48 protein-coding genes and 1 pseudogene (2 of these 49 cut by a window edge) are annotated in these 57,671 nt (G+C 43.8%); 3 read left to right on the plus strand and 46 right to left on the minus strand.

Translation table 11 applies throughout. The annotated features are described in order from the left end of the window. Positions 1–179 carry the 3' end of a choice-of-anchor A family protein gene (locus QNH28_RS27335; RefSeq protein ID WP_283909296.1) on the plus strand. 4,264 nt of this gene lie to the left of the window's left edge, so the window shows 179 of its 4,443 coding nt (coding positions 4,265–4,443); the start codon falls outside the window, past its left edge; its stop codon occupies positions 177–179. 68 nt (positions 180–247) lie between these two features. Here the strand turns inward: QNH28_RS27335 and QNH28_RS27340 are convergent, their stop codons facing one another. Genes QNH28_RS27340 through QNH28_RS27350 form a run of 3 tightly spaced genes read right to left on the minus strand, consistent with a single transcriptional unit; the run spans position 248 to position 3,177 of the window. Further along, on the minus strand, positions 248–2,044 hold the full coding sequence (locus tag QNH28_RS27340; RefSeq protein WP_283909297.1) for a hypothetical protein: 1,797 nt from the start codon (positions 2,042–2,044) through the stop codon (positions 248–250). 13 nt (positions 2,045–2,057) lie between these two features. Next, positions 2,058–2,603: a prepilin-type N-terminal cleavage/methylation domain-containing protein gene (locus tag QNH28_RS27345; protein WP_283909298.1), complete on the minus strand. Its 546-nt coding sequence runs from the start codon at positions 2,601–2,603 to the stop codon at positions 2,058–2,060. Then, on the minus strand, positions 2,587–3,177 hold the full coding sequence (locus QNH28_RS27350) for a type IV pilus modification PilV family protein (protein WP_283909299.1): 591 nt from the start codon (positions 3,175–3,177) through the stop codon (positions 2,587–2,589). Before QNH28_RS27350 ends, QNH28_RS27345 begins: the two co-directional genes overlap by 17 nt. 188 nt (positions 3,178–3,365) lie before the next feature. On the opposite strand from QNH28_RS27350, the gene QNH28_RS27355 reads away from it, so the two are divergent. After that, positions 3,366–4,154 (plus strand): alpha/beta hydrolase, encoded by a 789-nt coding sequence (locus QNH28_RS27355; RefSeq protein ID WP_283909300.1) that lies wholly within the window; start codon positions 3,366–3,368, stop codon positions 4,152–4,154. 182 nt (positions 4,155–4,336) lie between these two features. Here the strand turns inward: QNH28_RS27355 and QNH28_RS27360 are convergent, their stop codons facing one another. The 4 genes and pseudogenes from QNH28_RS27360 to QNH28_RS27375 all read right to left on the minus strand — a co-directional run. After that, entirely contained in the window at positions 4,337–5,173 is an 837-nt protein-coding gene (locus QNH28_RS27360; RefSeq protein ID WP_042192344.1) for a phosphoenolpyruvate hydrolase family protein, read from the minus strand. Between the two features lie 41 nt (positions 5,174–5,214). Further along, the gene (locus QNH28_RS27365; RefSeq protein WP_042131317.1) at positions 5,215–6,423 is read right to left on the minus strand and encodes a Tm-1-like ATP-binding domain-containing protein; all 1,209 of its coding nucleotides are present in this window, start codon (positions 6,421–6,423) and stop codon (positions 5,215–5,217) included. Positions 6,424–6,522: 99 nt separating this feature from the next. Then, the gene (locus QNH28_RS27370) at positions 6,523–7,722 is read right to left on the minus strand and encodes a phosphoenolpyruvate hydrolase family protein (protein ID WP_283909301.1); all 1,200 of its coding nucleotides are present in this window, start codon (positions 7,720–7,722) and stop codon (positions 6,523–6,525) included. A 145-nt stretch (positions 7,723–7,867) separates the two neighbouring features. Further along, a pseudogene (locus tag QNH28_RS27375) lies at positions 7,868–8,176 on the minus strand (argininosuccinate lyase); the annotation flags it as partial. A 121-nt stretch (positions 8,177–8,297) separates the two neighbouring features. On the opposite strand from QNH28_RS27375, the gene fliB reads away from it, so the two are divergent. Further along, positions 8,298–9,539, plus strand: coding sequence for a flagellin lysine-N-methylase (fliB, locus tag QNH28_RS27380; RefSeq protein WP_283909302.1), 1,242 nt, complete (start codon positions 8,298–8,300; stop codon positions 9,537–9,539). Positions 9,540–9,617: 78 nt separating this feature from the next. On the opposite strand, the gene argH is transcribed toward fliB, so the two are convergent. The 39 genes from argH to QNH28_RS27575 all read right to left on the minus strand — a co-directional run. Further along, positions 9,618–11,033, minus strand: a complete 1,416-nt coding sequence (gene argH, locus QNH28_RS27385) for an argininosuccinate lyase (protein WP_283909303.1) — start codon at positions 11,031–11,033, stop codon at positions 9,618–9,620. 94 nt (positions 11,034–11,127) lie between these two features. Further along, complete coding sequence (locus tag QNH28_RS27390; protein ID WP_283909304.1) at positions 11,128–12,363, minus strand: argininosuccinate synthase; 1,236 nt, start codon at positions 12,361–12,363, stop codon at positions 11,128–11,130. A 310-nt stretch (positions 12,364–12,673) separates the two neighbouring features. Continuing rightward, entirely contained in the window at positions 12,674–13,642 is a 969-nt protein-coding gene (gene argF / locus QNH28_RS27395) for an ornithine carbamoyltransferase (protein ID WP_036678521.1), read from the minus strand. Beyond that, a complete protein-coding gene (locus QNH28_RS27400; RefSeq protein WP_283909305.1) occupies positions 13,639–14,925 on the minus strand; it encodes an acetylornithine transaminase in 1,287 nt (428 codons plus the stop codon). The genes argF and QNH28_RS27400 overlap by 4 nt, the downstream gene beginning before the upstream one ends. Positions 14,926–14,994: 69 nt before the next feature. Beyond that, a complete protein-coding gene (gene argB, locus QNH28_RS27405; RefSeq protein ID WP_042192361.1) occupies positions 14,995–15,825 on the minus strand; it encodes an acetylglutamate kinase in 831 nt (276 codons plus the stop codon). A gap of 41 nt (positions 15,826–15,866) precedes the next feature. Beyond that, complete coding sequence (argJ, locus tag QNH28_RS27410) at positions 15,867–17,099, minus strand: bifunctional ornithine acetyltransferase/N-acetylglutamate synthase (protein ID WP_283909306.1); 1,233 nt, start codon at positions 17,097–17,099, stop codon at positions 15,867–15,869. A 20-nt stretch (positions 17,100–17,119) separates the two neighbouring features. Further along, entirely contained in the window at positions 17,120–18,175 is a 1,056-nt protein-coding gene (argC, locus tag QNH28_RS27415; RefSeq protein ID WP_481858416.1) for an N-acetyl-gamma-glutamyl-phosphate reductase, read from the minus strand. 175 nt (positions 18,176–18,350) lie between these two features. Further along, the gene (locus QNH28_RS27420; RefSeq protein ID WP_283909307.1) at positions 18,351–19,235 is read right to left on the minus strand and encodes a YitT family protein; all 885 of its coding nucleotides are present in this window, start codon (positions 19,233–19,235) and stop codon (positions 18,351–18,353) included. Between the two features lie 150 nt (positions 19,236–19,385). After that, a protein-coding gene (gene prfB, locus QNH28_RS27425) for a peptide chain release factor 2 (protein ID WP_283909308.1) occupies positions 19,386–20,499 on the minus strand; the annotation gives its coding sequence in 2 pieces (ribosomal slippage) (positions 19,386–20,426 and positions 20,428–20,499; 1,113 coding nt in all). A gap of 365 nt (positions 20,500–20,864) precedes the next feature. Then, the gene (gene secA, locus QNH28_RS27430) at positions 20,865–23,372 is read right to left on the minus strand and encodes a preprotein translocase subunit SecA (protein ID WP_283909309.1); all 2,508 of its coding nucleotides are present in this window, start codon (positions 23,370–23,372) and stop codon (positions 20,865–20,867) included. A 279-nt stretch (positions 23,373–23,651) separates the two neighbouring features. After that, the gene (gene hpf, locus QNH28_RS27435; protein ID WP_042131328.1) at positions 23,652–24,200 is read right to left on the minus strand and encodes a ribosome hibernation-promoting factor, HPF/YfiA family; all 549 of its coding nucleotides are present in this window, start codon (positions 24,198–24,200) and stop codon (positions 23,652–23,654) included. Between the two features lie 229 nt (positions 24,201–24,429). Continuing rightward, positions 24,430–25,869 carry an S-layer homology domain-containing protein gene (locus QNH28_RS27440; protein WP_283909310.1) on the minus strand — a complete coding sequence of 480 codons (1,440 nt, stop codon included), beginning with the start codon at positions 25,867–25,869 and terminating at the stop codon, positions 24,430–24,432. Between the two features lie 386 nt (positions 25,870–26,255). Beyond that, positions 26,256–26,453 carry a cold shock domain-containing protein gene (locus tag QNH28_RS27445; protein ID WP_019915069.1) on the minus strand — a complete coding sequence of 66 codons (198 nt, stop codon included), beginning with the start codon at positions 26,451–26,453 and terminating at the stop codon, positions 26,256–26,258. Between the two features lie 234 nt (positions 26,454–26,687). Further along, the gene (fliT, locus tag QNH28_RS27450) at positions 26,688–27,023 is read right to left on the minus strand and encodes a flagellar protein FliT (protein WP_283909311.1); all 336 of its coding nucleotides are present in this window, start codon (positions 27,021–27,023) and stop codon (positions 26,688–26,690) included. Beyond that, positions 27,016–27,414, minus strand: coding sequence for a flagellar export chaperone FliS (fliS, locus tag QNH28_RS27455; RefSeq protein ID WP_283909312.1), 399 nt, complete (start codon positions 27,412–27,414; stop codon positions 27,016–27,018). The genes fliT and fliS overlap by 8 nt, the downstream gene beginning before the upstream one ends. A 29-nt stretch (positions 27,415–27,443) precedes the next feature. Then, complete coding sequence (gene fliD, locus QNH28_RS27460; RefSeq protein WP_283909313.1) at positions 27,444–28,985, minus strand: flagellar filament capping protein FliD; 1,542 nt, start codon at positions 28,983–28,985, stop codon at positions 27,444–27,446. A gap of 18 nt (positions 28,986–29,003) precedes the next feature. Further along, complete coding sequence (locus tag QNH28_RS27465; protein WP_283909314.1) at positions 29,004–29,393, minus strand: flagellar protein FlaG; 390 nt, start codon at positions 29,391–29,393, stop codon at positions 29,004–29,006. Positions 29,394–29,779: 386 nt separating this feature from the next. Continuing rightward, on the minus strand, positions 29,780–30,910 hold the full coding sequence (locus tag QNH28_RS27470; protein WP_283909315.1) for a flagellin N-terminal helical domain-containing protein: 1,131 nt from the start codon (positions 30,908–30,910) through the stop codon (positions 29,780–29,782). A gap of 242 nt (positions 30,911–31,152) precedes the next feature. Further along, complete coding sequence (gene csrA / locus QNH28_RS27475; protein ID WP_283912280.1) at positions 31,153–31,395, minus strand: carbon storage regulator CsrA; 243 nt, start codon at positions 31,393–31,395, stop codon at positions 31,153–31,155. A 1-nt stretch (position 31,396) separates the two neighbouring features. Then, positions 31,397–31,843, minus strand: coding sequence for a flagellar assembly protein FliW (gene fliW, locus QNH28_RS27480; RefSeq protein WP_283909316.1), 447 nt, complete (start codon positions 31,841–31,843; stop codon positions 31,397–31,399). A 117-nt stretch (positions 31,844–31,960) separates the two neighbouring features. After that, positions 31,961–32,527: a DUF6470 family protein gene (locus QNH28_RS27485; RefSeq protein ID WP_283909317.1), complete on the minus strand. Its 567-nt coding sequence runs from the start codon at positions 32,525–32,527 to the stop codon at positions 31,961–31,963. Between the two features lie 15 nt (positions 32,528–32,542). Further along, entirely contained in the window at positions 32,543–33,460 is a 918-nt protein-coding gene (gene flgL / locus QNH28_RS27490; RefSeq protein WP_283909318.1) for a flagellar hook-associated protein FlgL, read from the minus strand. A 15-nt stretch (positions 33,461–33,475) separates the two neighbouring features. After that, positions 33,476–35,059, minus strand: a complete 1,584-nt coding sequence (gene flgK / locus QNH28_RS27495; protein WP_283909319.1) for a flagellar hook-associated protein FlgK — start codon at positions 35,057–35,059, stop codon at positions 33,476–33,478. A 54-nt stretch (positions 35,060–35,113) separates the two neighbouring features. Further along, a complete protein-coding gene (locus QNH28_RS27500; protein ID WP_283909320.1) occupies positions 35,114–35,614 on the minus strand; it encodes a flagellar protein FlgN in 501 nt (166 codons plus the stop codon). Positions 35,615–35,626: 12 nt separating this feature from the next. Beyond that, positions 35,627–35,911: a flagellar biosynthesis anti-sigma factor FlgM gene (flgM, locus tag QNH28_RS27505; RefSeq protein ID WP_042131340.1), complete on the minus strand. Its 285-nt coding sequence runs from the start codon at positions 35,909–35,911 to the stop codon at positions 35,627–35,629. A gap of 102 nt (positions 35,912–36,013) precedes the next feature. Next, positions 36,014–36,424, minus strand: coding sequence for a TIGR03826 family flagellar region protein (locus QNH28_RS27510; RefSeq protein ID WP_283909321.1), 411 nt, complete (start codon positions 36,422–36,424; stop codon positions 36,014–36,016). A 168-nt stretch (positions 36,425–36,592) separates the two neighbouring features. Continuing rightward, on the minus strand, positions 36,593–37,411 hold the full coding sequence (locus QNH28_RS27515) for a ComFC family protein (protein ID WP_283909322.1): 819 nt from the start codon (positions 37,409–37,411) through the stop codon (positions 36,593–36,595). Continuing rightward, complete coding sequence (locus QNH28_RS29695) at positions 37,408–38,493, minus strand: helicase-related protein (protein ID WP_349655022.1); 1,086 nt, start codon at positions 38,491–38,493, stop codon at positions 37,408–37,410. Before QNH28_RS29695 ends, QNH28_RS27515 begins: the two co-directional genes overlap by 4 nt. Before the next feature lie 1,052 nt (positions 38,494–39,545). Beyond that, positions 39,546–39,992, minus strand: coding sequence for a glycosyltransferase family A protein (locus tag QNH28_RS27525; RefSeq protein ID WP_283909323.1), 447 nt, complete (start codon positions 39,990–39,992; stop codon positions 39,546–39,548). 237 nt (positions 39,993–40,229) lie between these two features. After that, complete coding sequence (locus tag QNH28_RS27530; protein WP_042131342.1) at positions 40,230–40,952, minus strand: response regulator; 723 nt, start codon at positions 40,950–40,952, stop codon at positions 40,230–40,232. A gap of 4 nt (positions 40,953–40,956) precedes the next feature. After that, positions 40,957–42,117 carry a sensor histidine kinase gene (locus QNH28_RS27535; protein WP_283909324.1) on the minus strand — a complete coding sequence of 387 codons (1,161 nt, stop codon included), beginning with the start codon at positions 42,115–42,117 and terminating at the stop codon, positions 40,957–40,959. Positions 42,118–42,174: 57 nt separating this feature from the next. Further along, complete coding sequence (locus QNH28_RS27540; protein ID WP_283909325.1) at positions 42,175–44,907, minus strand: stalk domain-containing protein; 2,733 nt, start codon at positions 44,905–44,907, stop codon at positions 42,175–42,177. A gap of 229 nt (positions 44,908–45,136) precedes the next feature. After that, positions 45,137–49,177 (minus strand): Ig-like domain-containing protein, encoded by a 4,041-nt coding sequence (locus tag QNH28_RS27545; RefSeq protein ID WP_283909326.1) that lies wholly within the window; start codon positions 49,175–49,177, stop codon positions 45,137–45,139. Positions 49,178–49,378: 201 nt separating this feature from the next. Continuing rightward, on the minus strand, positions 49,379–50,581 hold the full coding sequence (gene metK / locus QNH28_RS27550) for a methionine adenosyltransferase (protein ID WP_042192431.1): 1,203 nt from the start codon (positions 50,579–50,581) through the stop codon (positions 49,379–49,381). Positions 50,582–50,923: 342 nt separating this feature from the next. Further along, complete coding sequence (locus QNH28_RS27555; RefSeq protein WP_283909327.1) at positions 50,924–51,190, minus strand: alpha/beta-type small acid-soluble spore protein; 267 nt, start codon at positions 51,188–51,190, stop codon at positions 50,924–50,926. Positions 51,191–51,343: 153 nt separating this feature from the next. Further along, positions 51,344–51,880 (minus strand): hypothetical protein, encoded by a 537-nt coding sequence (locus QNH28_RS27560; RefSeq protein WP_283909328.1) that lies wholly within the window; start codon positions 51,878–51,880, stop codon positions 51,344–51,346. Between the two features lie 85 nt (positions 51,881–51,965). Beyond that, positions 51,966–54,653 carry an Ig-like domain-containing domain gene (locus QNH28_RS27565; protein WP_283909329.1) on the minus strand — a complete coding sequence of 896 codons (2,688 nt, stop codon included), beginning with the start codon at positions 54,651–54,653 and terminating at the stop codon, positions 51,966–51,968. Between the two features lie 821 nt (positions 54,654–55,474). After that, positions 55,475–55,816 carry a hypothetical protein gene (locus tag QNH28_RS27570; RefSeq protein ID WP_042131350.1) on the minus strand — a complete coding sequence of 114 codons (342 nt, stop codon included), beginning with the start codon at positions 55,814–55,816 and terminating at the stop codon, positions 55,475–55,477. Positions 55,817–55,972: 156 nt separating this feature from the next. Further along, on the minus strand, positions 55,973–57,671 hold the final stretch of the coding sequence (locus QNH28_RS27575) for an S-layer homology domain-containing protein (protein ID WP_283909330.1). The gene runs 2,258 nt beyond the window's last position; the window shows 1,699 of its 3,957 coding nt (coding positions 2,259–3,957); its start codon lies beyond the right edge, outside the window; its stop codon occupies positions 55,973–55,975.

Genomic DNA, 57,671 nt, shown 5'->3' on the forward strand with positions numbered 1-57,671 from the left:
ATGACTTTAAAGATAAACTCCTCTGGACAAGCAGCAACACAGCCATCCTGACGGTTTCAGGTGATGGTAAAATAACCGGTCTAAAGAAGGGGAAAGCCACTATTACTGTTTCGTATATTGAAGACCCTAAAATCCAAGCCTCTGTAGAAGTAATTGTAGAGAACGAAGATCGTTACTAAAGGCAGAACCCCCGAGTCGCAAAGATACTGCGACTCGGGGGTTTTATATTCCACATTTATATCATAGCCTACTCCAACTGCATGTCCTCTACGCTAATATTCACTGACTTCACACGGGGAAGCCCAGCCTTCTGATCTTCAAAGATCTTATCGTTATAAGCTGCCTTGAACCGGATTAACTTGCTGTTGTTGTCTATTACAATTTCATTGTCTTTCCCTACAGCTGTTCCCCGCACAGCATTTATAGTAAGATTGCCCTTTGCAAAGAATCCTCCGCTAAGCGAGAACATAGATCCTACACCATATAAATCGGCTTCAGAATCTGTATAGAAAAAGGCATCTAACTGAGTAGGAGTGTTACTGAAGGCGGCCAAGCGATTAATTAGTATTGGCCCACGGGAGATCAATACTAGTTCCTTATCACCCAAGCCTTGAAGGGTTGCATCTTCCACCAATGTAGTATGTTCGAGGATCCCATTAATAGTCGAGGGTTCTTTAAGTACAAACATGGTGGAATCAATTTGAACGTTCCCTCTAATTTCTACCTTTCCAGTTACCAAAATATTAGCACGTATCTGCACTGGTTGGTTATTACCATAATTATCAATGATTAGATTTCCGTCTACAATGAACCACTTACGAGATGGTGTTGTGTTTTTGTCATCTACTGAATATAAAATACCCGGAAAGTCTCCACTTCCGTCCAGATCCAGATCTCCTTTATAAATTACAGATTTGGTTGGTTGCTTTATAATGTTTACTGTTTCATTGTATTCCACCATCTTCTCAACAAATTCCTTCTGAGCGTCAGGCGAATCATCCCTAAGAACTGGTTTGATCAAGTCAACCTGATCAATAGCGTCAAAATTATAAAGATTCATACCTGCTAAATAGGATGCTAGTTTGCCTTCAGCAAGCTTATTCCTAATCGTAGTTCTGTCAGCCCCCGTCCCTATTGCTTCCGCCACTTTATCCAAAAAGGAGCTCTCTACATTGACTTCTACAAATGTACGACGGTTTCTAATTCCCACCTTATCTTGAGGAATCTTGCCATTCATAGAAGTTTCTTCTGTAATATCAGAAGCCTTTATATCACTTTTTCCAGCTTCCCTATAAATTAGTTTATCAAGGGATTGGACATGCGCCTCCCCATCCAGCTCAAAGGGACGTGATACTATTGAACCACCGTTCTTTCTATAGATGTATTCAGCCTTGTCGCTGATAATTAGTGTATCTCCTGCGTAAATATTCCCAATAATTAATGGAGCTCCATTAATTGTAAGATTCTTTTCTGACCCTATAGTGTATTTAAGAAAATCTGGAAAAGTGTCTATAAACACCCTTTGCTTAAGGTTACGCTTGACCCCGTTAACTTCAGCCTCCGATTTGATAGTCACTATGTATCTGACCAACTGTCCATTTCCAATCGTTGCCTCTACCCCATATGTAATTCCACTTATTTTCCCACTGGCGTTTGCTAAATCTGTACTTGTCTTAAGGCCTGCCGAAAGTGTATCTGGAAGTGTGATTGGAAGTGTAGCCAAAAAATTCTTTATAGCCTGATCCAAGTCTTCTTGGCTCATATCTATATTACTCTCTATCTTTTTATTTAAGCTCGATGTAATATACGCAACAGCCTCATCAAGCGTTTTTTCAGCTAAATGTAGACTTTGCACATCATTTTTACGCGTCTCCGTCCGTTGTGCACCGCCCACTGTAGCACTAAGTACACTCAATCCAAGAATAGTAAGAAGTAGTAGAATGAACATTACCAATACAAGTGCCGATCCTCTCTCTTCCTTTAAACGGTTTAACTTGATATATGCTTTCTTGACATAGGCAGACCTGGTAGGTTGTCCCATCATTATGTGATTCCTCCTAAAAACCAAATTTGCTCACCATCTCCATATCATATGTCCTTCCATCGTAATGCTGAGTTAGAAGTAGTTTTATATCGACCAGTCCGCTTCTACAAGATACATTAGCCTTGCAACCCGTACCATTAGAATTGGTTGAAACAATCGTAGAACCAGATAGATCGGAATGAATTGAGGTACGAGGATCGTTTATGACACTATTAATGGTAAGTGTGGTAATGCCACCTACCGCGCCCTCAGAAGTAACAAATTGAATAGTTCGCGTAGATATCACACCATCTGAATCCTTTATCAAATTCAATCCATCTGTCGTATTCTCCACTCTAGTAGGCCCGAATACATATAATTCATTAATGATAGATGACATAATCAAATCTGCTTCCTCACGAAGTGAGTTCTCAATCGTTATTTTATGATAGCTGCGAAAACCGAACATCATCACCATAGAAATCATTCCTGCAACCATAGCGAAGAGGGTAATTGCGGCGATCATCTCAATCAGTGTGAAGCCCTGCTGGTATTTTAGGCGGTCAGCGAATCTTCTCATCCGTAATATATCCCTCCACCACCGTAGTATAAGCTGTTCCACCAGGCCCACCATTACCACTAACTTCTACCTCGACAGGGATAAGATAAGGTGCCATCTCGCTCTTGCGGGTATCGACCCCTCCACCACTATCCTTTCCCTCTTGCATCTCCTGATGAAGTTGGGACTGGTAGCGAATATTAATCTCATATTTGATGTTGTTAATGACTGGATTTAATACATCTGGTAGTGCTCCTGAATTCACAAAAATATTGCTATAAACACACGTTATATTCGTCGTGCACTCAGAAGCCTTAATCATGGGCAGTTTCCCACCTGCATCTACAATATTCTTATGCTCTAATGGACCTGTTACAAAAAAATTACTCATTTCCTTAAAATCCTGCTTCTCCACATAAAAAAGCGCGTTCCGCGCCAGATTGACCATAATCGTCTTGTTCTGGTTCGATTTAGAGTAACTCATGGCGTTTGTAAAGTAAGACGTAAGTACCAGTGAAACTATCGATAAGATCACAATAGCAGCTAGCACTTCGATCAATGTAAATCCTTTTTCCTGCTTTAAGCCTGATTTCATCCTACTTTTTACCTCCCGCCTACGAGAATGCTTTCATATTTGCACGTTTTTTCCTTAATTTTCTACTTCCATTATATTCTCTCATATCCAGCTACAGCAATCCTCAAAACCCTTATAATTCAGATATTTCTACAATATCTCTCACTTTTTCTCTGTGCTATCATTTGGAAAGAGAGGGGATGGATGAAATGGCTTTAATAGAGTGCAAATTTTATTCGGAAGTACTAGGTTTGAATACCTCAATGACTGTAATTTTGCCGCAAAAAACAACCACACAAATCGGGATGAGCAACGTAACTAGAGGCGAACTTCACCCTACGCTGTATTTGCTGCACGGTTTGTCAGACGATGATTCGATCTGGCTTCGCCGGACTTCTATAGAACGATATGTAGCAGAGATGGGAATAGCTGTAGTTATGCCGAATGTGCATCGCAGTTTCTACACGGATATGGCGGTTGGCGGCCGTTATTGGACCTTTATTAGTGAAGAGTTGCCAATGCTTGCGCGCTCGTTTTTCCCACTGTCAGATAAACGTGAGGAGAACTTTGTAGCTGGACTATCGATGGGTGGTTACGGGGCGATCAAGCTGGGATTGCGTAAACCGGAGTCTTTTGTAGCGGCAGCGAGTCTGTCAGGAGCACTCGATATGGCGCATAATTTTATGAACGCGGAAGATCCTACCGTCAAAAGCAAAGAATACGAGATGATCTTCGGAACAGAAGATATCGCCGGAACGCCCGAAGATCTTCTATGGCTGCTTGAGGAAGTGAACCGCTCCACGGGACCGAAACCAGCGCTGTATCAATGCTGTGGCACAGAAGATTTCCTGTACACAGATAACTTGAAATTCCGCGATGCGTGCCGAGCAACCTCCCTTGATTTCACCTACGATGAAGGTCCTGGCAACCATGAATGGGGCTATTGGGATGCCAAAATCCGCGATATATTGGCTTGGCTGCCGTTAAGTAATAACTAGCTTCTTCTAATAGACAACAAAAAGGTGCAGCCATAAGCTACACCTTTAATATCTGTTCTAATAAGATTACCCTCTTCCGAGGGTTCTTTTAAAATATAAGGATAGAGTATAAGTTTCACACTACTTTATCCTTATATTTCTCGCTTAATTGCTTACCGTCCTTATAAGGACGCCGAAGGCATTTATGCTTGTTTGGTGATTTTTTTAAATAATCCAGTCTGTTCTGTGATCCCTTTTTCAGCAGCAAATCTCTCAATACTGGATGCACCGAAGAATCCGTCTATACCTTCTGTCCGTTCAATTACATACGCCGCATCTTCTGGCTCAGCAATCGGTCCACCGTGGCAAATAACCATAATATCTGGATTTACTGCTTTCCCTGCTTTAATAATCGCTTCAATTCTTTCTACACAATCATCTAAAGTAAGAGCGGTCTTAGCTCCAATCGTACCTTTGGTAGTTAAGCCCATATGTGCCACCAAAATATCTGCACCTGCTTCTGCCATGGCCTTAGCTTGCTCAGGATCAAATACATAAGGAGTGGTGAGCATATCCAATTCGTGTGCTGCTCTAATCATATCTACTTCTAAACCATATCCCATTCCTGTCTCTTCCAGGTTCTGTCTGAATACGCCATCGATCAAACCAACGGTTGGGAAGTTTTGCACGCCGCTGAAACCTTGTTCCTTAAGTTGTTTTAAATAAACCTCCATCACTCTAAAAGGATCCGTTCCACATACGCCTGCTAATACGGGAGTATTTTTCACAACAGGTAAAACCTCAGAGCCCATTTCGACTACAATTTGGTTGGCATCTCCATAAGATAATAACCCCGCGAGTGATCCACGACCTGCCATTCTGTATCTTCCTGAATTATAAACAATCAGCATATCCGCTCCGCCAGCTTCACTGCTTTTTGCAGTAATCCCTGTGCCAGCCCCAACACCTAAAAGAATTTTTCCATTTGCTACTTCTTCTCTAAACTTCGCCATGATTTCAGTTCTTGTATTTTTGTTCATGTGTAACGCCTCCATCATTATTAAAATGTTCTGTGTTAGTGTTATTTGCTCATGAGATCTATTAGCTTCTGCGCTGCTGCTTCTGCAAACTCCACATCATTAATGGCACAATCCATTTCGATAACCTCGACAACATTTCTGTTCACACCATTTCTTAAGGTATCAAATAACATTTGATCTTCCTCTACGCCATAAAAAGCTTCCCCTGCAACATCAATGCCGGATATCCCTTTAAGAGGCAACATTAATACCGTTTTTTCTTTGGCCATATTTAATTTCTCGACAAGCTTCTTGCCGATGGCTTCATTCTCTTCTACCGTTGTTCTCATCAAAGTAACTGTAGGGTTATGCTTATAGAACTTATGTCCAGCAAATTTCTCGGGTACCGTATCATAAGGGCCAAAGTTACACATATCAAGTGCACCTACCGACACAACCTGTGGAATATGATGTTTTCCAGCAGCTTCTAACCGATGAGGTCCAGCATTTAGCACACCACCAATAATTTCGTCCGCCCATTCTGTTGTGGTCAGATCCAATACGCCTTCAATAAAACCAGCCTCGATTAGCGCTTCCATGGACTGGCCACCTACACCTGTTGCATGGAATACAAGCACTTCATATCCTCTAGCCTCAAGATAGTTACGGGCCGCCGTCACACAGGGGGTTGTTACCCCAAACATTGTTGTAGCTACTAATGGTTTTTTCTCTATCACTTGTTTATTCTCAAATTTAAGCATACCGGCGATGGCGAAGGCTGCATTGGTAAAAATCTTTGTTGAAATGGAGTTCAGTCCAGCAACATCTACAACCGATGGCATCATGACAATATCACTAGTGCCTACATATGGAGCAGTATTCCCTGAAGCTACGGTCGAAACCATCACTTTAGGTACACCAATAGGTAATGCCCGCATACCAGGGGTTACAAGTGAAGTTCCTCCAGTGCCCCCAAAGGAGATAATTCCATCAAATTTGCCTTGCTTATATAATTCAGGTACTAATTTTTCCATACCTTTGGCTAATAATTCTGTTGCTAGTGCCCTATCTTTCTTGGCAACGAGCTCATCTATACTTACACCCGCGGCTGCTGCTACTTCTCGGTTAGAGATATCCGGTGTAAAAGTGGGTTCGAACACACCCGTATGAATCGTAAATGTACCTAGCTCCAAGCTTTCCAGCAAATTTTTAATGTAGAGATATTCTTCACCCTTGGTGTCAAAAGTTCCGGCAATGGCAATCGTCTTCATTTCTTCAACCTCCTCTTCAAATATCTACAACAAAAAAGCATGATCAACTTATGAGTTAATCATACTTCTTTGGTTTATCAATGAAAACGCTTTTATGTCTTATGTTTTTGTGTTTATGTTAGATTTATATTGTTTTGGAGAGTACCCTTTGTACTTCTTAAACATTTTGCTAAACTGCGCATAGTCTTGGTATCCAACTAACGGCGCTAGCTCAGATAACTGGATAGGGTCTCTATGTAATATTTCTGCCGCCTTATCCATCCGAAATTGTACGAGATACGTTTGGAAGCTGCAGCCTACTTTTTTGGTAAACAAGCTACTTAAGTAACTTCGGGATACATGCGCCACCTTAGCTAAATCTGCAAACAAGATCTCATTCCTATAATTTTGAGCTACGTATTCTTTTACAAATTCAACATAATCATAGTGCTTTGTGATGCCGTCTAACATTTTGACCATAAAATCATCTTCATCCAGCGTCCCCGACACTTTAAAAGCTTTGGTTATATTCGTAATGGACTTCTCCGAGGGAATTCTTTCAAAAGCAGAGCCTCCGATATACCCCATCAAGTTTTGATTATTACTGTACATATACTGCACATCAATTGGCGTTTTCACGGGACCACCATAAACCAATTTAATTAAATCTGGCTTTAGCGCATTGCATGTATCAAAAATCTTGTCCGCCTTAGCCTTGGCAGCTTCCAAAGAGAATACTTTTTTAGCTCCTAATAATCCCCCTTCGGTTAAGCCTAAATGTGCACAAATAATATCCGCTCCAACCTCGATCATCTGAGCAGCTTGAATTTCATCAAATACAAAGGCTATGGTAAACAAATCTTTTTCATGGGCTATTCTTATAGCTTCTACTTCGAGTAGATAACCATTCCCCTCTTCTTCGAGCGCTTCTCCAAATTGACCATCTATTAAGCCAACCGTGGGGTAGTTATTAATTCCGGAAAATCCCTTATTCTTTATTTCACTGATATAGCTCTCCATATCTTTTGTCGGATCGGTTGCATTGAGGCCAAAAATAATAGGAATATCTCTGACCAAAGGGATGATCTCTCTAGACGCAAAGTCCATCACCATATCATTACTATTGCAAAATGGCAAAATCCCAGCAAGAGAGCTCCTCCCCATCTGCCGGAATTTACCGGAGTTTAACATCAGAAGGAAGTCTGCTCCACCCTGCTTCGCATACTTTGCCGTTATTCCCGCACCTGTGGCCACTCCAATAATATGATTCCCCAGTTCTAATTGGGATCTAAGCTCGTCTAGGATTTGCTCTCTACTCATACTTACGCACCCTCCTATCCCTAATCTAAGGATAACCGTAAAGAACACTGCAAATCCAGTTATGTTATAAGTAGAGCCCATTTAGATAAAAAAATCCCGCCTGCGACCTATAAAAGTCTGAGGCGAGATTTGGTATTGATACGGTTTACAAAATAGCGTCACCGTGTTTTACAACCCATTCATTAGCTTCGTGCAGTGCCTGCTCCGCGCGTTCGATTGCAGCTTTCACTTGAACGGTGGCTGTGCCGCCATAAACGTTACGGGCGTTAACTACAGCTTCCGGTTGAAGAACAGCATAGATATTCTCATCGAACAGCGGCGAGAATTGCTTGAACTCTTCCAACGTCAGATCCAGCAGGAACTTGCCTTCGTTAATGCAGTAGAGCACTGTTTTTCCGATTACTTCATGCGCTTGGCGGAAAGGAAGACCTTTGCCGACCAAGAAGTCGGCGATATATTGGCTTAACTACCGTTGAAGAGTGTATGGTTCAGAGTTCGGGTACATCTTCATTTGATCATGATATCTGCCGATAATAAACCTACATGGCATTCTAAACTTTAAGGGAGAAACTATCATGATAGAAAAAAAGCGCATTGTTCTTGTCCCAGAATACTTAGAGAAGTTCTCTTGCATTGGATCTGATTGTGAAGATACTTGCTGCGTAGGCTGGCGAGTAGATATTGATCAGAAAACCTATAAGAAGTATAAAAATGTAAACGATAGAGAAATGAAACCTTTACTGAACAAACATATAAACCGCAATCGTTCCAACCCAACAAAAACTAATTATGCAAAAATAGTGATGAATTCTGATGCAGCTTGTCCTCTTCTAAATGAAGATAAATTATGTTCTATACAAAAGACACTAGGAGAGGACTACTTATCTAATGTTTGTAGTACTTATCCTCGGATCACGAACCTGGTTAATGAATCATTGGAGAAATCCGCCGTGTTATCTTGTCCTGAGACGGCTCGCTTGGTATTGTTAAATCCAAACGGTATTCAATTTAATGAGATTGAAGAATCCATAAATGTCCGAAATATAATAATTCAGCAAATAGATACTGAGCGTGAAATGTCTATGCACAAAATAAACGGGTATTTTTGGGATCTTCGTATTTTCACAATACAGGTCTTACAAAACAGAAATTATTCCATGGCACATCGATTAATCATCCTCGGAATGTTTTATCAAAAAGTACAGGGCTATCTTTTAGAAGGAAGACTAAATGAGATCCCTCAACAAATTTTTTCCTATAGCAGCTTGATCAAAGACGGAAGCTTCCGGGAAGGTTTGGCGGATATTTCCACATCGACAACTATTCAAATGCAGCTCCTAAAAGCACTTGTTGATATTCGTGTGTCTCAGGGGGTAAGTGAACGATATATGGAATGCCTTAGTGAAGTACTTGAAGGTATTCAATATAGTGAAGCATCGACAGTTGAGAAAATTATAGAAAGATACCAACTAGCGCATAGTGAGTACTATGCCCCCTTTATGACGCCAAATGAATATATACTGGAGAACTATTTAGTGAATTATGTGTTCAAAAATCTATTCCCAAGTACAAATAATGCGGATATTTTTGATTCCTATATTCTGCTTGTTGTTCACTATTCTTTAATCAAATTACATTTGATCGGTATGGCTGGGTATCATAAGGAGGATTTCGGGGTGGATCACGTGATTAAACTGATTCAATCCTTTGCCAAGACGGTTGAGCATAACCCCTTGTACTTACGCGAGGTTATTGAGTTGCTTAAGAAAAATGACTACTCCTCTATGGCGTATATGGCAATTCTAATAAATAACTAATTGATTGATTAACAAAAAACTCCCGCCTCGTGATACCTTAGATGGTAATTGCGAGACGGGATTTATGTTTAATTTTACTTACAATATAGCGTCACCGTGTTTTACTACCCATTCATTAGCTTCGTGCAGTGCCTGCTCTGCGCGTTCGATTGCAGCTTTCACTTGAACGGTGGCTGTGCCGCCATAAACGTTACGAGCGTTAACTACAGCTTCCGGTTGGAGAACAGCATAGATATTCTCATCGAACAACGGTGAGAATTGCTTGAACTCTTCCAGCGTCAGATCCAGCAGGAACTTGCCTTCGTTAATGCAGTAGAGCACTGTTTTTCCGATTACTTCATGTGCTTGGCGGAAAGGAAGACCTTTGCCTACCAAGAAGTCGGCGATATCCGTTGCATTCGAGAAGTCCGTGTTCACGGCTTCACGCATACGTCCCTTGTTCACCTTCATGGTGGAGATCATCGGCGCGAATAATTGCAGTGCACCAGTCAGCGTATTAACGGTATCGAACATGCCTTCTTTGTCTTCCTGCATATCCTTGTTGTACGCCAGTGGCAGTGATTTCAGTACGGTCAGCAAGCCAATCAGGTTGCCGTATACACGACCAGTTTTACCCCGTACCAGTTCTGGAACGTCCGGGTTCTTCTTCTGCGGCATAATGCTGCTACCTGTGCAGAAAGCATCATCCAGCTCCACGAAACTAAACTCTGTGCTACTCCACAGTACCAATTCCTCACTGAGTCTGGATAGATGTGTCATAACAAGCGCTGCATTTGCCAAGAACTCAACGATAAAGTCGCGATCGCTGACAGCATCCAGACTGTTCTCATACACACTGTCAAAGCCCAGTTGTTCCGCTACAAAATGGCGATCAATCGGGAAGGTCGTTCCAGCAAGCGCCCCTGCTCCGAGTGGCAGCACGTTAATCCGTTTGTAGCTGTCCGTCAGACGTTCTGCATCGCGGCGGAACATGGATACGTAAGCCAGCAAGTGGTGAGCAAACAGGATCGGTTGTGCCCGCTGCAAATGCGTATAACCAGGGATAATTGTCTCTACATTATCTTTGGCCTGCTCGATCAAAGCTTCCTGCAATTCATGCAGCAGGCTAACTAGCTCAACTACACGGCCCCGTAGGTAAAGGTGCATATCCGTTGCCACCTGATCGTTACGGCTACGTCCTGTGTGCAGTTTACCACCGACCGGACCAATTTCCTCGATCAGATGTTTTTCAATATTCATATGGATGTCTTCATCCGCTACGGAGAAAACAACTTCTCCAGCGTTAACCTTGTCCAATACTTTGTTCAGACCTTGCTTAATCGTCTCCACATCTTCTTCTGGAAGGATTCCGCATTTGCCCAGCATTGTGACATGCGCCAGACTGCCTTGTACATCTTCTTTGGCCAAAGCCTTATCAAATCCAATGGAAGCCGTATATTCCTCCACCAGCTTGTTTGTTCCTTTAGTAAACCGTCCGCCCCAAAGCTTGCTCACCTGTAGTTTCCTCCTCTTGGACGCCAGAGGGCCGCTCCTATCCTGACGGGAGGAACGGCCTTCGGGTTTGCCCGTTTAAGTTTATGTTATCGTTCTATTTCGAAGCTCCATTTACACCAGTAGAAACTTTAAGGCGCAATGCGTTCAAGTGGATAAAACCAGTTGCATCCCCTTGATCATAAGCTTGTGTAGGATCAGCTTCCATCGTTGCAATTTCAGGGTTGTACAGGCTGACTGGGCTCTTCACTCCAGCGCCGATGATGTTGCCTTTGTACAGTTTAAGACGAACAGTACCCGTTACATTTTGCTGGCTTTGCGTCACAAGAGCTTGCAGTGCATTACGCTCTGGTGCGAACCAGAAACCGTTATACACCAAAGTGCTGTAACGAGTGATCAGGCTGTCACGCAGGTTCATCACTTCACGGTCCATCGTGATGGACTCCATTTTGCGATGAGCGACGAACAGGATTGTTCCACCTGGCGTCTCATACACGCCGCGGCTCTTCATGCCAACAAAACGGTTCTCAACCATATCCACACGTCCGATACCGTGTTTACCGCCTAGCTCATTAAGTCTCTCCATCACTTGAAGTGGGTTTAAGGACTCACCATTCAGCGCTACGCAGTCTCCCTTAACGAAATCGAGCTCCAAATATTCCGCTTCATCCGGAGCATCCTCAGGAGCGTTGCTCAGTAGGAACATTCCTTTGTTCTCAGGTGCACTTGGATCGAACCAAGGATCTTCCAATACGCCGCTCTCATAGCTGATATGCAGCAGGTTACGGTCCATCGAATACGGCTTCGCCGCAGATGCTTGTACCGGAATATCATTAGCTTCCGCATAAGCGATCATTTCCGCACGACCCGGGAATTGATTGCGGAACTCTTCCAGACGCCAAGGTGCGATTACTTTAATGTTTGGTGCTAGAGCAGCTACGCCAAGCTCGAAACGCACTTGGTCGTTACCTTTACCTGTCGCGCCGTGCGCGATAGCCGTTGCGCCTTCAGCGATGGCGATATCCACCATGCGCTTAGCAATTAGCGGACGAGCAATACTAGTTCCGAGCAAGTATTGGCCTTCGTAAAGCGCGCCGGATTGGAACATAGGGTAGATGAAGTCGCTAGCGAACTCATCGCGCAAATCGTCGATGTATACTTTCGATGCACCAGTAGCTAGTGCTTTTTCTTCCAAACCGTCGAGCTCTTCTTTTTGACCGATATCGGCTGTGAAGGCGATGATCTCAGCATCATAAGTTTCTTTAAGCCATTTCAAAATAACGGATGTATCTAGTCCGCCGGAATAGGCGAGTACAATTTTTTCTTTAGCCATGGTGTGGCAACTTCCTTTCGTGTGGGGGGTATAAGATTCGCTAAAATGCGCTTATAGAACTCCGGTGATAAGGTGCAACTGCGTGAAATGTTTGGACTTCCGGTCGCTGTTATAATCAGATTTCTATGATTTCAGTCTGCGTTCGCAGATGAAATCTGATTATAAAGGCGAACGCTAACGCTCCTGCAGTTCCAAACTTTCACTTCGTTGCTCCGCACCAGAATTCCAACGCTACTTTTTAAGTTCATCTTATATAGTATTTTATATAATCTTAGACCAATATAATTCAATCCTAATTATCTATGATTCCTTAACTCATCAGCGCAGCCATTAAAGCCTTTTGCGCATGCAGGCGGTTCTCAGCCTGATCAAAGATCACCGAGTTAGGGCCGTCAATTACGCCTGTGCTAACCTCTTCCTCACGGTGGGCTGGTAGGCAGTGCAGGAAGAGATAATCGCTCTTCGCGCCTTTTACAAGCTCCTCATTGACCTGATAGTCTTTGAATGCCGCTTCACGCGCCTTTTGCTCCTCTTCGAAGCCCATGCTCGCCCACACATCGGTGTAGATGACGTCAGCGTCTTGTACAGCTTCTTGCGGGCTGCGAGTGACCACAATCTTTGCTCCGGTTTCTTTAGCGATCTCACGGGCTTCTGCGACAACCGCTGCATCCGGCTCATAACCTTCCGGTCCGGCAATAGATACGTCCACGCCCAGCTTAGCTCCGCCAATCATTAAGGAATGAGCCATATTGTTGCCATCGCCGATGTAAGCCAGCTTCAGGCCTTTGAGCTTTCCTTTGTGCTCATAAATGGTTTGGTAATCCGCCAGCACTTGGCAAGGATGTGCCAGGTCGCTCAGACCGTTGATTACTGGAATAGAAGCATAACGAGCCAGATCCTCTACTTTGTCATGGCCGAAGGTACGGATCATAATTCCGTCGAGGTAACGTGACATTACTTGTGCTGTATCGCCAACCGTTTCACCGCGTCCAAGCTGAATGTCATTTTTGCTCAAGAAAAGGGCATGCCCTCCCAGCTGATACATTCCAACTTCAAACGATACGCGCGTACGAGTAGAGGATTTTTCAAAAATAAGACCAATCGTTTTCCCCTTCAGCGGCTGAAATTCTTCGCCATTTTTCTGCTTCTTCTTCAGCTCAATCGCTGAATCAATCAGATACGTAATTTCCTCCGGGCTGTAATCGTTCAGCTCCAGTAAATCACGGCCTTTCAGTTGCTGCGCAATGGTGTGCTTGTTACTCTGTACGCCCTGACTCATGAGCTTACCTCCCCGTTTGCTTGTTTAGCATAAGTATGAATGAGTTCGGAGACGATGTCTACCGCTTGGTCGATCTCCTCTTTACTTACATATAGATTAGGCAGCAGGCGAAGGACATTAGGACCCGCTGTCACGAACAACAGGCCTTTCTTTTGTCCAGCCAAAACAATATCGCCCGCTGGTGATTGACATTCAATCCCGATCAACAGTCCTTTACCACGGATATCCTTCACAAAAGAACAGTCCGCCAGCTTCTCTTTCAAAAGACCTGTCAGGTATTTACCCATTTCTTCAGCGCGTTGTGGAAGCTCATCCTCCAGCATCGTCTCAATCGTCGCTGCCATAACCGCTGTTGCGAGCGGTGTTCCCCCGAAGGTGGACGCATGGCTGCCCGGTGAGAATGCTTCACGCAAATACCCTTTGCCAAGCATTAAGCCCGCTGGGAACCCACTAGCAATTCCTTTAGCCAAAGTGAAAATATCTGGTTCAATTCCATAATGCTGATGAGCGAACAACTTGCCTGTACGTCCCATACCTGTCTGTACCTCATCTACAATCAGAAGCAATCCGTGTTTCTTGCACAGTGCCACTACAGCGTTCAAAAACTCAGGCTCTACCTCTAGCACGCCACCCTCTGCAAGCACCATCTCCAGCATGATAGCAGCGGTATGATCCCCGATAGCAGCCTCTAACGCCGGGAGATCATGCAAGGGTACCGTCTTGAAGCCTGCTGGAAGCGGCAGGAATCCTTCTTTTACCTTTTGCTGACCTGTAGCTGTTAGTGTGGCTAATGTACGTCCATGGAAGGATTGTTCAAATGTGATGACCTCATAACGATCCACACCTTTAATCTTCTGGTGGTAACGACGAGCCAGCTTAATAGCAGCCTCATTCGCTTCTGCCCCACTATTGCAGAAAAACACTTGATCAGCGCAGCTATTCTCTGTCAAAAGGTTTGCAACTTTGTCCTGTCCAGGAATATGGAACAGGTTCGAGACATGCCAGAGGGTATCGATCTGTTCCTTCAGCTTAGCACCGACTTTTTCAGGAGCATGACCTAGACTGGTCACAGCCAATCCACTTGTGAAATCAAGATACTTATTGCCCTTATCATCCCATACCCAGGTGCCCTTGCCTTTAACTAAGCTAAGATCATATCTGGCGTAAGAAGGGAATACCGCGCTCAGCTTGCCTGCTGCAACATCCGGTGTACCTGATCCTGCTGTATCGGTCTGCTGTGTCCCTGCTTGCGAATCCAATTCCGCTTGTGTAAGCTTGCTCATTCTAAGTCACTCTCCCACCTTGTGCTCCTGTGTACCAGGCTGCACCTCTAAATGATATTATCTATGATTCTACGAACGAATAATACGTGTACCTATCGCTTCACCTTGCAGTACTCGGCTAAGCACCCGCGGTTCTTTTCCATCCACAATAATAACCTCTGAAACGCTGCCTTGAATGCAATCGATAGCTGCCCGTACTTTTGGGATCATGCCGCCGTAGATTTCTCCACTTTCAATTAAAGCTTCGATTTCCTGTACGGTAACGGATGGAAGCACAACCTTTCGACCCTCCACCGTACTCATAATGCCAGGCACATCTGTAACTACGATCATTTGGGGAGACTCTACATAAGAAGCGACTGCCCCTGCTGCTGTATCTGCGTTAATATTGTAGCGCTGACCTGCAGCATCTACACCAATAGGTGCAATGACAGGAATATATCCCATACCTATAATCCCTGTTACGATATCAGCTTTCACTTCCGTTACTTCGCCTACCAAACCTACTTCAGCGCTATTAGCTACGGGTCTAGCAGTAATCATATTTCCATCGATGCCGGATAGCCCTAGAGCTAGACCGCCACTTCCTTGAATTCGCCTTACAATCGCCTTGTTGATACTCCCTGCCAGCGTCATCTCTACGACATCTAGTACTGCCTCGGTGGTTACTCGCAGACCGTTCACGAAGCTGCTTTCAATGCCCAGCTTTGCTAGATTCTCTGAAATGGCTGGCCCTCCGCCATGAACAATTACAGGCTGAATGCCTTCCTGCTGCAAATCTCGTAAATCTTCGAAAAAAGAATCAGGAAGAGCAGCCAGCGTACTGCCGCCGCATTTCATCACAAACAATCCACTACCATCTAATGCATCTATAAGTTCAAGCTCGCTATTTAGCGTCATAAGTTCGGTATCCTTCCCTTGTGGGCTTAAGCCGCCACAAATTAGGTACGGTATGCAGCGTTAATACGCACATAATCGTAAGTTAGGTCACAGCCCCAAGCTGTAGCCTTCCCGGTTCCATCATGCAAATCTACAGTGATCAGCACAGTTTCACTTTTTTGCAAATAGGCCAAAGCCTTCTCCTCATCAAAAGCAACCGGCTTCGAATGCAGTAGCACCTCGATATCACCTAACGAAATGTTCACACGCTCCGGCGATACTGGCACACCCGCGCGTCCAACCGCAGCAATAATCCGTCCCCAGTTCGCATCCGCTCCAAAAATAGCAGATTTCACTAGACTAGAACCCACCACTGTCTTGGCAATCGCTGCAGCAGCTTCGTCATGAACAGCACCATTCACTTGCACCTCAATCAGGTGAGTCGCACCTTCTCCATCACGAGCAATCGCTTTGGCAAGCGTCTGGCACACATACGTAAACCCTGCGGCAAAAGCGTCCCAATCCGGATGCAGTCGAGTCAGCTTCTCATTACCTGCAAGCCCACTGGCCATAGATACTAACATATCATTCGTGCTTGTATCTCCATCAACCGTAATCATATTAAAAGTAACGTTCGTAGCAGAACGAAGTAGACTGTGTAAATCTTCCGCTGAAATATCAGCATCTGTAGTCATAAAACCAAGCATCGTAGCCATGTTAGGATGAATCATCCCGGAGCCCTTCGCGGCTCCAGCAATAATAACTTCTACACCGCCAACAAGCACCTTCACGGCAACCTCTTTTTTAACTAAATCAGTTGTAAGTATGGCCTGACAGAATTCTTCCGCTCCAGCAGCCCCACCGTCCAGCTTTTCTGGTATTGCAGCAATACCGCTGCGTACGCAATCCATCTTCAGCAGCTCACCGATCACACCAGTCGAAGCTACAGCAACATCATTAAGCTCTACGCCCAAATGCTGGGCCGCCGCAGCACGCATCTCATAAGCATCGGCTTCGCCTTGTTCACCTGTGCAGGCATTAGCATTCCCGCTGTTCACAACTACCGCCCGCAACGTTCCGTTCACAAGACTTTCTCGCGTCACCTTCAGCGGAGCCGCCTGAAAAACATTCGTTGTATACACGGCCGCAGCCGTAGCTGGAACCTCACATAGGATGACTCCGAGATCGTTGCGGTCTGTTTTTTTTAATCCACAGTGCAGTCCTCCGGACTTAAATCCTTTAGGTGAAGTAATGCTCCCACTTTCCAAGGCAGTAAATAATTCAATCTCGCTCATGTTATTTGTACCGCTGATCCTTATGGATACACAGGTGTGTAGCCGAGGCCAAGGGTTTCCTCCCATCCCATCATCAAATTAAGGTTCTGTATTGCCTGACCTGCCGCACCTTTTACAACGTTATCTATAACGGAGACTATCGTCACCCGCCCAGTACGAGCATCTGTCGCAAATCCGATATCACAATAATTAGAGCCGCTAACTTCTTTTGTCGCCGGAACGACACCTACATCGCGCACCCGCACATAGGGTCTGCCCGCATAATATTCACGATATAAATCCACAAAATCCTGCTCCGTATAATTGCCAGTCATTCCTGCATACATCGTACTCATAATACCTCGGCTCATTGGCACGAGATGTGTGGTGAACGTTACGGTTACCTTTTCTCCAGCAATCTCCGTGAGTGTCTGCTCGATTTCTGGTATATGTTGATGTTTATTTATTTTATAAGTTTTTAAGTTCTCGTTTATCTCTGCATAATGCACCATCAGGCTCGTTCCGCGTCCTGCTCCGGTAACCCCGGATTTCGCATCAATAATAATACTGCCATGCTTAATCCAGCCTGCCTGAATTGCAGGAATTAGTCCAAGAAGTGTAGCCGTAGGATAACAGCCTGGATTAGATATAAAATCAACCCCAGCCACACGCTCTCCGAATACCTCGCAAAGTCCGTATACAGCCTGTTCTAGGTATTCATCAGCCGGAGCCGTATGTTTGTACCAGTGTTCATACTCTGCGCCATCCTTCAATCGGAAATCACCAGATAGATCTACGACCTTGAGTCCAACTTCCAGCAGCTGCGGCACCAGCTTTGCACTTACACCAGACGGCGTAGCCGTAAAAACGACATCCGCCCGCTCAGCCATCTGCACCGGATCAACGCCATCCAGCCTTCGGTCAATAATGCCCGTCAAATGAGGAAACCCTTCCTCTATCGCATCCCCTGCACTAGATGAGGAAATTACCGAAGTAATCTCTACTTTAGGATGACTTTGTAGTAGCCGAATCAGCTCTACGCCTCCATAACCCGTTGATCCAACAATCGCCGCCCTCAGCTTGCCTTCCACTGTCATCCCCACTTCCTGCTTATCCTGAATATATTATTTAATATAATGCATACCGTCTTAGAAATATGTATTATTATACATCCCTATTAATATAAATACAACATAATATGTGAACTTTATTCTCCCTAAATATAACCTCATTTAGAAAAAAAGAGAAGCGTTACCGCCCCCTTAGGAGAGATTACGCTTCTCTTTTAAATCCTTCGCCTAACACTTCATGTGCTTCGGTAATAATAACAAATGCACTTGTATCTACGGATTGGACAATCGCTTTCAGCCTTGATACTTCATTTTGACCTACCACTACCATCAGAACGGTACGTGCATCGCCAGTATACCCGCCATGTGCGTCCAGCTTTGTCAGACCACGATCCAGATCATTTAATATCGCCGCAGATATTTCCTCTGTCTTGTCCGAGATAATATAAGCAACCTTCGTATAACGGAAGCCTACCTCTATCGCGTTAATGGCCTTACCTGTCACAAACAATCCGATCAGTGCATACAGCGCTTGCTCCATACCAAGTATAAACGCAGCCAGTACAATAACCGTCCCGTCCAGCAGTACTACGGAAACCGAGAAACTTAGACCAGATATCTTTTGAATAATTTGCGCCAAAATCGTAAGTCCACCTGTTGAGCCCCGTCCGCGGAACACAACGCCAAGTCCCACCCCCACACAGATACCGCCATAAATGGAGGCTAAAAGTGGATTGGTTGTAGGTGTAGGTAAATCTTTTGTTAACAAAATAAAGAGCGGCAGCACAAAGCTCCCGAGCAACGAGCGAACGCCGTATTGTTTCCCCAGGAAGATTACTCCGAGCACAAACAGCGGGATATTAAGTGCCCATTGCGTAAATGCCGGTTCAGCCCCAAACCAAGCTTCAGCCAATACAGAAAGACCCGATACACCACCAGAAGCTATATGATTAGGCAGGAAAAAAAGATTAAAACCCAGTGCCGTGATTAGCGAGCCCATCAGAATAAGCGTTGTATCTACCACATGACGGACGGGTCCATTCAGTGGAATCAGCGGGGGTTTATTACGAGAATTGATTTTTTGCATTTCATGGCGCTCCTTAAAGTGTCATCTTGCTCTACGTAAGAAGAAACGGCTATTCCATCCATATTGAAGAATGGTATCCGTTTCCCCTAAAAAATATAAAGATAAAGTATGGAGTAAGCTTATACTTTCCTATATTCCCGAAAAAATCCCTTAATCCGCCTCAACCTTGATCTGGCTACGCAAGTACCCATCAATGAATGCGTCCAGGTCTCCGTCCATTACTGCACCCACATTACCTGTTTCCACAGAAGTGCGGTGATCCTTGACCATGTTATACGGATGGAATACATAAGAACGAATCTGACTGCCCCAAGCGATATCGGATTGCTCGCCACGAATCTCATCCAATTGCTGCTGCTGTTCTTGCAGTTTGCGCTCATAGAGCTTGGAACGCAGCATCTTCATCGCTTGTTCCCGGTTCTTGATCTGTGAACGTTCGTTCTGACAGGTTACCACCACACCCGAAGGCAAGTGAGTAATCCGTACCGCAGAGTCTGTAGTATTGATATGCTGTCCACCGGCACCACTCGCACGATACGTATCGATCTTAAGATCCTCAGTCCGAATCTCAACTTCTACATCATCCGCTATTTCCGGAACGACATCACAGGATACAAAAGAGGTATGCCGTCTGCCCGAAGAGTCAAAAGGAGAAATCCGTACCAGCCGATGTACACCCTTTTCAGCTTTCAGATATCCGTAGGCGTTGAAGCCTTTAATGAGCAGGGTAACACTCTTGATTCCCGCTTCATCACCCGGCAAATAATCTAGCACCTCAACCTTAAATCCACGTTTCTCAGCCCAACGTGTGTACATCCGCAGCAGCATTTGACCCCAGTCTTGGGATTCCGTTCCGCCTGCACCTGGATGAAGCTCTAAGATAGCATTTAGCTTGTCGTAAGGCTGGTTAAGCAGCAATTGCAACTCGAATTCATCTACTTTACTGCCTAAGCTGCTGATCGTCTCACCAATTTCTGTTGCCAGATCTTCATCGCCCTCTTCATCCGCAAGCTCTGCCATCATCGCAGCATCATCGTATTCCTGTTGAAGCTTCTCGTATTGATCTACGGAAGATTTCACAGCGTTCATCTCGGCGATTACGCTTTGTGCTTGCTCACTATTATCCCAGAATCCTGGAGCCGCCATTTTCTCTTCAAAGTTAGAAATCATCTCTTGCTTAAGATCTAAGTCAAAGAGACCCCCTAAGATCAGTTAGTTTCTTGCCTATTTCACGCAGATCCTGCTTTACATTTGGTTCTATCATAGGTCACTTCACCTTTCAAAATGGGTTGTTACGGTCTTCGCTATTGGAAAGTTAGTAATGAGTGAATGTTCAGCCATTCCGAGAAGGATTGGACTTCCGATCGCTGTTATCCTCAGATTCCTTGATTAGATAACCGCACTTGCGGTTGGAATCTGAAGATAAAGGCGAGCGCTACGCTTCTCCAGTTCCAAACCTTCTCTCCATTCCTCATTCGCTCGAATACTAAATATCCAAAAAAGCGACTGGGCCGTAAACGGGGGATACCCCCGGGCCCAGCCGCTCCTTATGGTTAGTATACCCATAGAGATCAGGGTTAAAGACTTACATCTTCAACACCTGAATATGAGCGTTACTAAACGTTTGTCTTATGCGTTTTGACCGTGGCAATTCTTGTACTTCTTGCCGCTTCCGCAAGGGCAAAGATCGTTACGGCCAGTCACAGCCTCAACATGAACCGGGCGTTTCTCAACAGGTTCGCTGTTTGTAGAGATCTTGTCTTCATCAATAACGGATTGACGTTCCTGATTCGCCTCGATGTGAGCCTTCATAATATAAGTAGCTACTTCTTCTTGAATCGTAGCAGTCATAGTATTAAACATCTCAAAGCCTTCGAATTGATACTCGCGAAGTGGATCCGTACCACCGTAAGCACGCAAGTGAATCCCTTGTCGCAATTGATCCATTGCATCAATATGATCCATCCATTTGCTGTCTACGGAACGAAGCACGATTACCTTCTCGAATTCACGTACGAGTTCTGAGCCGAGACGCTCTTCACGTGCAGCATATTTCTCAAGCACACGTTCGAAAATAAACTCGATGATCTCCTCTGCTTCCTTGCCCCATAGAATATCACGGGTCAAAGCACCTTCTTCAAGCAGCTTGCTATTTACGTAATCAGCAACTTCTTGCAGTTCCCAGTTCTCAGGAATATCATCGCTACAGTGTGCAAGAACGATACGCTCAATTACTGGCTTGATCATTTCAAGCACGATATCTTTAATATTGTCAGACTCCAGAATCTCACGGCGTTGTTTATAAATAATTTCACGCTGTTGATTCATCACGTCATCATATTGCAATACGACTTTACGGATATCAAAGTTATTGCCTTCAACACGTTTCTGAGCAGATTCTACAGCACGTGTGATCATCCGGCTCTCAATCGGCTGATCTTCCTCGAATCCGAGACGATCCATCATAGTCAGAACGTTGTCAGCGCCAAAACGCTTCATAAGCTCATCACCAAGCGACAAGTAGAACTGTGTAGAACCAGGGTCACCTTGACGACCCGCACGACCCCGCAGCTGGTTATCAATTCGGCGCGATTCATGACGCTCTGTACCAATGATATGCAGACCTCCAAGATCTGTCACACCTTCACCCAGAACGATGTCCGTACCACGTCCAGCCATGTTGGTAGCAATCGTAACTGTACCTGGCTGACCTGCATGGGTAATGATTTCCGCTTCTGCAGCATGGTGCTTCGCGTTAAGCACTTGGTGTCTAACGCCTTTGCGCTTCAGCATTTCAGATACGAGCTCTGAATTCTCGATCGACACTGTACCAACCAATACAGGCTGGTTCTTTTTGTGACGTTCTACAATTTCTTCAACAACAGCTTTGAACTTACCGTTCTCACTCTTGTAGACAACATCCGGCATATCATCACGCTTGTTCGGCTTATTGGTAGGAACCTGAAGAACTTCAAGACCATAAATCTTCTTAAATTCTTCTTCTTCAGTCTTCGCTGTACCTGTCATACCACCGAGTTTACGATACATACGGAAGTAGTTCTGGAATGTGATCGTTGCAAGAGTCATACTCTCATTCTGTACTTCGATTTCTTCCTTCGCTTCAATCGCTTGGTGCAACCCATCGCTATAGCGACGACCTGACATTAGACGTCCTGTAAATTCATCAACAATAACGACCTCACCCTCGTTTACAACGTAGTCTACGTCACGACGCATAATTACGTTTGCTTTTAGGGCTTGGACGATATGGTGATTCAAGGTTACATGACTGTGATCATACAAGTTCTCAATACCAAAAGCGCGCTCAGCAGTAGCTACACCTTTCTCAGTCAAGGCAACAGACTTCACTTTAATATCAACCGTGTAGTCTTCTTCAGCCTTAAGCTTTTTCACGAAACGGTCTGCTGAAAAATACAATTCTGTAGACTTCTCAGCTTGTCCGGAAATAATAAGCGGTGTACGTGCTTCATCAATAAGAATAGAGTCCACTTCATCAATAATACAGAAGTACAGAGGGCGCTGAACCATTTGCTCTTTATAAAGCACCATGTTGTCACGCAAATAATCGAAACCAAATTCGTTGTTCGTGCCATACGTAATATCGCAGGCATAAGCAGCTTGTTTATCAGCATGGTCCATACCGCTCAGGTTAACCCCAACCGTCATGCCCAGGAAGTTATAGATTTGTGCCATTTGTGCGCTGTCGCGCTGAGCCAAATAGTCATTGACCGTTACTACGTGTACGCCTTTACTTAGCAAAGCATTCAAATACACTGGCAATGTACCTACTAGTGTCTTACCTTCACCAGTCTTCATCTCGGAGATTCGGCCTTCATGCAGAGCCATACCACCAATCAACTGCACATCAAAATGCCGCATACCAAGTGTCCGCTTGGAAGCTTCACGTACGGTAGCAAATGCTTCGGGAAGAATTTCTTCCAAAGTTTCGCCTTTTTCAATACGGGCACGGAATTCTGCTGTCTTAGCTTGTAATTCTTCATCAGATAGCTTTACAAATTCCGGTTCCAATCCATTAATTACATCGACTGTCTTCATGAGACGTTTAACGTCACGATCGTTGGTGTCTCCGAATATTTTCTTTACAAGTCCTAGCATGGTTAACCCCTTTCATGCAACACAGATGGTGGAACCGAGCCCATCCTCACAAAATTGAAAGGGCCATTTATAAATTCGATTCCGCTGCTTCATAAATTGTAACAGTTTGTAAGAGATGCCGCAATACAAGGTGTATCAGCCACATTTTTCAAATATAGTCGCTTATACGCACAAGAGCCCTATTCGCTGCAAGCGAATAGGGGCTCGGTTTAAATTTCTTAGGTTCTGACTAACTCTCGAGGCCCTTTATACTTAGAGCATAACTGGCATCATTGTATCTTAGCCCTGTTCAATCAGTCCATATTTACCATCATCACGTTTGTAAACTACGCTTACTTCCGAGGTGTCGATATTGGAAAACACAAAGAAATTATGTCCTACCATGTTCATTTGAAGAATTGCTTCTTCCACATCCATCGGCTTCATCGTAAAGCGTTTGTTCCGCACAACTTCTAAATCATCATAATCTTGTTCTTCTACAGCAACAGCGGTACTAGCTCCATCCACAAACAGCGTCTTCAGTCCCTCTTGACGGAACTTACGATTGATCTTCGTTTTGTGTTTGCGAATTTGACGTTCCAGCTTGTCCACAACGGCATCTATGGAAGCATACATGTCATCGCTGCGGTCTTCCGCACGAAGCGTCACGCCAGCAAGCGGAATGGTTACTTCCACCGTATGAAGGCCGCGAACTACGCCAAGCGTCACAGACCCTTCAGAGGTAGGGGGTGCTTCGAAATACTTCTCAAGTTTGCTGAGCTTCTTATCAACATACTCTCTCAAAGCGTCGGTCACGTCAATTTGTTGACCTCGAATGGTGAATTGCATGGCCACTCCTCCTTTAGTTACACCTTCATTATACCAAATTGTTAAGCCTAAGTAAAAAGTAATTCCTTACAGCCCTTACAATTAGATAACAAATATTGTCCTAGTGTTCACAAATAAAACAAGTCCGGCAAGAGCAACTATTCGCCTCACCGGACCAAAAGTAAACCTGTCGTTATTATAGTACGAATTCCATTCTTATATTCCCTAACTGAAACAGTATAAGTTCAAGTTACTTGGTATGGATTTGAATGATTTCTACAGGTGACAATTGTGTACCTGATCCTGTAACAAGGTATACCTTATAGGCAGTATTGGCTGTCAATCCATTCAACGGTTGCGTATGTTTTACGCCTGGAGTAATCGTAGGTGTACCAGTCCACGGAGCGTTCAATGCAGCACCTGTACTATCCTGCCCCGCAGCAATCTGTGCTGCACTAGGTGCTTTATCATTTGCCGGCAATACTACATATCTTACAGGAGCTGTATCACCACTTGTCGCACCATACTTAATATATACATCTGCTGTAACTGTACCTACATTTCCAGGTTCAAAAAGTGTAACTGAGCTAGCAGTTGCCTGGGCGGTAGTTAAACGAACGGTTGTAACATCAGATAGTTTACCCGAAGCATCGGCTACCGCAATATAAGTTGCATACTCCGTACCAGGATTCAATCCGTAAACCGAGAAGGTAACTCTCGTATTTTCTACAGTAGCAGTGCTACCATGATGTTCGCTTGCAGTTCCGTCACTCAGCTGTCCTTTTTCCACCTGCAATGCACTCGGTGCAGTTACGTTAGCAGTATAAGGAGCTACAACATAGTACACTGAGCCCGTTACGGAAGATGTCAGGTATACATCGGCTGTTACCGAACCAACGTTACCATAGGTTGCCCCACTTACGGTTGGTGTTGTGACACTTCCGTTATCGCCGCCAGATCCACCACCACTTCCACCACCCGTACTACCACCTGGAGTAGCTGTTGGGGTAGGGGTAGCTGTTGGTGTCGGAGTAGCCGTTGGCGTTGGGGTAGGAATTACTCCACCACCTGTGCCGCTACCTGGGTAATAGATGACTGAGGTATTGATGATACCTACAGCCTCTGCACGTGTTAACGATTTCTTAGGACCGAAGGTTCCATCCGGATAACCGTTAATAATCTTTTTATCCGCTGCAGCGGCTACTGCACCTTTTGCCCATGCTGCAATTTGTGCATTGTCTTTAAATTTGCTAGTAGTGCTATTGGTGCTCAATTTAAGTAATTTCGCAGCCATTACTGCTGCCTCTTGTCTTGTGAGCGGACTATTAGGACGGAACGTATTGTCCTCGTATCCTCCGATATAACCAGCTTCCACAGCTTTAGCCACTTCACTGTAGTTCCAGTTCGTGCTTTTCATATCTTTAAAGTTTACAGTGGCTTTTTCTTTAAAACCGAACAGGCGATTTACTAGAGTCACATACTCTCCACGTGTAATTGCCTTGTTTGGTTTAACTGTACCGTCTGGGTATCCTCCAAGGTATCCACTATCTAGCCATTCCTGTAGCTGAGCTTGGGCCCAGTGACCTTGAATATCCTTAGGTACGGAGGCGGCAGATACGCTGCCAAGAGATCCTAATAACATACTAACTCCTAAAACTCCGGTCATAAGACCACGCAACTTCTTTTTCATCCTGCTAATCATCCTCCTAAAAGTTTTGATAGCGTAGGCTATATGGATCTCTTCTCGGAGTATTGGCCTAGGCTAACATAGTGTGCGTCGAGGTAAGATAAACAGCTCAACGTATACCTATTACCCACATTTAGAAGAGTTCTAACATTTTCCATATTATAAATTTACAAAGTACGCTATTTTCTTTCTATTAACTGCCTTGATAGAGGCTTATGAGTGCACAAAATATCCCCACAAAGTGGAGCTTTACTTCGATGCATACTCAGGTACTTTGCGGGGGCTCCAAGCACACAAAAAAAGGACCTTGGGAGAATTCCCAAGATCCTTGCTAGCGCTGTCTAAATTGCTAACCATCTACTTATATGTAGGTCGGCTTAGCCGTATGATTATAATTTGATTACGTTAGCTGCTTGTGGTCCGCGTGCACCTTCAACGATATCGAACTCTACGGATTGGCCTTCATCCAAAGTCTTAAAACCATCAGTTTGAATCGCGGAAAAGTGTACGAATACGTCGCCACCGTCTGCAGTCTCGATAAAACCATAACCTTTTTCTGCGTTAAACCATTTTACTTTACCTTCCATTGATTAAACATTCCCTTCGTCATCAGATGAACGTGAGTCTTGCTCACAAATCGACTATACCACCGTAACTTCTTCATTGTCAATTGGAAAAGTAAATGTTTACATGCAATAATTTACCACGTAAAATAGGACAGTTTATTTTCCATAATCAAGAAATAACTGCGGCGTAACGATTAAAAAAGAGTAGACGGTATTTGATACCCGTCTACTCCTATAGTGAAACACTGAAATCATTTATTTTCTGCGATCCATTAGAAAGCTATCTGGGGTGTACGCGGCCTCGTAGGCGCTGCGCTGTACCTTGGCCTGATTGCGTTTCTGCAGCCAGTCTTGGGCTTCCAAACGAAGCGCGTTCATTCTGTCTAAGATCACATTGTCGTATTCCAAAATTCGATTAATTTCTTGTTTTTGTGCATGTGTCGACTTACAAATTCCGGCTTGTTCTGCAATTGAGTCGACAAGCTCCTGACGATCCTCGACAAAAAGTTCTAACTCCTCATAGGTAGTCTCATCGAGTCTGTCCGTAATGCCTAAGGTCAGTTCTCTCAGGCTCTGAATTAACTCATCCATGAGCACTTTCAGCCTGTCCTTGGCCTGCAGCGATTTTAGATGCCTGTAGCCAAGTTTCCCGAAGTTCTGTAAGGTAGCCGATAGCCTCTTCCGCTTTTTCTGCGCTCTTGCGGATGTTAGCCTCAATTAAAAGATAATTTGTATATTCATAAAGTGAATACAGATTACTAGATACCTCATACGAGTAGTCCAATGTACTCATTAATTCACTTATAATCGTTTGAGCTTTGCCAAAATTAAGATTTGTCTTCTCATAGTCCTGTTTGCTGAGACCATCCATCGCTGTTCTTACGAAACGAATAGCCCCATCGTAAAGCATGACTACCAACTGCGCAGGCGTTGAGGTTTTGACAGAAGATTGGCGATACTTGTCATAAGGAGATGTTATCAATAATGTCACCCTCTATTTTATAATTATCTTTAACTGGAAGTGGAGAAGAGACTGTTTGACTGTGACTGTAACTTGTTCATTGCCGTTTCCATGGCTGAAAACTGCTTGTAGTAGCGTGTTTCGGCATTATTTAAATTCGTTAGCATAGTAGCTATGCGCGAATTATATTCTTTAAGTTTCTTTCCCATAACACTTTCTTCTTTAAAAGTACTAGTCAGATCTGCGGTAAATTTATTTGTTCCTGCACGCTTTGAAATACTCTCCAAAGGTATAGCTAATTGATCGCCCAATTTATCGAACAGACCCTCGTTCGGTGCACTTGCAGGACCTTGGAACAAATCTATAACACTCTGAGGATTATTAATAAGTGCCTGTTTTAGTTTTTTCTCATCTAAAATAAGCTTTCCTCCCTCTGTATAAGTACCAGTTGTAATACCCATGTCACTTAATTTACCTAGATTTTCAGTGATAATCATGCGCATAGAGGATATTGTAGATGTTAAGATATCATCATTTTTCAAAAGACCGCTTTGAGCCTTTTGTGTCCAAGTCAGAATCTCACTTTCCTTCATTTCCTTCTTTTGTTCTTCCGTCAAAGGAGTATAGTCGCTATACTTGGCTTCACTTACTTTTGAGTTTAATAATTTCAGTAGACTATTATAATCTTCCACAAAGCTCTTAATTGTCTCTATAGCTTTATCCGGATCCGATTGACTACTAATTTTTGTTGTTCCATTTGTCCCAGTCTCCGCCAGCAATGTAAGCTGTATACCGTTTATAGTGAAGGTATTGCTCTTTTGTTTTATCTCATCTGAACCATTAATTTTGACAATCGCATCAACTCCTGGCTTTAAAGGCTTAACGCCTTTAAAAACTTCAGTAAGGATAGAATTTTCCGAACCCAACTCTATTTTACCATCCTTACTTGTACTGCCATCGATCGGAGCGCCAAGTGCCTTGGAGCGAATAATGAGCTGTCCGGTGATTTCATCAAAGCTAGCATTCACATTAGCTTCGCTATTTGCATTAATTGTTGAAACTAAAGTACCAATGGAAGTAGTGCCGTTGAATAAGGATTGTATATTCCCATCCTTATCCTTAGTACTAAACGTGACTCCATTAATATTCAAAGTGTAATTTTTTTCCTTTTCCGAATCAGTAAGATCATCATACTTTTTACCTGTTACCAATTCTGCCAATGTAGTTTTACTAGTCTTATTTAATCCAACTCCAATTGTCTCTAGGGTTGTACTTGTTGCTAATTGGTTAACTGTGACTTCCATATCTATTCCATTTGCATTGGCTGTCGCTTCGGCTTTTACTGCACTGGTGTTACCTGTGACAACCGCCTTATTTGCATTTAATGCAGATGAAACATTGTATTTATCTGTCAACTTATTAATTCGAAAATCATAAAGTTTACTACTGATTTCACGATAACTATCTCTAGTCCAATTTAATATTTCCTTCTGTTGATATAGTTTGTTCAAGGGGACTTTCTTAGCCGTCATCATATTCTTGACTAAGCTATCAATATCCATCCCTGAGAACCCATTTATTCTTGTAACCATTATAGCACCTCTTTATTTCTAGATTTTCTCGTCTATGAGTATACCTGCAATTTCCATCATTTTTGCTACAAGATCCAGAGTTTTCTCTGGAGGAACTTCACGAATAAGTTCACCAGTATCTTTATTGAGTACCTTGACCATAATATCATGTGTTTTTTCGTGGATGCTAATTTCTAGCGTGGTCTGGGGTCCTTGTAGAGATTTCACTGCTCGTTCAATGGTTCGAATGAGTTGTTCCTCGGCAACTGAAACGTTTACACCTTGCTTCTCTTTCAAACTCATTTCCTTAGCATCCCGAATAACGGCTGCTTTACTATCGGATTTCACTTGTTCAGTACCAGACGTTACATCAGGTCTGCTCTGTCCTCTCATTACAGAACTAGCAGACAGGGAAAACTGTACATTCATAAACCCTGACCTCCAACGACGCTCATTTTATACATTATATATCGGTTTTTTTCAGGGATAATTTAGGACTTACCTAAGATAAAATAGAAATCCACTAGTGGTTTTTCTGACACTTTACGTTGAACCGTGATAGACTTTGCCATTATCTACTTAAAAGCTTGCAAGACATCCACACCTTGCTTCAACTAAAAAAGATTATTATAAAATACCAATCGTCCATGTAATTGGTTTAATAATAAAAAAGCCTCTCCGCAGGAAGGCTTTTTTATTATTAAACCAACTTCATATGAGTATATACTGTAATATAAAGTCTCCTTATACTCCATAGTTCCTATACAAACAAAAGAGATCCTAGATAGACTAGGATCTCTTTAAATTCTTTAAGATTAACGAAGCAATTGCAGCACACCTTGTGGCTGTTGATTAGCTTGAGCAAGCATTGCTTGAGCTGCTTGAGCAAGAATATTGTTTTTAGTCTGCTCCATCATTTCTTTAGCCATATCTACGTCACGCACACGGGACTCAGCGGCTGTAAGGTTTTCAGAAGATGTTCCCAAGTTGTTAATAGTATGCTCCAAGCGATTTTGGACAGATCCCAAGTTAGCTCTAGCTTCGGAAACACTTTTAATTGCATTATCCAACGATGTGATAGATGTCTGTGCTTTATCAGCAGTCAAGATATCGTTTCCAGCAACACCGAGGGCCGTTGCATCCATATTACCAATAGAAACTTCAATGGTTTGGTTAGCATTAGCACCAATTTGGAATTTAGTAGCAGATGCAGCTACTGATACTGTACTAGCAGGGTTCCCGCCAAAGCTACCAGCTGCAAGGGAGGAATTCGCTGTAAATGAGAATCCCAGTTTGTCGAAGTTGATAGTACTCGAGTTTGCTCCAGTAGGAATAGCAACATCATCTAATTCTTGAGTTACCGAGTTACCAGCAGCATCTGTAAACGAGGCAGTAATTTTAACCGTGCCAGCAGCAGTTCCAGCAGCGCTTTTGAGAACAATATCTCCTACACCTGAACCACCAGCATTGAAATTAGTTACACCTTTTCCTGCAACGATATCAGCGCCTGCAGTAGCTGTTGCTCCAAGCCCACCTTTTAACAGAGTCTGGGTATTAAATTCTGTTTGGTCAGCAATACGAGTTACTTCTGATTTCAATTGTTGGAATTCTTTATCCAGTGATGCCCGATCATCAGCAGTATTAGTTGCAGTGGAAGATTGAACGGAAAGTTCACGCATACGTTGAAGAATGCTGTGAGTTTCGTTCAATGCGCCTTCAGCTGTTTGAATCAAAGAGATACCATCTTGAGCATTACGGGAAGCTTGATCCAAACCGCGGATTTGGCCACGCATTTTTTCGGAGATTGCCAGACCAGCTGCATCATCACCTGCACGGTTGATGCGAAGACCTGAAGACAATTTCTCGATATTTTTACTAGTGTTAGCAGTATTAATAGACAATTGACGGTGAGTATTTAGCGCCGGTACGTTGTGGTTAATAATCATTTGATATTTCCTCCCTGAAATTAAGTTAGTTCCACATCCATGTGGTAAACGCCGATCCATTAAGGTCGGCCGCCCTGCCGGGTCAGCGTCTAATACATATATCGACCGTATGTGCCCAACTGTTTAGAGCAATTCGAAGTTTTTTGAAATTTTTCGGTTAAATTTTCTCCAAAATAAAATAAAAAAACCGAGTCTGCAATTAGCAGTACCAGGTTATGGATTATTTGTGGGTAATATGTAAATTATTCTTTCTTATTTACACCACTAAGTAGATGGATCAGTGTATTTAGATCAGACTGCTGTGGAGCAACAGACTCTCGGTTAGCCTCTTGGATCGAGAGGTATACCTCTTTACGAAAAATATCAACATGCTTGGGTGCAGAAATACCAACCTTTACTATGTCACCATCCACGCTTAAGATTGTCAGCTCGATCTGATCTTGGATGACAATGGACTCTCCTTTTTTGCGGGAAAGTACGAGCATATCATCCACCATCCTTTCCATCAATAACCGGCTGCTCTTGCAGTAGGCTATGCTTCGTATGATAAGGTGTCTTATGCAGCACGATTTGTTTGCCAGTATGTCCTACAGGATTCAATACAATAGGAGCAAGAAGATTAATCGTGGACTGCTCGGTTTGTTCCTTCAGCGTAATAACACAACGAACGATAACCTCATTGTCTATACCTAGTTCTTCAGCTTCATCATCCGGTAACTCAAACTCATAGGACGGATAAAAAACAAATGGATCACCTAGCAGAAAAGATAATCCTTTACTTTTAATTGACTGTAGATACCAAAAAGGTGTCTCATCCATCGTGATCAAAGCAAAGTCTGTTTCTTCATCAAAGCCGGGTAATCCTTTGGGGAAATGATACAATTGCTCTTCATCTAATTCCAGTTTGCCCCAAGATAGCGTTTCTATAATCATTTTATTCACTCCTCAAAAGTTTCGCAGCGCAAAACTAACCATTAACGAAATCCTAATACATTTTATAAAGCACAAAAGCTATAGAGGCGCTTTCTGGCACATCTATAGCTTAAAAAGCTATAATTGAACATTCAATTCTGGTGGAATAAACTGAATCGAAGCGTATTGCTGCATATAAACCTTAAACTTGCCACGGGTATATTCAATCTCCGGATTATGTCTCTCGACCTGAATATCCACTACTGCAGCTCGAAAATGAATTTGTGGGGCTCTCGTTTCAAAGTGAATATCCACATTATCATACGATGCTGGACCACAGGTCTCCGGAAAGGATTGTGGTTCGGTGTCTACTCCGTATACTTCTGCTATCGTATTGCCAGGTCTAAAAAACTGTGCCATCCGATTCCCTTGCTCGACCTTTCTGGCAATTCCCTGAAGATATAACTGTTGAATACCAGAATAAATCCGTTTGTTCATATCCATCATTTTTCCTCCGTTAAAAGCCTCCCAAACACGGGACTGATCAATAGTAAGCTCAGGTCTATTGGATTGAACCGTTAATTCACCCGGAGTGGTCGTTATATTAACCTCAGCTTTAGGCTGAGTGATTGAATATGTGCCCGGATCAGCATCAATACCAATCACAGCAGGCGTCTGACGGATTTGCAATATCGGCTGAAGCAACGGGAACCACCTCCGTTATCTTATAAAATCCACGAGAGTTGTGGAAATAATCTTTGCACCCACAGATAAGGAGGCATTATAGATATTTTCTTGAATCTTCGAATTCATAATCAAACCTTCGTAATCGGCATCTTCTGTCTTGGCTTGAAGATCCGTTAAGTTTACATTCAAATCACTAAGTCGATCTTGCATCAATTCAACACGATTAGTTTTAGCCCCTATTTCAGAGCGGGCCGTCAGAATTTTTTCCACCCTTGTATCAATTGAAGCGAGCTGCGCCGATATTCCTGAGGAATCTCCGGACTTCAAAGCACTTGATAATTGATTAATGATCGCAAACAAATTATCTGCATCGCCGGTATTACCGAATACGTCATTACCAGTTGTACTGATTGGCATACGTACACCTTCACCTACAATAAACTGAATCTGCCCGTTATCCGTAGTAATCGGCTTAGATACATCATATGTACCATCTGCACCTTTAGAAAAATCATAAGGTTTGCTAGTGTATTGCTCACCATTAAAAATATATTTCCCGTTCAGTGTACTATTAGCGATATCGACAAGCTGCTCTTTAAGCTGCATCAATTCTTCATTAATACTATCGAGCGCAGATTGTGGATTAGTCCCTGTCGCAGCCTGTACGGATAGTTCACGAATCTTCTGTACAACATCTCCGGCCTGCCCTAGAACTGTATCATTATAATCCAGCCATGAAAGAGCGCTATCTACATTCTTTGTATATTGCTCGTTAGATGAAAGCTCCGCACGATAGCGAAGGGAATACGTAATCCCAACCGGATCATCGGAAGGCTTGTTAATTTTTCGTCCGCTTGAAAGCTGTAACTGTGTGTCGTTCATCGTACGAGCATTACGGTTTAGGTTAAGCAGAAGCTGTGAATTCATCATGTTAGAGGTTACTCTCAACATACGCTATATCTCCTTTTATCTGCCGACTGTGCCGGTGGAATTAATCAATTTGTCGAGCAGTTCATCAAAAGTAGTCATAAAACGCGCAGCAGCACTATAAGCATGCTGGAACACGAGCATATTCGACATTTCTTCATCCAGTGAAACACCACTGACTGATTGACGACGGGAGTTAACCTGCTCTACCAGATAATCTGAGTTATCAGTTTGACGCGCTGCCTCCTGCGATTGAATACCGAGCTGACCAACCATAGAGCCTAGAAGCCCACCCACAGTATTGCTAACTTTACCGTCTGGCGTAGTGAATTTACTATCCTTGAGGTTCGTCAATAAAAGAGCCAAGGTGTTATTTCCTTTAACAACCTGCGTTTTACCATCAGCATCAACAGTTGTACGCAGTGAGGTTGCGAATAAACTTACATCCGCAGCAATTTCCGGATTCAACTTGATCGTTCCAGCATCACCAGAGGTTACAAAGAAATCACGACCAGCGCTTCCATCCATCGCATAACCTAACTTGTGAAGTCCGTTCAAGCCTTTGACAATGGTCTTAGCGTCCTCATACATCGTTGCTCCCTTAGGCATTGCTTGACCAGCGGCCAAAGTAACTACGGTTCCATCCGCTTGCTTAATCTTGGCATCATTAGTTAACACGGTACCTTCAGGAAGATTGGAACCAGCCGGTATTGTAATTTCAACGTCACCAGTAGCAATCGTACTAGCCATATCGTTGAGTTGTTTCTTGTAGTCGGTAACATAAGTATTTTTGGAGAAAATCATTCCGTAAGCTTCGCCGCCCTTCAAAGTGCCAGCGGCATAAGCATTATTAAGAAATGCACTATCTACGTTTGCAGTAACTTCTCCGCCCTCTACCAGTGGCTGTCCACCCAGAGAAACGTTATAACCAGCTTCCGTTTCCACAACGGTAATATTAGCAATTTTGGATAGCTTGTCCGCCATCAGATCGCGTTGATCGCGTAAATCATTCGCCTGATCGCCCATACCCTCAATCTTATAAATCGATTTATTCAGATCTGCGATAGCGGTCAGGTAGCCCTGAGCCTCTTTTGCTTTAACGTCAATATTAGTAGTTAGATCCCGATCAAGATTATCTAATTGCGTGCTCATATAATTCATGGCATCGGTCAAAGATTGTGCAGTTTGCACTACAATCTTACGAGCAGTAGGATCCTCAGGGTTTTTACTAAGGTCAGACCATGATTTCCAGAAGTTGTCCAGCACCGTACGAATACCTGTATCCGATGGTTCATTAACAATCGCTTCTAGTTTAGAGAGGGTATCTGCTTGAAGCTTCCAGTTCCCAAATGCAGAATTCTCACCACGGTACTGATCATCCAGAAACATTTCCCGAATCCGATCGATAGATGAGAATTCCACCCCTGTGCCCATTTGACCGGGAACGGTAGATTTATTAAATCCGTACGCTTCAATAGGTAAAGCAGCCTTCATATTTACACGTTGACGAGTATAACCCTCGGTATTCGCATTTGCGATATTGTGTCCAGTCGTATTAAGAGCTGCGGTCTGAGTAAAAAGGCTGCGTCTCGCCGTCTCTATCGAGTGAAATGTGGATGTCATGCTGCTTACTCCTCCTTATGTTCTGCTCTGAGAGAACACTTCATCAGTACAATTCTAGCCTCGTGCATCAAAAATCCCCGACCGATTCACGCCATTGCCTTTGTCGGACGGACGATGATATGTGATATCCTGATTCGGTCTTCCGACCAGCAGATCCAAAGAATAATCTATAAAAGTAAGCGACTGTTCTATCAGCTTCTGATTAAGCTCATTTGCTTCTTTCAAGCGGTACAAAGTGCCAGAAAGCTTCTGCTGAATATGCAGCAGTCGTGCCTTGTCTTCAGGGTCAAATATAAGTCTGGACAGCTCAGTTAGGTTCAGGTTCAGGTTGGAACGAATACCTACGCCTTGCAAAACGGTATATGCTGCCGCGATTCGCTGTTCCTCGAGCTGTCCAATTAGTTTCATTAGCTTGGACTCACGGTTCAGGATGTCGATTAATGCATCCACCTTGTTGTCCATAATCGTCTGTTTTTTCTCAGCGGCCAGCTCTAGCATTTGGTTATGCACTTCGTCCAGCCGCTCCAATAGTTCTATTAATGTCGTCAATGCCATGGATGGTTTCACCTAATTCTCGGAGGATTGCTTAAAGTAAGGGGCGAGTTTCTCTGCTAGCTTAGCTGCATCTACTTGATAGGTACCTGCGGAGACCTGTTGCTTCAAACTGTCGATCTTAAGTGCACGTTCAGCATCATTACCAGAATTCTGTGCTTGCAAGAGCTGAATTGCTTCATCAGAGATCGAAACCTCATCCTTGCGTGAACTTTTCTTCATTTGTTCCTGCCTTTGCGCATCCGCGCTGCGTTGATACGGATTAATCGCGTTAATTCGTCCGGTCTCGTTAATTTTCATAACTTCACCTTCCTTCTAATATAAAAAAGCCGATAATCTTTACTAAGTTTATCGGCGTAGACTGAAACATACTTTATAGCTGCAAACGTTTTTTTGCAGATTTTATAGGCCACGCAATTTGTCTATGGCACGATATGCACCGTCTGTTGTCTTTTTAGTAGTATCCTCAGCAGCACTTTCCTTTGCAGCATTGGTGAGATCCTTCCTGAGCCGAGTACGGCAGGTATCACACATATGCCCATCGCGAATCAGCGTTCCACACACCTCGCAGGGATACATCATATTAGGAGCATTTGCTATAGATATCCGGCCCTCTCGAATAAAGCGGGTGATCTCCTTAATCGAAATTCCCGTAGCATCGGACAGCTCTTGAATGTTGGTTCCTTTGTTTTCCCGCAAATAATCTACGCAGATCTCATAATCATGCTCCAGCTCTTTGATGCAGGGCTGGCACAACCCCATAAGATTCTTAACAAACAACCGGCCGCACCTTGGACAATTGTCTAGATTCATAACAAGCAGCCGCTCCTCTCCGTACATTCTGTACAACGCATAATATCCTTATGCTCCTAGATTACATGATTGCAAAGAATTCGTCTATGGGACGGAAGAAACGCTATTACGGGCATGGATCTCTTCAAAAAGTGAATGGACTGTTCACAATCATGCATTTCGCTCTCCTTAGGAACGTGCCCAAGTTAGGCTATACAGCTCTACCGCATAACCATAATTTGAACCCATTTGTTGTATGATCTCAGCGCACGCACGAATGGTACTGCCCGTTGTATAAATATCATCAACAATAATAATCCGAAGAGGACGAATTAGAGATACCTCACTATTCATCCAATCCGCAAATTGTGTTGTTACTGCCGGATTCTCCGCAAAAGCGTGCTTCATATCCGCTAGTCGTTCCGCTCGGCTCTTAAAGCTCTGTTTTCCCGTATGATGTGTGCGGATCAGCAGCGGAAGCTGTGGAATCTTCCTACATCTAGATAGCACATCAGCCAATCTTTCCGCTTGATTAAATCCTCGCTCCATTAGCCGGGAATCACTGACAGGCACTGGCACTAACAAATCAGCAGACCAAGAACGATAGATGATGAATGGTTTTCGGGATAAAAGAGCGCTCTGCTTCTCTTTTTTTAGGGTTAGATAGGCTCTATCCAGCATGAGGCCTAGTAAAGGGGCATACCGTTCATTCCCGCGATATTTATACTGACCCAACCATTCTCGCATAACACTAGTGTAAGCCACTGCACTTCGATTACAAATAATCGGTGACGGTTCACTACTGCGGGTACAGTCAGGACAGCCCACATGCCGACCACATTTCATGCAACGAGGGGAACGTATCCAAGGAATGGATTCTACGCATATTCTGCAAACTCCAGGAAATTGTGAAGATCCAGGATTACGCTTGCCGCAGGTTAAGCATGGAGTTACGGAAGGGGACAAGAGTGCCCGAGATTTGGTTAACCATGAGAACAGGGAGCTCATCTCGGCGCCTCCTTGCTAATGTATCCTTTACGGCGAGCGATGATGTTCATAGTACGGATCTGGGAGATCGCTCCTCGCTGTGATCGGGTCCACTGGGGAGAGGCAAATAGAACACGCCCAGCAGGATCATCCTTAGATCGCCCGGCACGTCCAGCCATCTGAACCAAGGAGGCTTCGTCAAAAAGATTGCTATCCGCATCCAAAATAAATACATCGCTGCGTGGGACTGTAACTCCTCGTTCCAGAATCGTAGTCGTTACTAATAGGGAGATAGCCCGGTCGCGAAAAGCAGTTACCTTCTCTGCCCGGAAGGAATCTTTGGAGGAAGTACCCTCGATAACTACGCCTGGAAAGCTCCGACGAAGCAGAACCAGTAATCCTTCAATATGTGCAATACGCGACACAAAACAAAAGATTTGCGCCTCGCGCTCGAGCGACCTACGAAGCGTATGTATGAGAGATCTAGGTATATTTCCACGCTTTAGGCATGTTTGAATGGATGTCATGGTCAGATGCTGCGGCACAGGCAAGGGATGACCATGGAAGCGGACAGGTACTCTTGCATGTGAAAGTCTACCTGAGCGTACCAACCGCTGCATTTCTTGCGGTGGTGTGGCTGATAAGTAGATAAAAGAGCCATCTACCTTACAGGCTTGCTCTGCGGCATAAGCCAACATAGGATCATTGTGGTAGGGAAATGCGTCCAGCTCGTCAATGATTACGAGATCAAAGCCTCGATGGAAGCGCAGCAGCTGATGGGTGGTCGCGAGCGTTAAGCGACCACTCACCCAGCGTTCTGCGCTGCCGCCATAAAGCACGGCGAGAGTCTCCGCCGGGAAAGCTTTTGCTAGCCGCGGAGCGAGCTCGAGTACGACGTCGCGGCGCGGCGTTGCTACGAGCGCCCGCCCACCGGCGGCGAGCACGGCCTCTAGGAGCGGGAAGATCATCTCTGTCTTCCCGGCTCCCGTTACTGCCCAGAGCAGAAACCGCTCTGGGTATGAATTGGCGGAGCGCTCACGCCGCTCCGCCAGAAAACCCAGCGCAGCGCCAGCGGCTCCCGCCTGCGCTGGCTTAACCCCCACCGGCCTGCGGCCGCGGTGGGATCAAGGGCGGCCGTGCATCGCACGGCCGGAAGCGCTGCGCTGCGCAGCAGCAGCGCGTAAGCCCGGCTGCGCCCAATTGCGAGGCAGGCCTCGCAATAGGCGCAGCCCATAAGGCCGCACGTGGCGCATGCCGTGCGGCCGGTGGGAGCGCTGCCGCAGCGCAGGCAGCGCGAAACCGCGCGGCGGGCGACAGCGCCGCGCAACAACAAGTGCGGCAGCTTAGCCGCCGCACGCGCCAGAGCGCCAGCACCAGCAGGGAGCTGGCGGGCCCTTGCCCCGTGCGCAGCCGGGGCATCACAACCTATGGCGGCTGTCAACTCCAGCCGCCCCTGTAGATACGCCAGTTGTGCCGCCTGGCGCCAACGACCTGTCAGCTCTGGCAACCTCTCTGCCAGCAGCGTTTCTATTTCCGGCTGCAGTAAAGAGCGGCCGGCCACAGCCCACGATAGTTGTTCTGCCTCCGATTCCAGTAAAGCATAATCGAGATCATTCCCTCTACTGTAACTTCTGCAATCATTGTTCTTCTTACCCTGTTCTATCATCCAACCTGATTCATAAGCCCGCCATAGCGACACCCTCTCACTAAGCCACTCTTCCTCGCCTTTTCCTCCTGCTCCCCTCTCCTCCTTCAACTCAGGCTCGAGGACCCCACTCATATATTGTCTCCACTCTTTAGCCCCCCAGTTCCTCATCCCATCTCTTTGTTTAAAACAATCGCGCAGCTTCACCGCCCACCCCAGCGGCAGCGCAGGAGATAATAAAACCAGCTTGTCCTCCGTTACTAAGCCTCTACCTTGACTCTCCAGCCCAGCGCCAGACCACCACCATCTATCTACTGTAAGATCTAAAGAAATCCAAACACTCCAGATCCCCCTACATTCCAAGGCATATACAGCAGCTCGCATAAAATCGGCCTCCTTAAGTCTCACCATTAATCACTCTTGCCCACACCACTTTCCCAGCCTCTAACGCAAAAAGCACACTCCTCCATTTCTTGGAGAGTGTGCTTCACCCGTTACTCACATATTCACTTAAGATCTGTCGCGCTTTGATTCGCATCCCCTACTTCCTGCCATCCCCATAAAAGGCAACGAAACAGACTGCCCTGACAACCGCAAGTCTACCACAATCCCTTGTTGCCCCAACTCTTCTTCACTCACCTGAAAGGTGTACATAGATGTTGCAAGATCGATAGAGCAGCCACTATCGGCCAGCCTGGAAACAATTCCAAGGGTTCCATCGCTCGAGCCATCATCCATGAACGTTACTCGAAATCGTTTTCCGGTTAAAAAAGCTTGAAATGTCAGCGCCCGAATGTACCATTCCACAACAGATGCATGATTGCGGGTAATCAAAATATAATGAATCCATTTCACGGACTGCGGTGTCTGCCGCACCTTCTGCCGATTATGCAGCATATGAATAATCACTGCAGCGGATACATAAACAGCCGCAATCCATATCAACTGGGCTACCATGGAGATGCACCTCCTCTGTATACCAACACTATATGCCGGCTTTAAAAGGTCGGTGACTGCCCAGCGTTCCTATCAAGCATAAACGCCTTCGGCGTCCTTGTAAGGACGGTAAGCGTTTAAGCGAGAAATATAAGACATAAAGTATGGTGTAAAACTTATACTTTCTTATATTTTAAAGAAACAAGCTGAGCTCTCCTTGATTTCATTCCTATATGTACCGTAAATCTGTAAAAATTTTTATAAAGTAACCCAACCATACTTGATCGAGTTGATTACTGCTTGCGTACGATCATCCACTTCCATTTTTTGCAAAATACTGCTAACATGGTTTTTGACCGTTTTTTCACTAATAAATAAATACTCACCGATCATTTTGTTACTCTTACCTTCCGCCATTAGCCGTAGTACTTCTGCTTCACGACGTGTTAGAGGATTGTTATCACCAGCTACAAATTTAACACCAGCTTCTTTCACTACTGTATCCGCAGCTACTCCAGTCTCATTAAGATAAGTCATACGCCGCAATTGATTGATTAGCTTTCCGGTAACCTTTGGATGGATAAATGCGTGTCCCTCACAGACCGAACGGATCGCATTAATAAGAGATTCAGCCTCCATATCCTTCAATAAATAACCATTGGCACCCTTACGAAGGGTTTCAAACACATAACTCTCATCATCATGAATCGATAAAATAATAACCTTAACCTCCGGGAACATTTCCCGCAGCTTTTGAGTGGCCTCCACGCCATTCTCAATAGGCATATTAATATCCATAAGTACGATGTCTGGCTTAGTTCCGTTACAGAACTCTAATACTTGGATACCGTCACCACATTCACCGATGACTTCGATATCCTCCTCCATATTCAAAATACGTTTCAGCCCTTCACGAAAAAGCTGATGATCATCCGCCAAAAGAACTTTAATGGGCGTTTTAGTAGAGTTTAAGTTCTCCATCACATTACTCCTTCCCTTTCTCCACGTTCGTCGGAATGTGGATCACGATTGTTGTCCCCTGATTCTCGGCTGAAATGATTTCCATTCTACCTTCAAGCAGCTCTACACGTTCCCGCATACCTACTAGCCCGAAGCTTTCACGATTGCCCTGCGGATTCTTTAATTTTTGCACATTAAAACCTAATCCATTATCCTTAATCACAATCTTAATTAACTGCGCTTGGTAAGTAATCTCTACCAATACGAAACTCGGGTAGGCATGTTTAGCTGCATTAGACAGAGCTTCCTGGACAAGTCGGTATACCGCTGCCTCCATAGCCGAAGATAGTCGATGTTCCTGACCTCTGGTTTCCAAGGTCGTCCTCAGCTTCGTCTTCTCCTCAAAATCATGCACATATTTCCGCAAAGTCGGAATTAATCCCAAATCATCGAGAGCCATCGGTCGTAAATTAAAGATGACCTTACGCATTTCTTCCAGGCTGTATCGAACCTGCCCTTTCAAATCTACTACTTCGTCCTGCACCAACCCAAATTCCTGCTTTACCAGCATTCTTTCTACAATTTCCGTCCTAAGGACTAGATTCGCCAGCATTTGAGCAGGACCATCATGAATTTCCCGGGCAATTCTCTTCCGTTCTTCTTCTTGAGCCAGGATTATTTTGAGTCCTATCATCTGTCTGTTCTTCGCAGATTCGACAATTCTCGTCACTTGACCTAGTTCTCCCGACAAATATTCGAGCACTACGCTCATTTGCGAACCAATTGACTCTGCACGCTCTACAGAATTTTCGACACTACGTACTCGCATTTGTAATTCATCACGTCTTGATCGAAGATAGACCTCTCTCTCACGCGTCATCATGAGTTCGAGCTGTAGCTCCGTAGCCTTCTCATAGGCAATACGGATATCCTTCTCCGAGTAGCGGACAAAGTCCCGGCTGACCTCTGTCAGCCGGATTCTGGAGCGGTGATACTGCAGCTCCAGCTTGTCTACTTTTTTCAATGTCTCATCCGTTTCGTCCATGACCCGCTGCAGTTCTTTGTTGAGTGCAGCAAGTTCATCACGCGCAACCTGCAATATTTCAAAAATCTGATACTTGCTGCTCTCCATCACGTCGATGGTATTTTTAATCACGCGATCAATCGCATCGGTTTGAAATTCCACGGATGCTTGCCCCTTTTCTATCGAATCATTTTAAAGGTTTTCCTTTATATTAACATATCACGATTCGATAGTTACGGTCTTCGTTTTCTGTTCCCATTTTACAGTTAATCCTAGCTGTTCAGAAACTAGTCTTAACGGTACTAAAGTCCTACCTTGCAAAATAATAGGTGCTACTTCAGCACTCTGACGTTTACCGTTCAGCAGATATTCTTTTTTATTTACGGTAAGATCCAGTGCCTTGGCTCCGCGTAATACCATGATCTTCTTATTCACCTGATCCCAAGTAGCGCTGCCTCCAAAAGCATCGAGTACATACCGAATTGGCACATAAGTACTGCCGTCTTTTACAATTGGAGCTACATCAATAGCTTTCTTATTTCCGTTTACAGTCATTGCCTTCGAGCCAATGCTCATGGAAGCCGTACCTTTCGGTAAGCCTGCATCACTAGAAAGCGATGGCATTGTAAACTTGATATTATCAACGGCAACTGTACCCGTCTTCGCACGTTCATCTTGGCCTTCCTCTACGTTGACTACATAGAGTCTCTTCAGCGTAGCTGGGAATTTGATGCCTGAGCCTGACAAATCAATGTTAATGTTCTTCCAGCCGTTCCAATCGATAATCTTAGCAAGATCCACATAAGCTGTAGCTCCACTGTTGTCTACAAATTCAGCACGCAACCAGTTCAAGCTCATATCGCCCATCACATCAACCGACATCGAAGTTGCAAGCGCTGGAACTGTTTTTCCGCTTGTACCATTAAGCTGAGCATAAGCATACATTTTTCCGCTTCCTGCCGTCATATCATAACTGAGTGACAGCACCTTGGAGCCTACTCTTTCAGCCGTTCCATCCACTATTGTCGCAGTACCTTGTACCGCTGGAACATTGGTAGTAAAGTCGATTGGATAGCTTACCTTCTCGAAATCTTCCCATGTTGTAGCTGCTGCAGTCGATAATACAACCACTGCACTAAATCCATCATAACGAGCAATAGCGTAACCTGTAGTAACCCCTGCATCCACAGCGTTTACAGTAAGCCTGCCATCTTTCACAGCTCCCTTAAAGCCTACAAACTCCCACTTCAGGGCTGAATCCGGAACATTAATAGTTGCTCCACTCTTCGTAGCTGCCGTAACAGGGACGGACACAGTCGTTCCGACTGTCAGCGGCGCTGTAGCTGTACCTACACTCATACTGGATAGATCTTCTCCACCCAGAACTGTAACGGTTGTAGAGGCGCTTGCCACGCCGCTTTTAGCAGTCAAAGTGACAGTACCTGGCTTCACTGCCGTTACTTCTCCTGCACTTACCGTTGCGCTTCCGCCGCTTGATACCCAAGTAGGATTACCTGCTGCTACATCAATAGGGTTATAGTAAGTGTCATAGCCTTTTAAAGAATACGTTGCCTTTTGTCCAACCAGCAGTGCGGAACTTCCGCTTATTTTAATTCCTTTCACTTGACCTTGAGGTGCGCTGGTGTAGACACCAAGCCCGTTAACGATGCTGCGTTGCTCTGTGCCATACTCTGTATTAAAAGTGAGTGTAGTCGAGGTTTCCCCAAGAGGACGGTCTACCATCGTTGTAGAGCCACCTCCATCGAGATTAAGACCTTTCCAGACTCCAATATTCGTCATAAATGATTGCAATTCGGTCAGAGACATCCCTGAACTATTGCCATTTTTCTCAGCAGCTATGATATATACATAACGTCCATCCTGAGAATATCCTAAAGCCGTACGTGCACGATAACCCCCAATACTACTAGTTGAACGCGAGAATGTTGCTGCTTTTCCGTTATTTACTAGAATCGTATGTCCACCGATCATCGTTTGCAGATTTGCAGGATCAAGCGATTGCTGTGTAGTCTTGGATTTCAGGGAATACACACTTGTTACAGGTTGTCCTACCGTCAAATGGGCAGTAACATATCGTGCGGCTAAGCCATGTGCCCGCAAAATATAAGCTCCCTTTGGAACCGCCATAGAAAGTGCAGCATTTTCTGAGATTTGAGTAACTACACCATTCTCAACAAGTACCTCTGTTGGAGTGGTAGAGCTATTTTTAGGACGGTCGAGTGCAGTCCATACATCTGTGTAGATATACATAGCATTAGCATGGCTATATGTAGAGCTTCCGCCTTCAGGACTATAAGCACCTTTATTGATACCGGAGATCTCAAACTGTGCGCCATCTGGTGCGGTTACCATCCCCTCGAAGCTGTACTCGTCAATAATAGGTTTGCGATCTTTTGTCACTGCAAAGGCATACATTCCATCCAATTGTGAAGGAGTAGACACCATGACTCCACCTGACACTTGACCACCGATCGGAGCACCCTCACCGCCTGTATTAAAATAATCGCCATTTACAGCAGCTACGGCTCCAGTTTCTTTAGCCATGCCACCAGTACTTTGCCGTGTAGTCAGGTTTCCACCTTTACCGGTCATCACATCTAAAGAAACATATGGATTGTTAAGATCTACTCGAATGACATCTGCAAGCCCAGAAGCACTCGCCCCAGAACGTGTAGTAGTATATTTATATTTCATCATAATGGCGCCCGAAGTAATCACTTCTTCTCCCAGCTTACTTACTTTAAAAGGAGCTGTGGCTGCAGCTGCGATTGGTGCAGACCCCTGACCAAACAGCATCATACCTTCACTGCCGATTACCGGCATAATCCATAACACACCAGCCAATGAAGCAGCAATCCACTTTTTAGTGGAAGATGATCTTATTCCCCGTACAACCTCGTTACTCTTCTTCTCCATGAAAACTTCATTCATTTCAACGTAACTCTCCCATCTCTTTTGTACTCTTTAAGTCCATATCAAAGTCTGGAAACTGGTTCCTATTTTTCTAGTACTCTTTTAATAGACTGAAAATAAGCCAAAAAGTTGCGAAATTGAGAGATTTCAAGCTTTATAGAGTCAAAACTGTCATCATTAGACGACAAAAAAAAGCCCGACATAATTGCCGGGCTTTACCAATTGTTTGGTTATTTAGAAGAGTTGTTTACAAGTAATCAGCCTGTTTCAGCATCCGTTGTAACATCACGGCAGCTTGAGCTCGGGTGGCATTGCCTTGGGGCCCAAATTCACTTACTGTCATACCTAAAATAATCCCTGATTGCACTGCCTTTGCGACGAACTCCGCGCTTTGATTCTGAATCTTTGCCTTATCCTTGAATTTCGCAAGTGTTGAGGCAGAAGTACCGCTTAGTGTAATAGGATGATTGGTATATTCCATCGCACGGATCATCATGATCGCCATCTGCTCGCGTGTTATATTATCATTCGGACGGAAGGTACCATCCGTATTCCCTGTAATAATTCCCGCCTTAGCCGCTGCACCAATGTAATCTCCAGTTTGTGTGGAAGGCTGCACATCCCGGAAGCGTTGTGCGGTCTCACGATCTCCTAGCAAACCTAGACCTCGACTGAGCATAATAGCAAACTCAGCACGGGTAATTTTTTTCTCCGGATTAAACGCACTACCGTAGCTGCTATCAATAATATTCTTTGCGTTAAGCTCAGCTACGATCGCATTACTCCAATGCTTACCCATATCCGTAAAAGCCCGGGTGGACAAGAAAGTCCCTAATATCTGATTGCCTGTGGTACGAGCACGAATAACTGTATAGTTGCCAACCGTACTGATTTTTGTAGGGAGATAAGCTGCATCGTAATAGGAAAGGTCTAATCTGGCCGCAGAAGTCTGCGCACTATTTAATGAAGAAGTAGTACGCACGGTGTATTCTCCTGGTACAGTGAGTGCCTTGGCATTCGAATAATTACCGCTAACGATCGCCGTCACCCTAACATCCATAAGACTAGTAATAGCTCGCATACCCATTGTTTGCAGCTTTTGCTCAAAAGGTGTAAATGTACCTGCTGGAACTTTATCCAAGCGGAACACGAGCGAAATATTTTTACTGTCCGAAATCAGGCTGCTCGCGAGCCCATTCATATCAATATCATCGAGCCCTACGCTAAATAGATTATCTCCATGACGAATCATGAATTTAGTATTTTTATTTCGGTTCACTGCGTCTAGTAATGGTTTTAGCGGAACAGTCACAAAAGCTGCTTGCTCCGTGGAAGGAACCTCAAATGCCAATATATCATTATTCATCTTATACAGATATTCATAACTGGCAGCTATTCGATCTGCGTTTAAAGTATATCTTTTTACAGATTGATTATATACAGAACGGTCATCCACAATTTGCGAGGAATCGCTCTTTAATAGTGCATACTCTTTTCCAAACTCACTCGTTGCAAGTGCTCCTAGATAGGATGGACGATTTCCAGATCCAGTGGTCACGCCGGTTAGATTCTGAACTGATAACGCTGCAAATGAGGATAGTGTATTCCCACTCAAATCCTTAATCGTACCGGTACCAGACATATAGGACAAGTCCACTGTTTGACCTGTCTTTACAATCGAGGATAACGTTATTTTCAGAATATTGCCTGAGATAGAGTAAGATTGCACTCCCAAGCTGCTTCCATCTGCTCTAACTCCAAACTGATTCGCGTAGAGGGAACCGGATGCCTGCATATTCCTTGCAAAAGTAACTGTTAGCTCGTCACCTGAAACGGTCGCTGAATTAATCTCTGGTATAGTAGTGCCGCTGTTTTCTGAGATGGATACAGGCTGTAGGTTAATATACGCTGCCCGATTCCCATTCAAATCACTTATCCCGGCAGAACCCGGCACATAAGATATAGTCACATTCTGATTCACCGCGAGCGCTGTCTGAAGCGTTAAAGTGACCTGAGTGCCGCTGACCGATACATTAGTCACATAATTAGGCGTGCTGCCCACTAACACAGAGAATTGACTATTCAGTGGGAGATTGGTTGTAGACAAGCCTTCATTATAATTCAGAATGATTTTAGTCCCGCCTCCGGTTGCACTTTGAAACACTGGCGCAATCGTATCGTTACTGTTACGGATATTGAAATCAGTAAAGTCCGCAATATTTTGTCCATAAGAATTCAGCAAAGGATACGAACCTGCATAGTAGGACACCCGAACGTTCTGTCCATTCGATGCTTCACTGCCCAATGTTAAATATACTGTATTGCCACTGGAAGTGATCGAGTTGACCCCAAGTGAGCTTCCATCTGCTGTCACTAGGAACTGGTTATGAGCGTAATAAGAAACCGGCTTTAGTGTATCGTTAAAATTTAATACTACGGATCTTCCCGTGATTCTCCCATCTTTAGGTGTCGGCATGGAGGACTCGATGGAGTTCGTGATCTGTTTAGAGCTAAAAGTGCTTGCTGCATTTCCGCTTGGATCCTGAATTGTCCGCAGTCCGCCATTATAGCTGACCTTCACAATCTGCCCAACAGCTACTCCTGTACTCAGCACCAGATAAGCGCTGTCTCCCTGAATATAAACACTTTCAATCGCTCGATTCTCGTCGTTCACCGTAACTCCAAAGCTTGAGATCAACAGCGCTATGGACGAATTGAGAGACTCATTATATTTCAGACGAATCGTTCGGTTATTCTCAAGCTGTGCTGATGTGAGCTGTGGAGCTGTTTTGTCCAGAGACAAGGTCTTGAAGCTCCATGAATTTTTGCCACTTAACCCGTCATATAGAACGTTGGCATCACTTGCATCTACAAAAGCCCCTTTGGCGATGTCAATGTAATACGTTGAATCACTATCTAACGCTACGGAAGGTGTGATTATATATTCTTTAGCTGTAGTGGTACTCCGAGTAACGTTAACCGGCACCTGAGATCCTCCACTTTTATATAGAGCCACACCATTGGCCACTGCACTGTTGTAATTGACATCCCGATTAAAAGCGATCGAAAAGGATCTGTTGTTAGCTATAGATTCACTTCGATCAGATGGATTCAAAGCACTTACGCCAAGTCCAGTCAAAGATACTGTTGTGAAGGTCCAAGTGTACGGGCCCGAGGCAGGAAATACATTTCCATCTTGATCATAAAAAGCACCCTGGGGGATCGTAACTGTATATTGTGTGCCGTTTAGCAGAGGTGAGACTGATGATGCTGGATTCAATGTTATGGTTCTGCTGCTTCCTCCAGTAACGGCTGGGGAGTTCACATTAAGCCATCTTGTTCTAGCATCGTTAGCTGCCCCTGGAGACACCGTAATTACACCTGATGCAGGCATCATAGGACGGTCAAAAGTGAGCTGTAGCGCTCCTGTGGTAGATATACCGCCTGCACCGTTAGCCGGGGACGGAGTCATTGGAATTTCAGCTACACCTTTTGTAGAGAAACTCCATACATTGCCGCTAGAAATACCAGAGAACGTTCTATTATCAACATCCTTAAAAGCGTAGGCATCAATAAGGACATAGTAATTCCCTCCGGCCGCCAATGCTTTCTCCAGCGTTAATTTAACTGTAGTAGAGTTAGCATCAGTTTGAACGTTAACTCTAGTGTCATCATCCTTTATTCTGAACTCTTGCACTGTTGTATTATCTGCTGAGGACAGGATTCGGATAGAGCCCCCACCTTTTAACAGCTGCTTATTTAGTGTCAGACTAAGTTCCTTTAAACTGCCGGCATCCACTCTTGCATTACTAGCCGGTGAAAAGTTACCTGCCGTGATAGCCGTATTACTCTCTGGAGCGGTGGTAAATGCCCATGAAGTAAGTCCTGATTCATTACCCTCATTATCTTTGAACAATCCTTTGGGAATTGTGACCGTGTATGCCTTATTCGGAGTGAATTGTTGGTTTGGCCCTAACTTAAGCTCGTAATCTTTTGAACTACCAATTAAACCATAACTACCAATAGGAATCGTCACAAAAGGTGTACTATCACCCTGACCCGTGATGGTAATTTCTCCAGCCTGCGGGTTTACTTGACGATCAAAGCTTAGTTTAAGAGATGACCCGATATTTACATAGGTTGCTCCAGGTGCTGGCGACACACTAATGCCAAATTCCGCTGCAGCATGTACTGCCGGTATTCCAATTCCGATAGAAGGATACCCTGCTCCAAGTACCAGTTCTCCTGCTAGAAAAAGTGCCGTCCATATTGAAATTTTTCTTTTCATGCCGTGATAGACTCCTCTCAAACCATACTAACGTCTTTATGTATATTCTTATATTTCGGTTAAAGGGCTTACAAAGTTTAGTAGTCTACTTCTCTATGATTAGAATCAGTCCTATTTCTGTCCGTTACATAAAAATAGCCCGCAAAGCTGACACTAAGTGCCAACTTGCGGGCTTAACGTATTATAAGAACATATAATTAACTACAATCCTGCCTGACCTCTGAGTAATTCCGCTTTATCTACGCGTTCCCAAGGAAGATCAACATCAGTCCGTCCAAAATGGCCGTATGCTGCAGTCTGTCTATAGATCGGTTTACGCAAATCAAGCATGGAGATAATACCCGCAGGGCGAAGATCAAAGTTGTTGCTGATCAGTTGAACCATCTTTTCCTCACTGATCTTGCCTGTTCCGTATGTATCCACATTAATCGAGACAGGAGTAGCTACACCGATGGCATAAGCAAGCTGAATCTCACATTTATCAGCTAGACCTGCAGCTACAAGATTCTTCGCTACATAACGAGCTGCATAAGCTGCAGAACGGTCCACTTTAGTTGGATCCTTACCAGAGAATGCACCGCCGCCATGACGAGCATATCCGCCATACGTATCAACGATAATCTTTCGTCCAGTCAGACCGGCATCCCCTTGAGGGCCACCAATCACAAATCGTCCTGTTGGATTAATAAAATACTTAGTTTCAGCATCGAGCAGTTCTGCAGGAACAACCGGCATAATTACATGCTCTTTAATATCAGCCTGAATTTGTTCAAGAGAAATTTCTTCCGCATGCTGTGTAGATACTACAATAGCGTCTACGCGTACAGGCTTCTCATCTTGATATTCGATCGTAACTTGTGTCTTCCCGTCGGGACGCAAATATTCCAAAGTTCCGTTCTTACGAACTTCAGATAGGCGACGAGCAATACGGTGAGATAAAGCGATCGGTAGTGGCATTAGTTCTGGTGTCTCATTCGTAGCAAAACCGAACATTAAGCCTTGATCACCCGCACCAATATTTGCTGTTTCTTCAGCCAATTGTGCTGGATCACGGTGCTCGAGAGCAGAATTTACGCCTTGCGCAATATCAGCTGACTGCTCATTAAGTGAGCTCAAAACTGCACAAGTATTATAATCAAAACCATATTTTGCACGAGTGTAGCCAATTTCTTTAATGGTATTGCGTACGATGGCAGGAATATCTACATACTCAGATTTGGTACTGATTTCCCCGATCACCAAAACAAGACCAGTTGCTACTGCTACTTCGCAGGCTACACGTGCATTTGGATCATTAGCTAAAAATGCATCCAATACCGCATCGGAAATCTGGTCACAGATTTTATCCGGATGCCCCTCCGTCACGGACTCGGAAGTAAACAAATGACGCCCTTTGATAGACAAGTATAACAACCTCCCTTATGGTTAGTCTGACACTGTATAAGGAGTTCCTTAATAATCACAGGCCAAATTAATAAAAAACTATAAAACAAAGAAACTCAGGAGCCTGTTCTTTTAATGAAGGATGATTGCAGTATTTCATGTTTATATTCACTAAACTCTTCAAAAAAATGAACCTTTCCCATATGGAAAAGGTCTAAGGCTTTCCTCAAAAGTCATATTATCTTATTTGGGAGGTGGTGTCAATTACTCCGAAGCCCCTCCATCACAGTATAAATATTGATTCCACGGTATTAATTAGAAATATCAGATAGGATTAATAAGAATTCCTTCACCCTGATATTATTAAAGAAGAGACTGTTCTGCTTGTTTAATGAGTCTCTTCGTGATTTCTCCGCCAACAGAGCCATTATCTCTTGAACTAAGATGTCCAAGATACTGGCTACGGCCAGAACCACTACCTCCGGTTGCTCCTAATTCAGAAGCAAACTCTGTGTCTGCTCCGCCTCCATAATGCGCTCCATATAAACCAAATTCAGCTGCAATTTCATATTGCATTTGCTTCAGCATTGCCCGACTTTCCGGTACCACTGTACGATTGTTACGTGCCATGTTACAGCACCTCCTGTGAATTTGTAAGATTACAGGAATATTGTGCGTCCAACAGCTACTCTTCAATCGCGCCAATGATTTGTAACTTTGGAAATCAGTTTGAAGGTATGATTAAGTACTTTTACGGGCATTATGAATATATATAATTACAAATTATTTTAGTGTATATCCGCCACGAACCATGACAACAAGGCCAAGGGTTTGTCCTGTTTGCACAGTAATCCCACGACCATCACGAGGGAAAGATAATAAATGGTTAGTCGGCGCAGCTACTCCATTGGCAAGATCCTTACCATCCGTTAAATCAGCAACACCATTTGCATCTTGAGAGTAGATAATCGCTTTACCCGCACGAACGATAAATTCTGCACCCGCGGAAGCAATTAAAGTTTGTCCTGGTTTTACATCGACAATTACGGATTCATTACTGCTAGTAGTCGGGTTTGTTGTAGCTGTTGGAGCTGAGCTTGGGCTCGGTGTAGCTGTAGCTACTGGAGCTGTAACTGTACCACCTGTAAGTGCTTTCTGAATTTGCTGATCTACATAGCTTTTGGTAACCACTGGATCATCTGCTGTGCCAGGCTGTGAACCCACACTTGCACCTTCAGCAGTAACATTCAACAGTGATCCAGCCCATACACCACCAGCCAGTAATACAGCAGCTGTTGTTACTTTCCATACCGATTTCAATGAAGTTCCTCCTCATATGGGGGTAAATGCCTATAAAAAAAGAATAGCCTCCGAAGAGGCTATTCTTGCTTCGTAAGGAAGCTAATTATCTTACAGTGATTGAAGTGTCTTTAACAACAACGTTCAAATCTCCATCAGTGAAGTCAGCAGCATCGCTCACTTTAACAACTAGAGAATCAACAGTGTTCAGATCAGTAATGGCAGTGCCATCAGCAAGACCAGTGATTACCAAATGCAATTTACCAGCATCGGTAGCTGTACCTGGTTCTACTGTGAAGGTAGCAGCTTGTGCTGATTTACCATCTACACCAATAGATACTACGAAGTCAGCTGCAGATACTTTAGCATCAAACTTAATATCGTTAGTGAACTTCAGAGTCAGATAATTAGCTTTAACCGAGTTAATAACTGCTTCAGTCAACTTAGGAGCTGTTGTGTTCTTAAGTTTTGCAGTTGCAGAAGCTGCAGTAGTTGTATCCAATCCATTTCCTGCGGCATCAGAGATACCAACAACTTCAAACTTGTAATCTTTAGTTGTTGTAATTCCGCTTAGTGGAATAAATACATTTACAACAGCAGTGGCTGGTTTAGTAGCAGAATCATTAGCTCCGATTGAAGCTACAACAGGATAAGATCCTGAAGGTAGAGCAACACCATTCAGAACATAGCTGCTAACATCGCGAAGCGAAGCTACATTCAAACCAACGTTATCTTTAGCAGTTACTGTGAACTGATGATAACCAGGTTGTGAGGACGTTGTTTCATAGACTACAGAAGTAACAGTAGGTCTCTTGTCATCGTTAGTAGTGAGTTTTTCAGCTGTAAGAGCAACTGTTGCTGCTTCGGAGGAGTTAGGTGCTTTCGCTTTATCCTTCACCAATCCAGCTGTAATACGAACAGTGTAGTCACCGCTCAAAGTAGTTGCGGTCTTAACTGTCACTTTTGCACCTTTTACAGTCATATTAGCTTGGTTAATTGAATTACCAACAACAGCACCTGTGGATTCATCAATAACGCTAATTGATCCAGTCGCAAGAACAACATCTTCGCTGAATGTAAGCACAATACCGGTAGAACCGTAAGTAGCAGATACTACAGTTGGAGCAGTTGTATCTTTAACCAGAGTAACCGCTTGAGTCACAGCGGATCCAAGTGTATTGCCCAGTGTATCACGAACAGCTGCTTGGAATTGCAATGTACCAGTGAAAGTTCCGGATGATGGGAACGAGAAGTTACTAGGTACTTGCAGTTTAACTGTATCGCTCTCGGTGTCAGTTGTAACAACGCTCATGTTACCAACCTTGTCACCGTCAGCTCTCAGCAAGGAAACATTTCCTTTGAAAGATGCAATGTTAACTTTTTTGTTGAATTTAACATTTACATATTGATCGCTTTCTGGAGTAACGCTAACGATCGTCGGAGCAGCTGTATCAGCAACTACAGTTACACTTGTTTTAAGTGTGCTTGCAACGTTGCCAGCAAAGTCAGTAACCTTATTGAATGCTACATCATTAACTGAACCACTTTTCAGTGCAGTAGTTGTAGTCAACTTGAATGTATCAGCAGATTCTCTTGTTACTGTTGCAAAAACACCGTTAACAGTAGCAGTAAAACCGTATTGTTTTACAGGCTCACTGAATTGTACGAATACTTCTTTAGTAGATTCTTTAGCTACGGAATTAATAGCCTTAACTGTAGGAGCTACTGTATCAGCAACTGTCAACAGATTAGTGTAAGCAGCAACTTTAGTTCCAGCAGCTGTCAGAACGCTGTCACTTACTACTACAGTGTATTGTCCTTTCAAGTAGTCAGTTTCAACTTTATTGAAAGTGATTGTAAGCTCAGTACCAGCTTCATTCAAGCTTGCACTTGAACCAGCAACAGTTACAGCAGTTCCATTAACAGGAACAACTTTAACAGCGTCAGCGATCAATTTTCCATCTTCAATTAAAGAATCAGCACTAATTGCACGGTTGAATTTAACAACCAGTTGTTTAGCGTTTGGAGCTTCTACGGACAGAACCTTAGGAGCTGCCAAAGTTACTTTAGTAGTGTAGTCATGATTATTGTGTTTGAAGGAAATTGAAGTTTCAACGCCTTCTACAAGTGCAGTAGTCAAAGTTACAGTAGTAGTAGTTTTGTCAGAGAAAGTTACAACTACGCTAGTTGGGCTTACTGCTTCAGCAGAAGCTACAGTAGGAGCTGCTTTCAATTGATCAACTGCATAAGCAGTTTCAACTACCAAAGAACGGCTAGCGTTAGCTTTGAAGTTAGTGTCTTTAGCAATCAGACCAGCATCGATTACTGCTTGAGCATAACCTTTAGCCCATGCAGATGCACTGTTGTCAGATGTTGCTGGAGTTTCAAGTTTCAAAGCGCGGAACAATACAGCCGCTACTTCTTCAACTGTTACTTTACCGTTGTAGTCGAAGATACCTTTAACAGTATCTTTACCTTGCATCAAGTTAGCTGCAGTAACAGCTTCGATGTAAGGAACTGCCCAGTTACTAGCGTTGTAACCTTTGTCTTTGTAAGACAATTTGTTAGTTACTTCAGTAAGATCGAACAATTTAGTAACGATCTTCGCGAATTCAGCGCGAGTAAGATCTTTTTCAAGGTGAGCTTTACCATCAGGGTACCCATTGAGAATACCTTTTGCTGCCAAAGCGTCAAATTTTTGTTGCGGAGTTGCTGCTGCGTCACCAAACGCTACAGAGGCAAACATTGAGAATGCCATTGCTGTAGATAATGCTACGGATAAAATTTTCTTCATAACCTTTTTTTCTCCTCCTTGGACGTTCATAAACTGAGATTTTTCTTTAGTTGAGTAGCTCGTGTCACTCATTAGCCGATGCACCCCCTTTCCAGAGTTGAGCAAATTAAGTATAAATAATGTCTGTGACGGGTATCACAGAAACTTGTAAACAATGATCAGGACATGACAATACTAGATTCCTAATTATACCTAAGTATTATACAATGTGCCTCAAGTCACGTAAAGCTAATTTTTCCATTTTGTTAAATTCGCTTTACCACCGGTTAATTTCAACTGCCTGTGTAAATGACTCTACACCTTAAACGCAGAAGATTTGGAAAAGTTGCGGTTTCTCAAAAAAATTCTTTTCTTTTTTTGTTTCCCGGTACAATCCCAATAGAAGATACATATGTATGTTCTACTAACTATTGTTAATCTTGGGTTGCCACGGAAAATAGTATACCATAGTCGTTTTCTAAACGTCATTATGCAATATTTACTAAGTATCATTAACACTAGTGCCATTTATTTAAACATTCCTACAAAATTTGAGTATAAAGGGGCGGAAAGACCTGATTTCTCACATTCATCGTAGGCTGTTTATATGGCGGCTCCCCTTCTGAGCTTCAGCTCTTAAAGCTATAACCTAAAAACCTTCGCTTATAGGTTCGAACAAACATATTCTTTCTTGGTTCGCCTCCTGGTTCATTGCTTTGATGATTCGTAAGCTGAAGGCTACTACTTACCGTCACCATTCGGAGATCCGCTCTATAGATAGCATCATGCTGAACAAAACAAAAAAGCGCCGTTGCCGGCGCTTGCTTCTATTACAGTATGTTCTAACGAATCTTCATAGATAACTGGATCAATTCCTGACGCTTTTCAGGACTTGAGTTTACATTGTCATACATTGCATCAATAGCTGCGCGATTCTCGCGGTAGCTCTTTTCATGCTTAATTGTAGTATGAGACCATTCAATCAGAGCGTTCTCAGCAACGACAAGCTCATTGTAAGAATCATGGAATCCTGTAGCCTGCACAAGCTCCTCCATAACCTCCTGTGTAATCTCCTGTAGTGCCCGCTTAGCCGCAATTTCCTTTTCTAACACTTTTGCTCTATTCTCAAACATATTCTTGGCTTTCATGTAATCCAACTGTGCTTTTGCTAAAATCGGTTTCATGGTTGGCTTTCACCTTTCAGAAAATAATATTTTCTACGTTATTGTATCGTAAATCTAAGAAGAATACAAAATATATGTCTTTGGTAATTGCTCTCATTACATTAAAACACCGGTCTGCGAATATTTTTTCGCAGGCCGGTGAACATTTTTTTTGCTTTAGTTAAAGTTCTTCGGGAAGATGCTTGTACTCTTTTGCAAGAGTGCAACTGTAATCTTTCCAGCTTCCGCTCTAGTCAATTTACCCTTTGGATTAAAGTTATATACGGGTTTCTTCTGTCCTGTAACCGTCACGGCGCTTCCTTCCATAATCTTAGCTTTGGACACAGCTTCAATGGCAGGGCGTGAATAGAAATCCATATTACTCGTATCAACAAACGATTTACTTAAGGTTGCCAAGAGTTTACTGTCATTCAAAGACATCTTCAGCTTCAGCGCCCTAGCGATCATTACCGCCGCTTGTTCACGTGTTAAAGCTTGGTCAGGTCCAAAGAAGCCGTCACTTAGTCCTGTAACAATACCCGCCCTAGCAGCAGTCTCAATATGTTTGAAATCCCAGGTAGCCGAAACCGCTTGTGGCACAATATCGAAGAATGTTTGCTTATTGGCATCATAGTTTAAAGGAATACTCAGAGATTTCACTAGTAATGTAGCGAATTCTCCACGTGTTGTTAAATCATCTGCGCCGAATGCATCTGCACGAAGATTAGTCATGAACCCTTTAGAATACAATCCATTCATAATATTTCTACCCCATGGGTGATTCGTAATATCAACAAAACCACGACGTAGCTTCATAACAGTGTAGTAACCAAACTCATCAAATGGAACTGTGATGGTGTGCTTCTTCGTATCTACTTCTCCACCTATATTTTCCCATTTCCCAGCATCGGTATAGCGGAATACTGTTATTGTCGACCCCACTTCATCCACAATGCTGGAGTTAAAAGTAAGCGTCAATTCACCGCGTTGGGAAGGTACAATTTTACGAGTTTGACTGTACTGCGTAAAATACCCCGTCTTCCCGCTAGCGTCCACAAAATGCGGAGTAACGCCATTGGTTTCAATATTAACACCGTCTTCTCCTAAACCACCACTGAGCCAGTAGATATCGGATACTCTTGAAAAATTATTTGTAGAGACGGTTGATGTGAAGCGCAAAGCGAGATCCTGCGGGATCACAAGTTGGCCTCCTCCGCCTTCTGTTCTGTCATCGCTACCAGTGACGTTAATAATATTCCCGTAATCATTTTTACGTTCAACGACTCCATCAGCAGGATCCGCAATACCAAACAATAATTTTGTATTAGGATAATATTTCGCAGCACCAGAGCTAGTAAATCCCTTCATAATTGTTCCTTTAGGGAAATTCAATTCTAGAGCTTTATTGAAAACACTATACTTCGTAGCTACCTTCTCAGCCATATACTGCGTGTCGATCTGTACAGCACTGGCATAATAGACATCTATAGTATCACTAATTGTAGAGTTAGCACGAACGATTTGAATCTTAATTGGCGTGGATTTGTCTGCCTTCAAACCTACATAATCATAGGTAAAACGATCTTGATTCGGAAAATCCGTACGTTTTTTGGCTTCATCTTTACCAATTATTACTTTGGTCGCGCCTTCTGCCTCAATATCAAAACGAACAAAGTTCTTATTAACAACAATTTGTTTACCTACCGTTGGTACAGGTGAGAGGAGACGATATGGAGCCACTTCACGTACTACCTCAAGACGCTGTGTAGTTCTTGCCCCTGTCTTATTAATAAGCTCAAGTGTATATACTTGACTTCCTGGAGCATCAAATTTAATGTCACGTAATCGTAAGATAAAATTCTTAGCGCTTCCGATG

The organism is Paenibacillus sp. G2S3 (genome assembly GCF_030123105.1).
GTDB lineage: Bacteria > Bacillota > Bacilli > Paenibacillales > Paenibacillaceae > Paenibacillus_AQ.

Excerpts from the sequence above, each read along its gene's own strand:
- QNH28_RS27340 (WP_283909297.1), bottom strand. The coding sequence starts at position 2,044 with ATGATGGGACAACCTACCAGGTCTGCCTATGTCAAGAAAGCATATATC.
- QNH28_RS27345 (WP_283909298.1), bottom strand. The coding sequence starts at position 2,603 with ATGAGAAGATTCGCTGACCGCCTAAAATACCAGCAGGGCTTCACACTG.
- QNH28_RS27350 (WP_283909299.1), bottom strand. The coding sequence starts at position 3,177 with ATGAAATCAGGCTTAAAGCAGGAAAAAGGATTTACATTGATCGAAGTG.
- QNH28_RS27355 (WP_283909300.1), top strand. The coding sequence starts at position 3,366 with ATGGCTTTAATAGAGTGCAAATTTTATTCGGAAGTACTAGGTTTGAAT.
- QNH28_RS27360 (WP_042192344.1), bottom strand. The coding sequence starts at position 5,173 with ATGAACAAAAATACAAGAACTGAAATCATGGCGAAGTTTAGAGAAGAA.
- QNH28_RS27365 (WP_042131317.1), bottom strand. The coding sequence starts at position 6,423 with ATGAAGACGATTGCCATTGCCGGAACTTTTGACACCAAGGGTGAAGAA.
- QNH28_RS27370 (WP_283909301.1), bottom strand. The coding sequence starts at position 7,722 with ATGAGTAGAGAGCAAATCCTAGACGAGCTTAGATCCCAATTAGAACTG.
- fliB (WP_283909302.1), top strand. The coding sequence starts at position 8,298 with ATGATAGAAAAAAAGCGCATTGTTCTTGTCCCAGAATACTTAGAGAAG.
- QNH28_RS27390 (WP_283909304.1), bottom strand. The coding sequence starts at position 12,363 with ATGGCTAAAGAAAAAATTGTACTCGCCTATTCCGGCGGACTAGATACA.
- argF (WP_036678521.1), bottom strand. The coding sequence starts at position 13,642 with ATGAGTCAGGGCGTACAGAGTAACAAGCACACCATTGCGCAGCAACTG.
- QNH28_RS27400 (WP_283909305.1), bottom strand. The coding sequence starts at position 14,925 with ATGAGCAAGCTTACACAAGCGGAATTGGATTCGCAAGCAGGGACACAG.
- argB (WP_042192361.1), bottom strand. The coding sequence starts at position 15,825 with ATGACGCTAAATAGCGAGCTTGAACTTATAGATGCATTAGATGGTAGT.
- argJ (WP_283909306.1), bottom strand. The coding sequence starts at position 17,099 with ATGAGCGAGATTGAATTATTTACTGCCTTGGAAAGTGGGAGCATTACT.
- argC (WP_481858416.1), bottom strand. The coding sequence starts at position 18,175 with ATGACAGTGGAAGGCAAGCTGAGGGCGGCGATTGTTGGATCAACGGGT.
- QNH28_RS27420 (WP_283909307.1), bottom strand. The coding sequence starts at position 19,235 with ATGCAAAAAATCAATTCTCGTAATAAACCCCCGCTGATTCCACTGAAT.
- secA (WP_283909309.1), bottom strand. The coding sequence starts at position 23,372 with ATGCTAGGACTTGTAAAGAAAATATTCGGAGACACCAACGATCGTGAC.
- hpf (WP_042131328.1), bottom strand. The coding sequence starts at position 24,200 with ATGCAATTCACCATTCGAGGTCAACAAATTGACGTGACCGACGCTTTG.
- QNH28_RS27440 (WP_283909310.1), bottom strand. The coding sequence starts at position 25,869 with ATGAAAAAGAAGTTGCGTGGTCTTATGACCGGAGTTTTAGGAGTTAGT.
- QNH28_RS27445 (WP_019915069.1), bottom strand. The coding sequence starts at position 26,453 with ATGGAAGGTAAAGTAAAATGGTTTAACGCAGAAAAAGGTTATGGTTTT.
- fliT (WP_283909311.1), bottom strand. The coding sequence starts at position 27,023 with ATGGATGAGTTAATTCAGAGCCTGAGAGAACTGACCTTAGGCATTACG.
- fliD (WP_283909313.1), bottom strand. The coding sequence starts at position 28,985 with ATGGTTACAAGAATAAATGGGTTCTCAGGGATGGATATTGATAGCTTA.
- QNH28_RS27465 (WP_283909314.1), bottom strand. The coding sequence starts at position 29,393 with ATGAATGTACAGTTTTCCCTGTCTGCTAGTTCTGTAATGAGAGGACAG.
- QNH28_RS27470 (WP_283909315.1), bottom strand. The coding sequence starts at position 30,910 with ATGATTATTAACCACAACGTACCGGCGCTAAATACTCACCGTCAATTG.
- csrA (WP_283912280.1), bottom strand. The coding sequence starts at position 31,395 with ATGCTCGTACTTTCCCGCAAAAAAGGAGAGTCCATTGTCATCCAAGAT.
- fliW (WP_283909316.1), bottom strand. The coding sequence starts at position 31,843 with ATGATTATAGAAACGCTATCTTGGGGCAAACTGGAATTAGATGAAGAG.
- flgL (WP_283909318.1), bottom strand. The coding sequence starts at position 33,460 with ATGTTGAGAGTAACCTCTAACATGATGAATTCACAGCTTCTGCTTAAC.
- flgK (WP_283909319.1), bottom strand. The coding sequence starts at position 35,059 with ATGACATCCACATTTCACTCGATAGAGACGGCGAGACGCAGCCTTTTT.
- QNH28_RS27500 (WP_283909320.1), bottom strand. The coding sequence starts at position 35,614 with ATGGCATTGACGACATTAATAGAACTATTGGAGCGGCTGGACGAAGTG.
- flgM (WP_042131340.1), bottom strand. The coding sequence starts at position 35,911 with ATGAAAATTAACGAGACCGGACGAATTAACGCGATTAATCCGTATCAA.
- QNH28_RS27510 (WP_283909321.1), bottom strand. The coding sequence starts at position 36,424 with ATGAATCTAGACAATTGTCCAAGGTGCGGCCGGTTGTTTGTTAAGAAT.
- QNH28_RS27515 (WP_283909322.1), bottom strand. The coding sequence starts at position 37,411 with ATGAGCTCCCTGTTCTCATGGTTAACCAAATCTCGGGCACTCTTGTCC.
- QNH28_RS27525 (WP_283909323.1), bottom strand. The coding sequence starts at position 39,992 with ATGGTAGCCCAGTTGATATGGATTGCGGCTGTTTATGTATCCGCTGCA.
- QNH28_RS27530 (WP_042131342.1), bottom strand. The coding sequence starts at position 40,952 with ATGGAGAACTTAAACTCTACTAAAACGCCCATTAAAGTTCTTTTGGCG.
- QNH28_RS27540 (WP_283909325.1), bottom strand. The coding sequence starts at position 44,907 with ATGAATGAAGTTTTCATGGAGAAGAAGAGTAACGAGGTTGTACGGGGA.
- QNH28_RS27545 (WP_283909326.1), bottom strand. The coding sequence starts at position 49,177 with ATGAAAAGAAAAATTTCAATATGGACGGCACTTTTTCTAGCAGGAGAA.
- QNH28_RS27555 (WP_283909327.1), bottom strand. The coding sequence starts at position 51,190 with ATGGCACGTAACAATCGTACAGTGGTACCGGAAAGTCGGGCAATGCTG.
- QNH28_RS27565 (WP_283909329.1), bottom strand. The coding sequence starts at position 54,653 with ATGAAGAAAATTTTATCCGTAGCATTATCTACAGCAATGGCATTCTCA.
- QNH28_RS27570 (WP_042131350.1), bottom strand. The coding sequence starts at position 55,816 with ATGAAACCGATTTTAGCAAAAGCACAGTTGGATTACATGAAAGCCAAG.